The sequence below is a fragment of the Streptomyces glaucus genome, assembly GCF_039533365.1.
GTDB classification, from domain to species: domain Bacteria; phylum Actinomycetota; class Actinomycetes; order Streptomycetales; family Streptomycetaceae; genus Streptomyces; species Streptomyces glaucus.
The window spans coordinates 1-55,341 of the sequence record NZ_BAAATK010000023.1 but is presented as its reverse complement, the minus strand read 5'-3'; the positions used below and the strand labels follow the sequence as shown (position 1 = coordinate 55,341).

The 55,341-nt window shown below is 74.3% G+C and carries 53 protein-coding genes and 5 pseudogenes (1 of these 58 only partly in view); 32 read left to right on the top strand and 26 right to left on the bottom strand.

What is annotated here, in order from left to right; genetic code table 11:
• A protein-coding gene (locus tag ABD363_RS18520) for a LysR family transcriptional regulator (RefSeq protein WP_344604874.1) crosses the window boundary here: on the bottom strand, positions 1–14 show its 5' end (the start). 877 nt of this gene lie to the left of the window's left edge; 14 of the gene's 891 nt are visible here — the first part of the coding sequence; its start codon is at positions 12–14; its stop codon lies beyond the left edge, outside the window.
• A gap of 148 nt (positions 15–162) precedes the next feature.
• On the bottom strand, positions 163–1,677 hold the full coding sequence (locus ABD363_RS18515) for an IucA/IucC family protein (RefSeq protein ID WP_344604872.1): 1,515 nt from the start codon (positions 1,675–1,677) through the stop codon (positions 163–165).
• A gap of 92 nt (positions 1,678–1,769) precedes the next feature.
• Here ABD363_RS18515 and ABD363_RS18510 point away from each other — a divergent pair, with 92 nt between their 5' ends.
• From ABD363_RS18510 to ABD363_RS18500, 3 genes are all read left to right on the top strand, one after another.
• The gene (locus ABD363_RS18510; RefSeq protein ID WP_344604870.1) at positions 1,770–3,278 is read left to right on the top strand and encodes an IucA/IucC family protein; all 1,509 of its coding nucleotides are present in this window, start codon (positions 1,770–1,772) and stop codon (positions 3,276–3,278) included.
• Positions 3,279–3,349: 71 nt separating this feature from the next.
• A complete protein-coding gene (locus ABD363_RS18505; protein ID WP_344604868.1) occupies positions 3,350–4,615 on the top strand; it encodes a VWA domain-containing protein in 1,266 nt (421 codons plus the stop codon).
• Positions 4,615–5,436, top strand: coding sequence for a hypothetical protein (locus ABD363_RS18500; protein ID WP_344604866.1), 822 nt, complete (start codon positions 4,615–4,617; stop codon positions 5,434–5,436). Before ABD363_RS18505 ends, ABD363_RS18500 begins: the two co-directional genes overlap by 1 nt.
• 50 nt (positions 5,437–5,486) lie before the next feature.
• Here the strand turns inward: ABD363_RS18500 and ABD363_RS18495 are convergent, their stop codons facing one another.
• Positions 5,487–6,131 carry a winged helix-turn-helix transcriptional regulator gene (locus ABD363_RS18495; RefSeq protein WP_344604864.1) on the bottom strand — a complete coding sequence of 215 codons (645 nt, stop codon included), beginning with the start codon at positions 6,129–6,131 and terminating at the stop codon, positions 5,487–5,489.
• 87 nt (positions 6,132–6,218) lie between these two features.
• On the opposite strand from ABD363_RS18495, the gene ABD363_RS18490 reads away from it, so the two are divergent.
• The 6 genes from ABD363_RS18490 (at position 6,219) to ABD363_RS18465 (ending at position 10,837) form a co-directional block, all read left to right on the top strand.
• A complete protein-coding gene (locus ABD363_RS18490) occupies positions 6,219–7,427 on the top strand; it encodes a pyridoxal phosphate-dependent aminotransferase (RefSeq protein WP_344604862.1) in 1,209 nt (402 codons plus the stop codon).
• A 141-nt stretch (positions 7,428–7,568) separates the two neighbouring features.
• On the top strand, positions 7,569–8,432 hold the full coding sequence (locus ABD363_RS18485; RefSeq protein ID WP_344604860.1) for a helix-turn-helix domain-containing protein: 864 nt from the start codon (positions 7,569–7,571) through the stop codon (positions 8,430–8,432).
• The gene (locus ABD363_RS18480) at positions 8,429–8,635 is read left to right on the top strand and encodes a DUF397 domain-containing protein (protein WP_344604858.1); all 207 of its coding nucleotides are present in this window, start codon (positions 8,429–8,431) and stop codon (positions 8,633–8,635) included. The genes ABD363_RS18485 and ABD363_RS18480 overlap by 4 nt, the downstream gene beginning before the upstream one ends.
• A 231-nt stretch (positions 8,636–8,866) precedes the next feature.
• Positions 8,867–9,508, top strand: coding sequence for a hypothetical protein (locus tag ABD363_RS18475; protein ID WP_344604856.1), 642 nt, complete (start codon positions 8,867–8,869; stop codon positions 9,506–9,508).
• A 77-nt stretch (positions 9,509–9,585) separates the two neighbouring features.
• Positions 9,586–10,008, top strand: a complete 423-nt coding sequence (locus ABD363_RS18470) for an acyl-CoA thioesterase (RefSeq protein ID WP_344604854.1) — start codon at positions 9,586–9,588, stop codon at positions 10,006–10,008.
• Positions 10,009–10,144: 136 nt separating this feature from the next.
• Positions 10,145–10,837, top strand: a complete 693-nt coding sequence (locus tag ABD363_RS18465) for a maleylpyruvate isomerase family mycothiol-dependent enzyme (protein WP_344604852.1) — start codon at positions 10,145–10,147, stop codon at positions 10,835–10,837.
• 184 nt (positions 10,838–11,021) lie between these two features.
• On the opposite strand, the gene ABD363_RS18460 is transcribed toward ABD363_RS18465, so the two are convergent.
• The 6 genes from ABD363_RS18460 to ABD363_RS18435 form a co-directional block, all read right to left on the bottom strand.
• Positions 11,022–12,401, bottom strand: a complete 1,380-nt coding sequence (locus ABD363_RS18460) for an 8-oxoguanine deaminase (protein WP_344604850.1) — start codon at positions 12,399–12,401, stop codon at positions 11,022–11,024.
• Positions 12,402–12,503: 102 nt separating this feature from the next.
• Positions 12,504–13,460, bottom strand: coding sequence for a factor-independent urate hydroxylase (gene pucL / locus ABD363_RS18455; RefSeq protein ID WP_344604848.1), 957 nt, complete (start codon positions 13,458–13,460; stop codon positions 12,504–12,506).
• 5 nt (positions 13,461–13,465) lie between these two features.
• On the bottom strand, positions 13,466–13,855 hold the full coding sequence (gene uraH, locus ABD363_RS18450; RefSeq protein WP_344604846.1) for a hydroxyisourate hydrolase: 390 nt from the start codon (positions 13,853–13,855) through the stop codon (positions 13,466–13,468).
• 7 nt (positions 13,856–13,862) lie between these two features.
• Positions 13,863–14,372, bottom strand: a complete 510-nt coding sequence (gene uraD, locus ABD363_RS18445) for a 2-oxo-4-hydroxy-4-carboxy-5-ureidoimidazoline decarboxylase (protein WP_344604844.1) — start codon at positions 14,370–14,372, stop codon at positions 13,863–13,865.
• Positions 14,373–14,532: 160 nt separating this feature from the next.
• On the bottom strand, positions 14,533–14,901 hold the full coding sequence (locus tag ABD363_RS18440; protein WP_344604842.1) for a helix-turn-helix domain-containing protein: 369 nt from the start codon (positions 14,899–14,901) through the stop codon (positions 14,533–14,535).
• Positions 14,898–15,149, bottom strand: coding sequence for a YkoF family thiamine-binding protein (locus tag ABD363_RS18435; protein WP_344604840.1), 252 nt, complete (start codon positions 15,147–15,149; stop codon positions 14,898–14,900). Before ABD363_RS18435 ends, ABD363_RS18440 begins: the two co-directional genes overlap by 4 nt.
• Positions 15,150–15,363: 214 nt before the next feature.
• On the opposite strand from ABD363_RS18435, the gene ABD363_RS18430 reads away from it, so the two are divergent.
• Both ABD363_RS18430 and ABD363_RS18425 read left to right on the top strand, forming a co-directional pair.
• Positions 15,364–15,603: a hypothetical protein gene (locus tag ABD363_RS18430; protein ID WP_344604838.1), complete on the top strand. Its 240-nt coding sequence runs from the start codon at positions 15,364–15,366 to the stop codon at positions 15,601–15,603.
• 158 nt (positions 15,604–15,761) lie between these two features.
• The gene (locus ABD363_RS18425) at positions 15,762–16,373 is read left to right on the top strand and encodes a TIGR04222 domain-containing membrane protein (protein WP_344604836.1); all 612 of its coding nucleotides are present in this window, start codon (positions 15,762–15,764) and stop codon (positions 16,371–16,373) included.
• A 359-nt stretch (positions 16,374–16,732) separates the two neighbouring features.
• Here the strand turns inward: ABD363_RS18425 and ABD363_RS18420 are convergent, their stop codons facing one another.
• Positions 16,733–18,403, bottom strand: a complete 1,671-nt coding sequence (locus ABD363_RS18420; protein WP_344604834.1) for an AMP-binding protein — start codon at positions 18,401–18,403, stop codon at positions 16,733–16,735.
• Positions 18,404–19,026: 623 nt separating this feature from the next.
• On the opposite strand from ABD363_RS18420, the gene ABD363_RS18415 reads away from it, so the two are divergent.
• From ABD363_RS18415 to ABD363_RS18375, 9 genes are all read left to right on the top strand, one after another.
• Positions 19,027–21,876 (top strand): helix-turn-helix transcriptional regulator, encoded by a 2,850-nt coding sequence (locus ABD363_RS18415; protein WP_344604832.1) that lies wholly within the window; start codon positions 19,027–19,029, stop codon positions 21,874–21,876.
• Between the two features lie 379 nt (positions 21,877–22,255).
• Positions 22,256–23,047, top strand: coding sequence for a S1 family peptidase (locus ABD363_RS18410; RefSeq protein WP_344604830.1), 792 nt, complete (start codon positions 22,256–22,258; stop codon positions 23,045–23,047).
• Between the two features lie 930 nt (positions 23,048–23,977).
• Complete coding sequence (locus ABD363_RS18405) at positions 23,978–25,147, top strand: SchA/CurD-like domain-containing protein (protein ID WP_344604828.1); 1,170 nt, start codon at positions 23,978–23,980, stop codon at positions 25,145–25,147.
• A gap of 119 nt (positions 25,148–25,266) precedes the next feature.
• Positions 25,267–25,731, top strand: a complete 465-nt coding sequence (locus ABD363_RS18400; protein WP_344604826.1) for a cupin domain-containing protein — start codon at positions 25,267–25,269, stop codon at positions 25,729–25,731.
• Positions 25,728–26,996 carry a beta-ketoacyl-[acyl-carrier-protein] synthase family protein gene (locus ABD363_RS18395; protein ID WP_344604822.1) on the top strand — a complete coding sequence of 423 codons (1,269 nt, stop codon included), beginning with the start codon at positions 25,728–25,730 and terminating at the stop codon, positions 26,994–26,996. The genes ABD363_RS18400 and ABD363_RS18395 overlap by 4 nt, the downstream gene beginning before the upstream one ends.
• The gene (locus ABD363_RS18390; RefSeq protein ID WP_344604820.1) at positions 26,993–28,240 is read left to right on the top strand and encodes a ketosynthase chain-length factor; all 1,248 of its coding nucleotides are present in this window, start codon (positions 26,993–26,995) and stop codon (positions 28,238–28,240) included. The genes ABD363_RS18395 and ABD363_RS18390 overlap by 4 nt, the downstream gene beginning before the upstream one ends.
• A gap of 70 nt (positions 28,241–28,310) precedes the next feature.
• On the top strand, positions 28,311–28,577 hold the full coding sequence (locus tag ABD363_RS18385; RefSeq protein ID WP_344604818.1) for an acyl carrier protein: 267 nt from the start codon (positions 28,311–28,313) through the stop codon (positions 28,575–28,577).
• A 1-nt stretch (position 28,578) separates the two neighbouring features.
• A complete protein-coding gene (locus tag ABD363_RS18380) occupies positions 28,579–29,058 on the top strand; it encodes an SRPBCC family protein (protein ID WP_344604816.1) in 480 nt (159 codons plus the stop codon).
• Positions 29,059–29,086: 28 nt separating this feature from the next.
• Complete coding sequence (locus ABD363_RS18375) at positions 29,087–29,422, top strand: TcmI family type II polyketide cyclase (protein ID WP_344604814.1); 336 nt, start codon at positions 29,087–29,089, stop codon at positions 29,420–29,422.
• Positions 29,423–29,479: 57 nt separating this feature from the next.
• Here ABD363_RS18375 and ABD363_RS18370 read toward each other — a convergent pair whose 3' ends face one another.
• The gene (locus ABD363_RS18370) at positions 29,480–30,466 is read right to left on the bottom strand and encodes an amidohydrolase family protein (RefSeq protein WP_344604812.1); all 987 of its coding nucleotides are present in this window, start codon (positions 30,464–30,466) and stop codon (positions 29,480–29,482) included.
• Positions 30,467–30,482: 16 nt separating this feature from the next.
• On the bottom strand, positions 30,483–32,111 hold the full coding sequence (locus tag ABD363_RS18365; protein WP_344604810.1) for an FAD-dependent oxidoreductase: 1,629 nt from the start codon (positions 32,109–32,111) through the stop codon (positions 30,483–30,485).
• Positions 32,112–32,326: 215 nt separating this feature from the next.
• On the opposite strand from ABD363_RS18365, the gene ABD363_RS18360 reads away from it, so the two are divergent.
• Positions 32,327–33,589, top strand: coding sequence for a cytochrome P450 family protein (locus ABD363_RS18360; RefSeq protein ID WP_344604808.1), 1,263 nt, complete (start codon positions 32,327–32,329; stop codon positions 33,587–33,589).
• Positions 33,586–33,933, top strand: a complete 348-nt coding sequence (locus ABD363_RS18355; protein ID WP_344604806.1) for an antibiotic biosynthesis monooxygenase family protein — start codon at positions 33,586–33,588, stop codon at positions 33,931–33,933. Before ABD363_RS18360 ends, ABD363_RS18355 begins: the two co-directional genes overlap by 4 nt.
• Before the next feature lie 176 nt (positions 33,934–34,109).
• Here ABD363_RS18355 and ABD363_RS18350 read toward each other — a convergent pair whose 3' ends face one another.
• A complete protein-coding gene (locus tag ABD363_RS18350) occupies positions 34,110–34,913 on the bottom strand; it encodes a nuclear transport factor 2 family protein (protein WP_344604804.1) in 804 nt (267 codons plus the stop codon).
• 130 nt (positions 34,914–35,043) lie between these two features.
• Between ABD363_RS18350 and ABD363_RS18345 the strand changes: the two genes are divergently transcribed.
• Positions 35,044–37,239 carry an ATP-binding protein gene (locus ABD363_RS18345; RefSeq protein ID WP_344604802.1) on the top strand — a complete coding sequence of 732 codons (2,196 nt, stop codon included), beginning with the start codon at positions 35,044–35,046 and terminating at the stop codon, positions 37,237–37,239.
• Between the two features lie 133 nt (positions 37,240–37,372).
• Positions 37,373–38,653 (top strand): nucleotide disphospho-sugar-binding domain-containing protein, encoded by a 1,281-nt coding sequence (locus ABD363_RS18340; protein ID WP_344604800.1) that lies wholly within the window; start codon positions 37,373–37,375, stop codon positions 38,651–38,653.
• Positions 38,654–38,937: 284 nt separating this feature from the next.
• Here ABD363_RS18340 and ABD363_RS18335 read toward each other — a convergent pair whose 3' ends face one another.
• A complete protein-coding gene (locus ABD363_RS18335; protein ID WP_344604798.1) occupies positions 38,938–40,152 on the bottom strand; it encodes a recombinase family protein in 1,215 nt (404 codons plus the stop codon).
• Positions 40,153–40,355: 203 nt separating this feature from the next.
• Between ABD363_RS18335 and ABD363_RS18330 the strand changes: the two genes are divergently transcribed.
• Positions 40,356–40,898 carry a SigE family RNA polymerase sigma factor gene (locus tag ABD363_RS18330; RefSeq protein ID WP_344604797.1) on the top strand — a complete coding sequence of 181 codons (543 nt, stop codon included), beginning with the start codon at positions 40,356–40,358 and terminating at the stop codon, positions 40,896–40,898.
• The gene (locus ABD363_RS18325) at positions 40,895–41,716 is read left to right on the top strand and encodes a hypothetical protein (protein ID WP_344604796.1); all 822 of its coding nucleotides are present in this window, start codon (positions 40,895–40,897) and stop codon (positions 41,714–41,716) included. The genes ABD363_RS18330 and ABD363_RS18325 overlap by 4 nt, the downstream gene beginning before the upstream one ends.
• A 307-nt stretch (positions 41,717–42,023) precedes the next feature.
• Here the strand turns inward: ABD363_RS18325 and ABD363_RS18320 are convergent.
• Positions 42,024–43,478, bottom strand: a pseudogene (locus tag ABD363_RS18320) (DUF4158 domain-containing protein); the annotation flags it as partial.
• A 351-nt stretch (positions 43,479–43,829) separates the two neighbouring features.
• Between ABD363_RS18320 and ABD363_RS32665 the strand changes: the two are divergent.
• The 4 genes and pseudogenes from ABD363_RS32665 to ABD363_RS18300 form a co-directional block, all read left to right on the top strand.
• Positions 43,830–44,159: pseudogene (locus ABD363_RS32665) on the top strand (IS701 family transposase); the annotation flags it as partial.
• 76 nt (positions 44,160–44,235) lie between these two features.
• Positions 44,236–44,427 (top strand): annotated as a pseudogene (locus ABD363_RS18310) (transposase); the annotation flags it as partial.
• Positions 44,428–44,430: 3 nt separating this feature from the next.
• Positions 44,431–44,682: pseudogene (locus ABD363_RS18305) on the top strand (integrase core domain-containing protein); the annotation flags it as partial.
• A gap of 100 nt (positions 44,683–44,782) precedes the next feature.
• Positions 44,783–45,157 (top strand): peptidase inhibitor family I36 protein, encoded by a 375-nt coding sequence (locus ABD363_RS18300; protein WP_344604794.1) that lies wholly within the window; start codon positions 44,783–44,785, stop codon positions 45,155–45,157.
• 415 nt (positions 45,158–45,572) lie between these two features.
• Here ABD363_RS18300 and ABD363_RS18295 read toward each other — a convergent pair whose 3' ends face one another.
• The 3 genes and pseudogenes from ABD363_RS18295 to ABD363_RS18285 form a co-directional block, all read right to left on the bottom strand.
• Entirely contained in the window at positions 45,573–45,920 is a 348-nt protein-coding gene (locus tag ABD363_RS18295; protein WP_344604792.1) for a hypothetical protein, read from the bottom strand.
• Positions 45,917–46,060 (bottom strand): annotated as a pseudogene (locus ABD363_RS18290) (IS5/IS1182 family transposase); the annotation flags it as partial. The pseudogene ABD363_RS18290 and the gene ABD363_RS18295, both read right to left, overlap by 4 nt.
• 226 nt (positions 46,061–46,286) lie before the next feature.
• A complete protein-coding gene (locus ABD363_RS18285) occupies positions 46,287–46,886 on the bottom strand; it encodes a hemerythrin domain-containing protein (protein ID WP_344604790.1) in 600 nt (199 codons plus the stop codon).
• A gap of 238 nt (positions 46,887–47,124) precedes the next feature.
• Here ABD363_RS18285 and ABD363_RS18280 point away from each other — a divergent pair, with 238 nt between their 5' ends.
• Both ABD363_RS18280 and ABD363_RS18275 read left to right on the top strand, forming a co-directional pair.
• Complete coding sequence (locus tag ABD363_RS18280) at positions 47,125–48,228, top strand: carboxylate-amine ligase (RefSeq protein WP_344604788.1); 1,104 nt, start codon at positions 47,125–47,127, stop codon at positions 48,226–48,228.
• 165 nt (positions 48,229–48,393) lie between these two features.
• The gene (locus tag ABD363_RS18275) at positions 48,394–49,224 is read left to right on the top strand and encodes a phosphodiesterase (protein WP_344604786.1); all 831 of its coding nucleotides are present in this window, start codon (positions 48,394–48,396) and stop codon (positions 49,222–49,224) included.
• Positions 49,225–49,332: 108 nt separating this feature from the next.
• Here the strand turns inward: ABD363_RS18275 and ABD363_RS18270 are convergent, their stop codons facing one another.
• The 8 genes from ABD363_RS18270 to ABD363_RS18235 all read right to left on the bottom strand — a co-directional run.
• Positions 49,333–49,866: a hypothetical protein gene (locus tag ABD363_RS18270; protein WP_344604784.1), complete on the bottom strand. Its 534-nt coding sequence runs from the start codon at positions 49,864–49,866 to the stop codon at positions 49,333–49,335.
• Complete coding sequence (locus ABD363_RS18265) at positions 49,863–50,792, bottom strand: Rieske (2Fe-2S) protein (RefSeq protein ID WP_344604782.1); 930 nt, start codon at positions 50,790–50,792, stop codon at positions 49,863–49,865. Before ABD363_RS18265 ends, ABD363_RS18270 begins: the two co-directional genes overlap by 4 nt.
• Before the next feature lie 64 nt (positions 50,793–50,856).
• Positions 50,857–52,032 (bottom strand): zinc-dependent alcohol dehydrogenase, encoded by a 1,176-nt coding sequence (locus ABD363_RS18260; RefSeq protein ID WP_344604780.1) that lies wholly within the window; start codon positions 52,030–52,032, stop codon positions 50,857–50,859.
• Complete coding sequence (locus ABD363_RS18255) at positions 52,029–52,499, bottom strand: hypothetical protein (RefSeq protein ID WP_344604778.1); 471 nt, start codon at positions 52,497–52,499, stop codon at positions 52,029–52,031. The genes ABD363_RS18260 and ABD363_RS18255 overlap by 4 nt, the downstream gene beginning before the upstream one ends.
• Positions 52,500–52,505: 6 nt before the next feature.
• Positions 52,506–52,958 (bottom strand): DUF4383 domain-containing protein, encoded by a 453-nt coding sequence (locus ABD363_RS18250; RefSeq protein ID WP_344604776.1) that lies wholly within the window; start codon positions 52,956–52,958, stop codon positions 52,506–52,508.
• 115 nt (positions 52,959–53,073) lie between these two features.
• A complete protein-coding gene (locus ABD363_RS18245; protein ID WP_344604774.1) occupies positions 53,074–53,916 on the bottom strand; it encodes an MBL fold metallo-hydrolase in 843 nt (280 codons plus the stop codon).
• A gap of 103 nt (positions 53,917–54,019) precedes the next feature.
• Positions 54,020–54,490, bottom strand: coding sequence for an SPW repeat protein (locus ABD363_RS18240; RefSeq protein ID WP_344604772.1), 471 nt, complete (start codon positions 54,488–54,490; stop codon positions 54,020–54,022).
• A 22-nt stretch (positions 54,491–54,512) separates the two neighbouring features.
• The coding region (locus tag ABD363_RS18235) for a cytochrome c oxidase assembly protein (RefSeq protein ID WP_344604770.1) at positions 54,513–55,341 on the bottom strand (829 nt) is incomplete at its 5' end.

Below are 55,341 nucleotides of genomic sequence, written 5' to 3'. Positions count from 1 at the left end.
TGACGCAGCTCCATAACCGACGATGCTAGCAACGCCTGTTCCCATAAGCGTGTGATCGGTCGCGGTGACGGGCCGGGCGAGGGCCGAGAGGCGTGACGCCCGGCCGGGCGCCGTGGGGCGGCCGGCGGCCGCGTGGCGCCGCACCGGCCGGCGCGGTCCGGGTCAGGGGCGGGCCAGCGGGTTGGGCAGGGGCAGGTAGCGGGCGTCGGCGCCGTCGGCGCCGGTCCAGCGCAGCAGCAGGTTGGTCTTGCCGGGCAGGGTGGGCGAGGTGAGCAGCGCGGCGGCCTCCGGGAGGTCGTGGCGGGCCAGTTCGCGGCGGACGGCGGGCCAGGGGTCGAGGCCGGGCCGGTGTTCGGCGAGGGCGCCGGCGATCTCCGACAGGTGGTTGACGACCAGGCAGTACACCAGCCGTTCCCAGCCGGCCGCGCGGGAGGTGTCCGGCAGCAGCTTGACGCCCTCGGCGTCCCGGAACAGCGCCTGCACGGGGGTGCCGGCGGCGTCCACGGCGACCAGGGTGTTCTGCAGGTGGGCCTCCAGGACGACGCCGTGCTCGGCGAAGGCGGCCAGCGCGGGCGGCACGACCTGCCGCAGGTACGCCTCCCACCACCGCTCGGGGTCGGCCGCGCCCGCCAGCGGGCTGCCGTCGAAGCCCTCCACGAGTCCCGCGGCGAGCAGCGGGGTCGCGCCGGGCAGGAGGTGGCCGCGCAGGCCCTCGCGGACGACGACGGCCAGGGCCTCGAAGGCGAAGGCGGCGGTGCGGTAGCCGCGGTCGCTCAGCCAGACCGCCGGGCCGTCCAGCGCCGCGAGGGCGCCCGCCGCGGCCGCGTCGGTGCGGCGCAGCCCGAGCAGGTCGTGCCGCCACAGCCGCCGGACGTCGTTGGTGATGCGCACGTCGAGGCTGAACTTCAGGAACAGGTCGCGCCCCGGGGCGTACACCGTGCGGACGGCGGCCGTCGGCCAGACGTCGAAGGCGGTGGTGCCCAGCCGCAGCAGCCGGCCGTCCGCGAAGGCGCTCGCCAGCTCCGGGGCGGCGAGGTCGAGCTGCCAGGGGTGGGCGGGCAGCAGCCGGTAGCCGGGCGGGGCCTCGCCGAGGGCGTCGAGGGCCGAGGTGTCGCCCTCCTCGGTCACCGCGTCCTCGCGCACGCCGAGCAGTGCCAGCGGGAAGCGGGCGTGCGCCTCGGGCGCGTACGGCAGCCAGCCCGCGGCCGGGCCGCCGCCGCGCGCCTTGGGCGCGGGGTGGTGGGGGTGTCCGGTGAGCAGGGACTGCTCGGAGAGCAGGTACGGGTCGTCGGGCGGGGCGGCCCGCGCGCGTGCGGTCAGCAGCGCGGCCACCGCGTCCCGGCTGTCGAGCATCTCGGCGGGCAGCTCGTGGTTGGGCAGGCCGGTGTGCCGGCGCAGCTCCTCGGCGACGAGTTTCACCAGTTCGGTGTGGCCGACGCGGTGCCAGCGGCCCGCCGCGTAGACCTCGGGCTCGGCGGGCCGCCGCGTGCCCCGCACCCGCAGCAGCCGGTCCCCGCCGGGCAGCCGGTACACCCGCCGTTCGCCGGGGCCCGGCACGGGCTCGGCCACCTCGCGCAGCAGGCAGTTCAGCAGCGGCGCGGCCGCGTACGCGTCGGCGCGGTCCGCGACGTCGCCTCGGGCCGTGCCGCCGTCGGCGGGCGGGGGCAGGGGGTTCACGGATCCACTCGTTCCTTACGGTCCGTCCGGGCGGGGACGATCATCAGTATGTCGCCCGTCCGACGCCGTGTCCGTACCCGAGGAGTCCGCCCGTGCACCGTCCCCCCACCGCCGAGGCCGAGGTCGCCGAGGAGCTGGCCGCCGTACGGCCCGGCCTCGTGTCGCGGTACGCGGCCGAGCTGCCCGGCGCCCGCGCGGCCGTGCTGTCCCGTCTGTGGCGTGCGCTGGCCCATGAGCCGCTGCCCTGGGTCGCGGGCCGGGAGCGGGGCCGGGAGGAGCTGGTGCTGCGCCTGCGCGACGGCCGCCTGCTGCGCGGCCCGCGCCCCGACCCGTACTCCACCGCCGCGTACGTCACGGTCGTACGGCTCGGCGAGTCGCCGTACGACGACCCGGCGCGGCTGATGACGGATCTCGCCGTGCCCCGCTCGGCGGGCTTCGCCGCCGAGCTCGGGCACAGTGTCGCGTCGCTGGCGCTGTCCCGGGCGGGGCAGGGGGAGCACCCGGACGAGTGGCCCGCGCACGACTGGGAGTGGGAGCAGCGCGTGGTCGACGGGCATCCGTTCCACCCCAGCTGCCGGTCCCGGCCCGGCTTCTCGGTGGCCGAGCAGCTCGCCTGCGCGCCCGAGCACCGGCCGGTCGTGCAGCTGGGGCTGGTGCCCGTCCCGGAGGCGGAGTGCCTGGTGACGGGGGTGTGGCCCGAGGAGCTGCGGGACGGGCGGCGGGTGCTGGTCCCGGTGCACCCGTGGCAGGCGGCGCATGTGCTCGGGCGGCCGTGCGAGGCGTGGCTCGGCGCGCACCCGCTGATGTCCCTGCGGACCCTCGCCGTGCCCGGCGGGCCGCACGTCAAGACGGCGCTGAGCGCCCGGCTGACCTCCTCGGTGCGGGACATCTCGGTCGCCTCCGTCGCCGCGTCGGCGACGCTCTCGGCGTTCGGGGAGGCCCTGGCCGCGCGCACGGACGGGCTGCTGCACCTCACCCGCACCCTGGGCGCGGCCGCCCGCTCCCCCGAGCTGGCGGCCGTGCTGCGGGAGCCGCCGCAGGCGTACGCGGCGGCCGGGCGCGGCGAGCGGGTGGTGCCGGTGGCCGCGCTGGCCCCGACGGGGCTGGTCCGGGACCCCGCCCGGCTGGCCGGTCTGGCGCGGCTGGCGCTCACCGTGGGCCTGCGGCTGCTGGAGCTGGGCGCGGCCCTGGAGGCGCACGGGCAGAACCTGCTGGTGGTGCTGTCGGCGACGGGCGTCCCGCTGCGGCTGGTCTACCGCGACCTGGCCGACCTGCGCATCAGCCCGGCCCGTCTGGCCCGGCACGGCGTCCCGGTCCCCGAGCTGCCCGCCCGCATGGTCACGGACGACCCGGTGGCGCTGCGCCGCAAGCTGTTCGGCTCGCTGGTGGCGGGGGCGCTGGCGGGCGCGGCGGGCTCCGGGCCGGCGCTGCGGGCCGCGCTGGAGACGGCCGTACGGGACCTGCCGCGCACCCCGGACCTCGCCGCGCTGCTGGACGGGCCGCTGCCCGTCAAGGCGCTGACGCTGATGCGGCTGTCGCCGGGCGGGACCGGCGACCTGTGGGGCGAACTGCCCAATCCGCTGCGCCGGCCGCCGTGTTGACGGTCCGTGCCGGCGCCGGCCGCCGCGGTCGCGTTTTGGAGCACGGAACCGCCGGTCAATAAGATCCGCCGATGATCACAAGAAAACGGCTGGCGGCGGGCGTGGGCGCCCTGCTCGCCGCGCTGGCGGCCGGGATCGCCGTCCCGGCCGGGGCGGCCGCCGGTGAGCCCACGGGCGAGGACGCGCCGAAGGTCGACCTCGTGCTGGACGTGAGCGGCTCGATGCGGGCCCGGGACATCGACGGGCAGTCGCGGATGGCCGCGGCCAAGCAGGCGTTCAACGAGGTGCTCGACGCGACGCCCGAGGGGGTCCGGCTCGGCATCCGCACCCTGGGCGCGAACTACCCCGGCGACGACCGCAGGACCGGCTGCGAGGACACCGCGCAGCTCTACCCGGTCGGCCCGCTGGACCGCACCGAGGCCAAGACGGCGGTCGCGACGCTGGTGCCCACCGGCTGGACGCCGATCGGCCCGGCCCTGCTCGCGGCGGCCGACGACCTCGACGGCGGCACCGGCTCCAAGCGCATCGTGCTGATCAGCGACGGCGAGGACACCTGCGCCCCGCTCGACCCGTGCGAGGTGGCCCGCGAGATCGCCGCCAAGGGCATCGGCCTGACCATCGACACCCTCGGCCTGGTCCCCAACACCAGGATGCGCCGGCAGCTCAGCTGCATCGCCGAGGCGACCGGCGGGACGTACACCTCGGTCGAGCACGCCGACGAACTCACCGACCGGGTGAACCAGTTGGTGGACCGCGCGGCCGATCCGGTGGTGACGCCGGTGGCCGCCGAGGGCGCGGGCACGTGCGCGAAGGCGCCGGTGCTGAAGTCGGGTCTGTACACCGACCGCGAGGAGTTCGGGCAGCAGCGCTGGTACCGCGTGGACGTGCTGCCCGGCCAGGAGCTGCGGGCCTCGGTGAGCGTGGCCGCCGACCGGGACGTGGCCCCCTCCTACGGGGTGCTGCTGCGGGCGGTGACGGCGCACGGCCGGGAGATCGTGCGCGGGGAGGCGGCGGGCAACGGCCGCACCGACGTGATCGCCACGGGCCTGCGCTACCCGAAGGCGGAGAGCGACGAGGAGGACGCCGCCGCCGAGACCGTGTGCCTCCAGGTGACCCACTCCTTCTCGGCGGCCGCCGGGGTGAAGACCACGCCCGGCCTGCCGCTGGAGCTGACCGTGGACGTGGTCGACGGCCCCGACGAGGCGGGCGACGTGGCCTCCTTCGGCCTCGGCCGCGGCTGGTGGCTGCTGGGCGTGCTGGTCCTGGCCGGCTTCCTGGCGGGCCTGGTGTGGGGCTGGCTGTCGCGCTGGCGGATCGCGGTCTGGAGGACCAACTGATGCGTTCTGTACGTCTTCTCGGTTCCGTGCTCGGTTCCGCGCTGCTGCTGCTCGGACTCGCCGCGGCCCCCGCCGCGGCCGGCTCCACGCCGTCCGCGGACCCCTCGGGCGACCCGGACGCGCCGACCGAGGCCGGCACCTCGTTCCGCACCGCGACCGAGATCGGGCAGGGGCAGCGGGCCACGGCGAGCGGTTCCGCGGGCGACTACCTGTACTGGTCGTTCCCGGCGGACACCGGGCAGCGCCCCACCGTGCGGGCGACGGTGCAGCTGCCGGAGGCGCACGCCGCCGAGACCTGGCAGCTCGACGTGTACGACGGGCTGCGCCGCCGCCAGGCCTGCCAGTACGGGGCGCAGACCCGCACCGCCCCGCGGGACGCCTCCTCCGTGGAGCTGGCCTGCGTGCTGCGCACGGTCCGCGCCTGGTCGGAGCCGTGGGCGAACGACCCGCTGCCGGGCACGTACTACATCCGGCTGACGGCCACCGGTCTCGCCACCTCCGACCTGGGCCTGCCGGTGGACGCGGAGGTCCGGGTCGGGTCCGAGGACGTCGGCGGGTCGGCGGCGGTGGACGGCTCGCTGGCCGAGCCGCTGGTGCCGGGGATCGCGTCGAGGCCCGAGCGGGACACCGGGCACGCCGAGGACGGGGATTCGGCGGTGCTGTCCGACCTCGAACCCGAGGACGGCTGGGCGTCGGGCCGGTGGTCCGACCGCTGGGTGTGGACCGCGGCCGGCGGCGCGCTGGCCGCGCTGGCGGGGGTCGGCGGGTACGCGCTGACCCGGGGCGGGGGGCGTCCTTCCCGGGTGCCGCCCGGGGTCTGACCCGCCGTCGGTGACCGTCGGGGGCCCGCCCGGTGCGGGCCCCCGCCGTCTCAGCCCTCCCTGAGCTCCTTGGCCAGGGCGCCGTCCCCGCTCACCTCGATACGGCCGTCGCGCACCGCCTGGGCCACGCTCACCTCGCCGCGGCCGATCGCCGTGCACGTCGCCGCGTCCAGCGCCAGCCGGGCGTCGGGCTCCCCGGGAGCGGGCCCGTCGCCGTACACCGGCCCCTCCCCGGCGCCGGTGTACAGGTGGAAGCGGCCTTCCGCCAGCCGCACCTCGACCAGTCCCGGTCCCGTCCCCGCCTCCCTCAGGGCGCGCAGCAGCGGCAGCGCGAACCAGTGGGCCCGGACCGCGTCCGTCGGCCGCCGCTCCCCCAGCTCGGCCGCGCCCCACGCGCCGAGCGCCTCCAGCACCGGCAGCAACTCCCGTCCGCGCGCCGTGAGTTCGTACACGTAGGCCGCGCCGGGCGGCGGCAGCCGGCGGCGGGTCGCCAGGCCGTCCCGCTCCATGTCCCTCAGCCGCGAGGCGAGCACGTCGGTGCTGACGCCGGGCAGGTCCGCGTGCAGGTCCGTGTAGCGGCGCGGGCCGGCCAGGAGTTCACGGACGATCAGCAGGGTCCAGCGGTCGCCCACGACGTCGAGCGCCCGTGCGGCGGAACAGAACTGGTCGTAGCTACGGCGAGTGCGGGGTGACATGCGACGCAGTGTAGACGTGTTGTTGGACTTTCCAAGCTCGTACTTGGTAAAACCAAGTAACACCACGTACCGGAGGGGCGAGAGCGCATGGAGTTCCGGCAGTCCAACAAGCTCAGCGAGGTCTGTTACGAGATCCGCGGCCCGGTGATAGAGCACGCCAACGCACTGGAGGAGGCGGGCCACAGCGTGCTGCGGCTGAACACCGGCAACCCCGCGCTGTTCGGCTTCGAGGCGCCGGAGGAGATCCTCCAGGACATGATCCGGATGCTGCCGCGGGCGCACGGCTACACGGACTCCCGCGGCATCCTCTCCGCCCGCCGGGCCGTCGCCCAGCGCTACCAGACCCTCGGCCTGGAGGTGGACGTCGACGACGTCTACCTCGGCAACGGCGTCTCGGAGCTGGTGTCGATGGCCGTCCAGGCGCTGGTGGAGGACGGCGACGAGATCCTGATCCCCGCCCCGGACTTCCCGCTGTGGACGGCGGTGACGACGCTGGCGGGCGGCAAGGCGGTGCACTACCTGTGCGACGAGCAGGCCGAGTGGTACCCGGACCTGGACGACATGGCGGCGAAGATCACCGACCGCACCAAGGCGGTCGTGATCATCAACCCGAACAACCCCACCGGCGCCGTCTACCCGAAGGAGATCGTCGAGGGCATCCTCGACCTCGCCCGCCGCCACGGCCTGATGGTGTTCGCCGACGAGATCTACGACCAGATCCTCTACGACGACGCCGTGCACCACTCGGCCGCCGCGCTCGCCCCCGATCTGGTGGTCCTCACCTTCTGCGGCCTGTCGAAGACGTACCGGGTGGCCGGCTTCCGCTCCGGCTGGCTGGTGGTCACCGGCCCCCGGCAGCACGCGAAGGACTACCTGGAGGGCCTGACCATGCTGGCCTCCATGCGGCTGTGCGCCAACGCGCCCGCGCAGTACGCCATCCAGGCCGCCCTCGGGGGCCGCCAGTCCATCCGCGAGCTGACCGCGCCCGGCGGGCGGCTGCGCGAACAGCGCGACGTGGCGTGGGAGAAGCTCAACGAGATCCCCGGCGTGACGTGCGTGAAGCCCAAGGGCGCGCTGTACGCGTTCCCACGCCTGGACCCCAAGGTGCACCCCGTCCACGACGACGAGCGGTTCGTCCTGGACCTGCTGCTGCGCGAGAAGATCCAGGTGGTCCAGGGCACCGGGTTCAACTGGCCCTCCCCCGACCACTTCCGCATCCTGACCCTGCCGCACGCGGACGTCCTGGAGACGGCGATCGGGCGGATCGGGCGGTTCCTCAGCGGATACCGGCAGTAGCGGCCGGCCGGGCCCCGCGCCCACCGCCGTCACCGGTACACGGTGCGACTGACCGGCCGCCGCCCGGGTTCGTCCGGGCGGCGCGCGTGACGCCGTGCGCCGGTGCGGAGTTGACCCGGGTGCGAAGGGAGGTGCCGGGACATGGACGTGCCGGGGCAGGGGCAGCGGATCGTGGACGGGCCGGAGCCGTACGGCTGGGACGGGGACTCGGCGGCGGTCCTGCGGACGGTCGGCAAGGTCGTCAAGATGTGGCGCGAGCGGGCCGGGATGACCCAGGCCGAGCTGGGCGCGGCGATCGGTTACAGCGAGGATCAGGTGTCCTCCGTGGAACGGGGGCGGCGGGCGCCGAAGGCGCCCCTCCTCGACGCGGCGGACCGGGTGCTCGGGGCGGGCGGGATGCTCGCCGGGCTGAGCAAGGACGTGGCGGAGGCGCGGTACCCGAAGAAGGTCCGGGACCTGGCGAAGCTGGAGGCGGAGGCCGTCGAGATCTGCGCGTACGACAACTCCGTGGTCAACGGGCTGTTGCAGACCGAGGAATATCTGCGGGCGGTGTTCGGCTCACGGCGCCCCGCGTTCCCCGAGGAAGAGCTGGAGCAACGCGTCGCCGCCCGGCTGGCCAGGCAGGAGATCATCGACGGTACTCGGACGGTCCCGGCTTTCAGCTTCGTCCACGACGAGGCGGTCCTGCGTCGGCGGGTGGGGGGCAAAATGATGCTGCGCCGACAGCTCGAACGGCTGTTGGAGATCGGGCACATGCGGAACGTGGAGATCCAGGTGCTTCCCCTGGACCGTGAGGACAATGCCGGTCTCGGCGGCCCCTTCCACCTGCTGCGGCTCAAGGAGGGAGACACGTTGGGCTACAACGAGGTCCAGTTCACCAGCCGACTGATCTCGAGCCCCAAGGAGGTCCAGATCCTCGAACTGCGCTATGGGATCATCCGGGCTCAGGCCCTCCCCCCGCGAGAGTCGCTGGCCTTCATCGAGAAACTCCTTGGAGAGACATGACGACAAAGCCCCCGGCCGGTCACGGCTCCGAGCTGAAGTGGTTCAAGAGCAGTCACAGCACCGATGACGGTCCTGCCTGCGTCGAGGTCGCCACCGCCCCCGGCACCGTCCACGTACGGGACTCGAAGAACCGGCTGGGCCCCCGGCTCGCCTTCCGGCCGCGGGAGTGGGCCGCTTTCGTCTCCTACGCCGCCGGTCGCTGACGTACGTCCCGCCGCGCCCCGGGTCCGGTTCCGCGCCGGGGCCGGGGCGCCGGCGTGCGGGGGCGCGGGTGGGCGGCGGGGCCCGTACGCCGTGACCGCGCCGGGGCCGGGGCGCCCGGCGGCGCCGGTGGGTCGTCGGACCCTCGGCGTAGCCTTTGAAGCGCCGGCCGCAGCCCCGTGAGGGTCTCGCGGGCAGCCGGCCGACAGGGCTTCCCCGGAAAGGAGCACGCCGTGGCACGACCGCCGACCGCCGCGCAGCGGCGTGTCATCGAGGCCGCCGACCCCGTCACCGGGCGCTTGAAGGGCACCCCGGCGCAGCTCGCGGCGCTGGTGGAGCGGGGGCTCGCCTTCCGGCATCCGCGGCCGCCGCACGACTGCTTCCTGACGCCGGCCGGACGCCGCCTGCGCGAGGCCGAGCCCGCCCCGAAGGCTCCTCCCGAGCCGGCCCCGGAGGCTTCCGCGTCCGGCGGCGGTGTGTTCGCCGCGTACGCCGGTGCCGAGGACGAGGTGCCGGACACCGGCCCGGCCCGGGCCCGTGAGGTGCGCAGCGCCTGGCAGGGCCTGCTGGAGCTGCGCCGGATGACCCACGCGGACGGCGCCACCGACCGGCCGTGCGCCTGGGAGCGCGGACACCTGGTGCAGGCCGCCGCGCTCGCCCTGGAGGCGGACGGCCACCGGCCGGCCGGGCGGGACGCCGACGGCTACCGGGTGCGCGCCACGCCGCAGCCCGAGGCCGTCGCCGTGCACGCGCCGGACGGTGCCGCGCTGCGGGCCTGCGCGGCGACGCTGGAGCGGGCCGGATGGCAGGTCGGCGAGCACACGGAGCCGCGGACGCGGAAACGGTATCTGCTGGCGTCTCCGCGACGGTCGTAGGAGCCGCGTGCCAGGATCGGTCCGACTCGCCGGCCGGACCGGCCGGCCCGGCAGCCGTGGCGCGAGAAGGGGAGTCCGTGAGCGAGCCGTTTTCCGTCGGTGTGACCGTCCGCGGGTACGAGACCGACGTCCAGGGGCACCTGAACCAGGCCGTGTACCTCAACTACGCCGAGCACGCCCGCTGGTCGCTGCTTCAGGCCGCGGGGATCCGGCAGGCCGACCTCGTCGGCAGGGGCGTCGGGCCGGTGGCCCTGGAGACGACCATCCGCTACCTGCGGGAGCTGCTGGCGGGCGACGAGGTCGAGGTGACGTGCGGCTTCGAGTGGGGCGAGGGCAAGACGTTCCGGATCCACCAGACCGTGCGCAAGACGGACGGCACGGTCGCCGCCGAGATCACGGCGGTCGGCGGGCTGATGGACCTCAAGGCCCGCAAGCTGGTCGCGGACCCGCGGCGGTATTTCGAGGACCTGGCCGCGGACCCGGGTCTGTTCGGACTCTGAGCGGCCGGGCCTTCCGGTTCGGGCCGCGTGTCGGCCGGCGCCGGGCACCTCGGCGGAACGGCGCGGGAGCGCAGGAAGCCGAGGGCGGCTCCAGTGGGACAACTCCCGCGGATCGGGGGCGAGTAGGGTCCGTGCCATGGTTCCGCTTCCCTACCTCCAGATGCTGCGCCAGGAGTCCGCCGCGTTCAGCGCCTGCCTCCGGCACGACCTGAGCACGCCGGTCCCCCACTGCGGGGACTGGACGCTGCGCGACCTCGCCGAGCACATGGGCCGGGGCAACCGGTGGGTCGTCGCGGCGGTCACCGACAAGCGCGGCGACCACGAGCCGCCGCCCGCACCGCGCGAGGACGCCGAGGTGCGGGACTGGTTCGACGCTTCGGTGGACGAGTTGCTGGCCGTGCTGGACACTGATCCGGCCGACGAGGCGTGGACCTTCCACCCCCCGCACACCGTGGGCTTCTGGCAGCGGCGGCGCGCCCAGGAGACGCTGATCCATCGCTGGGACGCGCAGAGCGCCCTGGGAGACGCCCTCCCCTTCGGCCCGGAGTTCGCGGCGGACGGAGTGGCGGAGGTCTTCGACACCATGGCACCGCGTCAGATCGCGCGCGGACGGGCCGAACCGCCGCGCCGTGCGCTCCGGCTGCGGGCCACGGACACCGGCCGGTCCTGGACCTACGGTCCGGGCGAGCCCGTGGCCGAGATCTCCGGAACGGCGGAGCGGCTGCTGCTCATGCTCTGGGGCCGGCTGCCCGCCGACGCCGCGTCGTTCTCGTGGTCCGGGGACCGCGCGGCGGGAGCGGCGGTTCTCGCCGGCCCGCTGACGCCCTGACCGCCACCGGCCCCGCCGGACGCGCGGCCCCGGAACTCGGACCCGGTTCGGGCCGCCGCCGGCGTACGGGCCCGGACCGGTGAGGAGGCTGCTCCGCCCGGAGGCGAGGCGGGCCACGGCGGCGGCGACCCCCGCGGCCGCCCGGGGAGGCGGCCGCCGTTCCGCGGCAAAGGCCGCCCGGGCGTCAGCACCGCGTCGCGAGCCGCGCCAGCCGCCGGGCCTCGGCGCGCGTCGCGCGGGCGACGGCGTCCTCGTCGACGGTCAGCAGCCGTCCGTCCTCGACGATCTGGCGGCCGCCGACGAAGGAGGCGGTGACCGGGGCCGCCGCGCCGAGGACCAGCGCGGCCACCGGGTCGGCGATCGAGGAGTGGGCCAGCGTGTCCAGCCGCCACAGCACCAGGTCGGCCAGCTTGCCCGGCTCCAGGGAGCCGGTCTCGGCGGCGCGGCCGAGGACCCGGGCGCCGCCGTAGGTGCCCAGGCGCAGCGCCTGGCGGGTGGTCAGCGCGGCCTCGCGGTGGGCGCCGAGGCGGTTGACGAGCAGGGCGTTGCGCAGTTCGGTGTGCAGTTCGCCGGACTCGTTGGAGGCGGTGCCGTCGACGCCGAGGCCGACCGGGACGCCGGCCGCCAGCAGGTCGGGGACCCGGGCGATGCCCGCGGCCAGGCGGGCGTTGGAGGAGGGGCAGTGGGCCACGCCCGTCCCGGTGCGGGCGAAGGCGGCGATGTCGGAGTCGTTCATGTGGACGCAGTGCGCCATCCACACGTCCGCGCCGAGCCAGCCGGTGGACTCGAAGTAGTCGGTCGGGCCCATGCCGAACCGCTCGTGGCAGAACTTCTCCTCCTCCACGGTCTCCGAGCCGTGGGTGTGCAGCCGTACGCCGAGGCGGCGCGCCAGCTCGGCGCCCTGGCGCAGGAGTTCGGTGGAGACGGAGAAGGGGGAGCAGGGCGCGACGGCGACCTGGGTCATCGCGCCGAAGGAGGCGTCGTGGTGCTGCCGGACGGTCTCCTCGGTGGCGGCGAGCGCGCCGTCCAGCGTCTCGACGGCGAAGTCCGGCGGCAGTCCGCCGTCCGACTCGCCCAGGTCCATGGAGCCGCGGGCGAGGGTGAAGCGCACCCCCGTCTCGCGGGCGGCGCGGACGACGGCGCCGGACAGGTCGCCGCAGCCGCGCGGGAAGACGTAGTGGTGGTCCATGGCGGTGGTGACGCCGCCGCGGGCCATCATCGCCAGCGACCCCCGGGCCGCCGCGTACACCATCGGCTCGTCGATGCGCGCCCAGACCGGGTAGAGCGCGGCGAGCCAGTCGAACAGGTTGTGGTCGGTGGCCAGGCCCCGGGTGAGCCACTGGTAGAAGTGGTGGTGGGTGTTGACCAGGCCGGGGGTCGCCAGGTGCCCGGTGGCGTCGATCCGGCGGACGACGTCCCGCAGGCCCTCGGGGGCCTCGCCGGCGCCGAGCGACTCGATGCGGTCGCCGGCCAGGACGACGTGTCCGCGGGCGTACTCGGTGTCGTGCGCGTCGACCGTCGCGATCGCGCAGTTCTCGATGACGATGCGCTGGGCTGCCGCCATGGTCGGTCCTTTTCGCTCATGGGGAGGGGGCACGGCGGGGTGCCGGGTGCCGCGGCCGGGAGAACGAGCCGGCCGGGTCCCGGCCGCGGGTGCCGGGGCAGGTCACGGGTCGGTGAGGTCCACCGGGATGCGCGGCTCGCAGCCGTCCCGCAGGACGGTCGCCTCGATCAGGCCGTAGGGGCGGTCGGCGGCGACGTACACGGCCGCGTCGGCGGTGTCGTTGCTCAGCCCGAACGGCTCCAGGTCCACCAGGAAGTGGTGCTTGTTGGGGAGGGAGAAGCGGACCTCGTCTATCTCGCCGCGGTGGCCGATGATGCGCGCGCCCATCTGGTACAGCGTCTGCTGGAGCGAGAGCGAGTACGTCTCGGCGAAGGCCTGGAGCAGGTGCTTCCTGGTCTGCTCGTAGGACTCGTCCCAGTCGGGCATCTCCTGCGCGTCGTCGGTCCAGTTGAACCGCCAGCGGCCGGAGACGGAGGTGGCCAGGACGCGGTCGCGGGTCTCCTCCAGGGTCGTGTAGCGGTCCCGGGCGTAGCCCCGGAACTCGGAGCCGGTCGAGTTCAGCACGGTCAGGCCGGTCAGGCCGGAGACGACCTCCCACGACGCGCCGTCGTAGGTGACCTGGGCGAGCCGCGTCTCCTGGCCCTTGCGGACGAAGGAGTGCCCGGTTCCGGCGGCGCCGGCGGCCTGCGGGCCGGTCCCGGAGGTCCCGATCCGTTCCCAGGCGTACTCCTCGACGCGGACGCGGGCCCGGTGGATGGGCTCCTGGCTGGTGACGAAGTGGCGGGCGAGGTGGACGGCGAACTGCTCGGCGGACTCGACGCCGTACTCCTTGGCGAACGCGTACACCGTGTTCTTGGCGGTGTCGGTCGGCAGGACGTGGGCGTTGGAGCCGGAGCGGTGGACCTCGTCCATGTCGCCGGAGAGCGCGACGGAGACGTTCAGGTCCTTGATGTGGTGGGTGGCGCCGTCCCGCGTGATCCTGACGACCCGGGTCTCGGCCTTGCCGTACTGGTTCTGCCCCAGGAGGACGGGGCGGGCCGGGCGGGGAAGGTCTGTCATCTCAGCTAGCTCCCTCGGTATACGGAGTAGCCGAACGGGCTGAGCAGCAGCGGTACGTGGTGGTGCTCGCCAGGCGTCACGGCGAAGGCGACGGTGACTTCCGGGAAGAACGCGCCGCCGTCCCGGTTCGCGGGGGCGTCCCGCTGCGCGTCGGCTTGCCTCTTCTCGAAGTACGGCTCGACGGCGAAGTCCAGCCGTACGTGGGTGGTCCCCTCCGGCGGCGCCGGGAGGTCCGCGCACCGCCCGTCCGCGTCGGTCGCGGAGCCGCCGAGCGCCCGCCAGGCCGCCTCCCGTCCCGAGCGGGCGAGGAGGCGGACGGCGACGCCCCCGGCGGGGCGGCCGAGGCTGGTGTCCAGGACGTGGGTGGACACCGAGGCGGTGGTGCGGGTGCTCATGGCGCGGTCAGTCCTCCTCGACGAGTCGGGCCAGGCGGATACGGTTGATCCTGCCCAGCTCGGTGCGGGCGATCTCGCGCTCCCGCTCCGGCGGGTTCCCGATCCGCTCCTCGAGCGCGTCGCGCATCTGCTCGCCGGTCCGGCCGGTGGCGCAGATCAGGAACACATGGCCGAACTTCTCCTGGTAGGCCAGGTTCAGTTCCAGCATCTCCGCCCGGAGCGCGGCGGAGGCTCCGGCCATGCCGCGCTGTTCCCGGGCCGAGGCGGGGTCGCCGGGCGCGGGGCGGCCGATCGGCGGGTGCCCGGCCATCGCCTCCGCGAGGTCCCCGGCCGACAGCCCGGCCGTGGCGGCGTCGCCGGCGGCGTAGAGGTCCTCGGGGGTGGCGTAGGGACGGGCGGCGAGCAGGCGCCGGGCCCACGCCGTGGAGGCGCACACCGCGCGGAGCGCGGCGAGGGCCGCGGTCTCCTCCAGGGCGTTGAGACGGGCCAGGCCCGGCGGCGTGGGAGTGGGCGTCACGGGAGCCTCCGTGGCCGCGAACGGCCTTCGTGCTGGACAGGCGTGCCGCCAGCTAACGCCCCCCGAAAACACCGCGTCAACACTTTGTTGAAAATTCGGGGTTACAGATCCCGGGAGGCCCCGTCGGCCCGGACCGCCCGGCCGGCCCCGGAGGGCCCGCTCAGGCGCCCTTCTCCCGGTTGAGGTAGTTGTAGACGGTGAAGCGGCTCACCCCGAGCGCGCTCGCCACGGTCTCCACGCCGTGCCGCACGGAGAAGGCGCCGCGCGCCTCCAGGTTCCGCACGATCTCCTGCTTGGCCCTGCGGTCCAGCTCGGCGAGCGGCTTGCCCTGCTTGCGCTCCAGGGCGGCCAGGATGTGGTCGAGGGAGTCCGCGAGCTGCGGCAGGCGCACGGCGACGACGTCCGCGCCCTCCCAGGAGAGCACGACGTCGTCGGGGCCGGCCTCGTCCGGCGGGAGCAGCTCGCCGCCGATCGCGTCGACCAGCGGTTTCACGGCCGCGATGAACGGCTTGTCGCCGGTGCCGGTCACCGGTCGCCCTCCCCGACCACGTTGACCTGGAACGAGATCCGGGTGGCGCCGGCCGCCAGGGTCTCGCGCAGCAGGGCGCCGACGGCGGTGAGGACCGCGTCGGCGGAGCCCTCGGCGGTGTTGCCGAACGGGCCGACGTCCACCGCGTCCAGTTCGGCCGCCTCGACGACCTCGCGGGCCACCAGCGCGTGCGCGGGCGTCTCGTCGAGGTCGAAGGGCTCGGTCGTGAACTCCACTCTCAGTCGCACTGTGTCCCCATGGCTCTGCTCCGGCCCGCGCGGGCCGCCCGGTCCGCGACCGGGACCGGCGCCCGGCCGCCTGGGGAGACCCTAACGGACCCCGTCCCGCGGGCGGGGCGGCCACCGGGCAGGGGCGCTCCGCGCCCGTCGCGGCCCCGGCGGCGACGGGCGGGAGGACCCCGCCCGGGGTGCGGATCCGCCCCGCCCGCAGGAGCCTGAAGGCATGGCAGCGCATCCCGCGGACCATCCGCACATCGTGGTGCACGCCCCGGGTCTGGACGGATCCCGGCGGGTCACCTCGGGCGACGAGACCCTCGGCGTCGCCTCGCACGCCGACGACGTGGGCGAGATCCTGCGGCTGGCCGACCTGTACGTCACCGACGTCGCGGCGAGCGACCTCGTCGAGTGGCAGGGCGGCGGCCCCGACGACTGGCCGGGACTGTCGGAGCACCACGAGCCCTGAGCCCGGCTACGCCACCGGTCGTACTCCGGCTACGGCACCCTCAAATCAACCTCTGAACCGGCTTCCGGAGGCTTCGGCCGCCCCCGTCCGCGGGCACATTCCCGGCACACGGGACCCGCCGGCACGGGGGCGGCGGGCCCCGGCACGGGGGAGGTGCCATGAACAGGGGTACGACAGCCGGATTCGGTCCGTACGAGATCGCGCTGGTGCGGGGCGGCCCCGACGCCGCCGTCACGGTCGCCGTCCTCGCCCTGCACCTGCGGGGCGCGGCCGACGCGGGCCGGCCGGGCACGATCCGGGCGACGGAGCCGGACACCGCGGCGGGGCAGTCCCCGCCGCTCCCGCCGCTGGCGGAAGCGGTGCTCGCCTCCCTCGCCGAACCCGCCGCGCTGCGCGAGCTGGCGAAGCGGCCAAAGGTGCGCGCGGCGGTCGCCGCACTGCGCGCCGGCCTCGCGGAGGCCGGGCTGCTGAGGCGTCGGCTGCCCGGCCCGACGCGCGCCGCCCGCCGCCGGGTGCGGGAGCTGGGCGAGCGGCATCCGCTGCCCGCGAGCCGGCTCGGCCTGACGGAGGACGACAAGCTGCTCGCCGCCGCGCTGCACGGCGAGGCGGCCCTGCGGGTGCTCGCGCCGCGCTTCGCCCTGCGGGCGGGGCTGACCGAGCGGGTCGACCTGGCCGACAAGGGGCTGCCGAAGCACTCCCGTTCCGCGGGTTCGGGCATCGGGGGCTACTCCTGCAACGGCGGGTACTCCTGCGGCGGCGGCGTGGGCTGAGCACTCCACGGGACGGCACGGGCCGAGCGCTCCGGGTGCGGCCCCGGCCATGGCGGGGCCGCACCGGTCCGCCGGGCGAGGGCGCGGGTGACGCCGCCCGAAGGCCTTCAACGCCCGGCGGAGGGGCGGACCGCCGGGCCCGGCGTCCCGAACCCGAACGCGTCCGTGACGCCCTCGCCGCGAGACTCGCCGCGCCGGGCCCGGGACGCCCCCGAGCCGGCCCCGCCCTGCCCGCGCCGGCCCTGCCCCGCGTCAGCCCTCCCGGACGGCCGTCTGCCGGGGCTCCGCCCCGCGCGCCGTCCCCGGCGCGGCCGCCGGGAGCGCGTCAGCGGGGTCCGGCCGCCCCCGCGTGTGCGGAGTCACCGGAAGTCCTCCTCCCGGTACTCGGCGGCCGAGCCCGCGGCCGTGGCCTCGCGCAGCTCGACGCGGCGGATCTTCCCGGAGACCGTCTTGGGCAGGGCGCCGAACTCCAGGCGGCGGATCCGCTTGTAGGGGGCGAGCACCTCACGGGAGTGCTCGAACAGCACCTTCGCGGTGTCGGGGCCCGGCTCCCAGCCCTCCGCCAGCACGACGTACGCCTTGGGCACGGCCAGGCGCAGCTCGTCCGGGGCGGGCACGACGGCGGCCTCGGCGACCGCCTCGTGCTCCAGCAGCGCGCTCTCCAGCTCGAAGGGGCTGATCTTGTAGTCGCTGGCCTTGAAGACGTCGTCGGCGCGCCCGACGTAGGTCAGGTATCCGTCCTCGTCCCGTGCGGCGATGTCGCCGGTGCGGTAGTAGCCGCCCGCCATCGCCTGAGCCGTGCGGTCCGCGTCGCCGTGGTAGCCGGCCATCAGGCCGACGGGCCGGGCCGACAGGTCCAGGGCGATCTCGCCCTCGGCGGCGCCGGGCGCGCCGCTGACCGGGTCGAGCAGTTCGACGCGGTAGCCGGGGCTGGGGCGGCCCATGGATCCGGTCCTGAGGGGCTGGCCGGGGGTGTTGGCGACCTGTACGGCGGTCTCGGTCTGGCCGAAGCCGTCCCGGACGGTCACCCCCCAGGCGCGGCGGACCTGCTCGACGACCTCGGGGTTGAGCGGTTCGCCTGCGGCGACCGCCTCCCGCGGCGGGGTGCGCAGCCGGGTCAGGTCGGCCTGGATGAGCATGCGCCACACCGTGGGCGGGGCGCAGAAGGTGGTGACGCCCGCACGGTCCATCTCCGCCATCAGCCGGGCGGCGTCGAAGCGGGTGTAGTTGTACAGGAAGACGGTCGCCTCGGCGTTCCACGGCGCGAACAGGTTCGACCAGGCGTGCTTGGCCCAGCCCGGCGAGGAGATGTTCAGGTGCACGTCGCCGGGGGTCAGGCCGATCCAGTACATGGTCGCCAGGTGCCCGATCGGGTACGAGGTGTGGGTGTGCTCGACCAGCTTGGGGCGGGCGGTCGTCCCCGAGGTGAAGTACAGCATCAGCGGGTCGTCGGCCCGGGTGGGGCCGTCGGGGGTGAAGCCGTCGGGGGCGGTGTGGGCGTCCTCGTACGGCTGCCAGCCCGCGCCCGCGCCGCCGACCGCGACGCGGGTGTAGCCGCCGGGCACGCCGTCGAACTTGCCGGTGTCCTCGGCGCGCGCGATCACGTGCCGCACCCGGCCGCGGTCGACGCGGTCGCGCAGGTCGGCGGGGCCGAGCAGCGGGGTGGCCGGGATGACGACGGCGCGCAGCTTCATCGCCGCGAGGGCCGTCTCCCACAGCTCCGCCTGGTTGCCGAGCATGACCAGGACGCGGTCCCCGGCGCCGACGCCCCGCGCGCGCAGCCAGTTCGCGACCCGGTCCGAGCGGGCGGACAGCTCGGCGAAGGTGAGGCGGGTCTCGGAGCCGTCCTCCTCCACGATGTGCAGCGCGGTGCGGTCGTTGCCGTCCGCGATGACGTCGAACCAGTCCAGCGCCCAGTTGAAGTGTTCGGGGCGGGGCCAGTCGAAGCCCTCGTAGGCGGTGGTGTAGTCCTCGCGGTGCCGCAGCAGGAAGTCCCGCGCCCTGCGGAAGCTGTCCGTCGCCGTCGTCATCCGTCCTCCTCGTTCGTACCGGGCCGTTGTCGGGCGGCTCCCGCCATCGTCCGATCCCCGACGTGGATTCCACCACCCCGGAACGGGAGGGGCGCCCCGGCGCCCGGCCGGGCGCCCGGGTGTCTCCGGACGCGGACTCGAACGGCTCGGGCGGGCACGGAACGGTTTGGGCGGACTCGGGCGGATTCAGGCGGTTCGGGCAGGTTCGGGTGGTGCGGGCAGGCGCAGAAGGGAGCGGAGCCGGCGAGCCCGGCGGTGCCGTGCCGCCCGCGCTCCGCGTGCCCGCCGCGGCCTTCGGCGACGGCCCGGGCGGCGAGGCGGCGCCCGCGCGGCCGGATGCCGGTGCCGGGCCGCTCCGCCTCCCCGCGGACCGGCCGCGGACACGGACCCGCCCGGAGGGCCGGCCGAACGCGGCCGCCGCCCGCCGGACGGGACGGTTGCCGCGGGGCCGCGGGGTTTTCGCCCGTGCTCGTCACGGTTTCCGGGCCGGGACGCCGCCCATTCGGGCGCGCTTTGTATTTCTCCAGGCCCCTCCTCTGTTATTTCCCTCACCACTCCATCCGTCCGAAATTCAATGGGCCGTTGCCTAATATTGGCCAGGACACGACACACGGAGGGGAGCGGTGACCGTGCGACGGGACTTCAAGGAGCCTGCCAGATGCCGCCCCGACCTGGTCATCGGCCGGGAGGAGCTGTTCACGACGGCGCGTGAGCGGCTCGCCTCGGGCGGCAGTGTGCTGCTCCACGGCCCCGCCGGAATAGGAAAGTCGACCGTCCTGCGCGCGCTGGCGGCGGAATACGCCGGCGAGGCCCGGACCGTGTTGCGCTGCTCGGCCACCGAGTCCGAATCCCATCTCCCCTTCCTCGCCCTGGCCGACCTCCTCGGCCCGGTCCTGGACCAGGTGTCCGACCTGCTGCCCGCCGCCCAGCGCACCGCCCTGGAATCGGCGCTCACCGGCCGCGGCGAGTCCACCCTCCAGCGCGACGGGCTGGCGCTGCGCCTGGCGGTGCTGTCCACGCTGCGCGCGCTCGCCGCCGAGGGCCCCGTCCTCGTCGTCGCCGACGACCTGCAGTGGCTGGATCCGGCCAGCGCCGAACTCCTCGGCTTCGCCGCCCGCCGCCTGGGCGGCACCCCGGTGCGGCTGTTGTGCGCGGTCCGCACCGAGGGCCAGGAGTACGACCGTCATCTACGCGCGTTGCCGCCGGACACCCTCGCCGTGCGGCTCGGCCCGCTCTCCCGCGCCCAGGTCTCCGCGCTCCTCGACCACCGCGGCTACACCGGCCTGTCCCGCTCCACGGTCCGCGACATCCACCGCACCAGCGGCGGCAACCCGCTGTTCGCCCTGGAGCTCGGCCGCGCGCTCGCCGAGAACCCCGCCCCGCCCCGGCCGGGCGAGCCGCTGCCGGTGCCGACCTCGCTGAGGGCCCTGGTGCTCAGCCGGCTGGAGATGCTCCCGGACGAGGCCCGCCGCACCCTCTTGGTGGCCAGCGCCGGCGCCCGCCCCACCCTGGCGCTGCTGCACGCGGCCGGCCGGCAGAACGCCGAGGCCGAGACCGCCCGGGCGGCCGAGCTGGGACTGCTGGCGACGGAGCCGGAGGGGCCGGCCGTACGGTTCGCGCACCCGCTGATCTCGGCCGCGCTGTACGCGGAGGCCCCGGCGCACGAGCGGCGGGCCGCGCACGCCGCGCTGTCCACGGCCGCGTCCGACCCGATCGAACGCGCCCGGCACCTGGCGCTGGCGACCAGCGGCGCCGACCCGGAGGTCGCGGCCCGCCTGGCGGAGGCCGCCGCGCTGGCCCGGGACCGCGGAGCGCCGTCGGTCGCCGCGTCGCTGGGGCTGCTCGCGGCCCGGCACACCCCGCCCGGCAGCGATCCCGGCCCGGACGAGCGCAGGCTGCAGGCCGCCGAGGACGCGCTGACCGCCGGGGAGGTGGACCTCGCCCGGGACATCGCCCGCGAGGTGCTGGCCCGGGCGAGCGCGCCGGCGGAGCGGGTGCGGGCCTGGATGGTGGTGATCGAGTCGGCCGGGCAGGCGCTCGGGGAGGTCGACGCCGCCTTCCCGCAGGCGCTGGCCGACGCGGGCGACGACCCGCGGCTGCTGGCCCTGGTCCACTACCAGCTGGCCTGGCGCGGCCTGGTCGTCCAGGGCGACTTCGCGCAGGGCCGCGAGGAGGCCGCGCACGCCGCGGAGCTGGCCGCCCGCGCCGGCGACCGGCGCACCGAACTCCTCGCCCTCGCCTTCCAGGCGCAGGCCGAGACCCTGATGGGCCACCCGGACGCCCCCGCCACCATCAAGCGGGCGCTGGAGGAGCCGCAGGACCCGCGGGTCGCCTGCCACCACAACGGCGCGGGCTCGGCCCGGTTCCGCTGGCTGATCATGAGCGACCGGCTGCCCGAGGCCCGGACCACCCTGACCGCGCTGCTGCGCGAGGTGCGCCGGCGCGGCATGGCCGAGAGCGAGGTGCACTACCTGCGCTTCCTCGCCGAGACCGAACTGCGCTCCGGGCACTGCGGCCGGGCCCTCGACCTCGCCCGGGAGAGCCTGCGGCTGGCGCGGGACGCCGGGATCGGGGAGGCGGCGAGCGCGATGCTCACCTCGCTGGCCGAGGCCGCGGGCGGCGACGTCGGCCGGGCGCTGTCCCTCGCGCGGGAGGCGGTGGACCGGGCGGAGGAGGACGGGGACGTGGTCTACCTCTCGCGCGCCCTGGCCGCCCTCGGCCACGCCTGTCTGGTCGCGGGCGACGCCCGGGCCGCCGTCCACGCCCTGCGCCGGGTGCGCGAGCTGGAACAGGGCATCGGCATCACCGACCCGGCGCGCGGGCGCTGGCACGGCGACCTCGCCGAGGCCCTGGTGAGGACCGGCGAGATGGCCGAGGCGCAGGACCTCATCGACGTCACGCGGGTGCAGGCGCTGCGGCTGGGCCGGGAGAGCGTGCTCGCCGTCCTGGACCGGGCCGAGGCGCTGGTGCGGGCGGCGCGCGGCGAACACGAGGCCGCCGTCGCCCAGTTGACCTCGGTGCAGGAACGGCTCGCCAAGCTGGGCCACGGCCTGGAGGAGGCGCGGGCCGCCTTCGAACTGGCCCGGCTGCGCACCCTGCCCCGCTCCCCCGGCCTCGCCCGGGCGGGCGACGCCTCCGGGCCCGGACCGACGTCGTACGACGAGGCGGCGCGGCTGTTCCGGCGCTGCCGGGCGCTGCCGTGGCTGCGGCAGGTGGACGCGGCGGCCGCGACGCGCCCGCCGGAGCCGGCGCCCGCGCCCGCCGCCGTCCCCGCCGGTCTCGACGGGCTGGCCTCGATGGAGCGTCAGGTCGCCTCGCTGGTGATGGAGGGCGCGACCAACCGGGAGATCGCCGCACGGCTGTTCATCAGCGTCAAGACCGTCGAGGCGACCCTGACCCGGGTCTACCGCAAGCTGGGGATCCGTTCGCGGGTGGACATCGTCCGGCTGGCCGCGGAACGGCGGACGGACTGAGCCGCGCGGGGGCGCGGCGGTCGTCCGGGGGCCGCCGGGGGTGGTCCGCGGACCGCTGAGGACCGTCCGCCGGGGGCCGCCGGGGAGGCCCGGAGGGGAGGCGGAAAGAATCCGCCGGGGAAGCCCGGAGGGAGCGCGGGAGGGATCCGCCGAAAAGGTCCGAAGGGCCGCGGAAGGGATCCGCCGGGGAGGGCCGCGGCCGGGCGACCGAGGGTTTTCCCTGCCCAACTCCCCTAGGGCGTTCCCTCATTGGGCCGTCACGGCCCGGCTCCTAGCGTAAGGGCGTGCCGCTCGCCGGACACACGGGGGTCGGTCCCGAGACCCCTGGTGCACCACCCCCACCCGCGCGACCCCCACCGGCAATCCGACGAGGAGACTCATGTTCGGGCTCACCCGTGTCAAGAAGGCCGCCGCTCTCGCCGCCGCGGCCGCTGCCGCCGCCGCGACCGCCCTGCTCAGCGCCCCGAGCGCGGCCGCCGCCCCCCAGCCCATCGTCGGCGGCACGACGACCACGACGACCGCGTACCCGTTCGTCATGCAGATCACGGACGCCTCGCAGAACCAGTTCTGCGGCGGCACCCTGGTGTCCCCGACCAAGGTGGTCACCGCGGCCCACTGCATGGTCGGCGAGACCACGAGCAGCGTCCGGGTGGTCGGCGGCCGCACCTACCTCAACGGCACGAACGGCACGGTGAGCCGGGTCAGCAGGATCTGGATACACCCGAGTTACACCACCGCCACCAGAGGCGAGGACGTGGCCGTGCTGACGCTGTCGACGGCGATGCCGTACGCGACGGCCAAGTACGTCTCGTCCACCGACACCTCCGTGTACGCGGCCGGCACCACCGCCCGCATCCTCGGCTGGGGCACCACCTCCTCGAACGGCAGCTCCTCCAACCAGCTGCGGACCGCGACCGTGCCGATCGTCTCCGACTCCAGCTGCCGCACCTCCTACGGCTCCGACTTCGTCGCGAACGAGATGGTGTGCGCCGGTTACAGCTCCGGCGGCGTGGACACCTGCCAGGGCGACAGCGGCGGTCCCCTGCTCGTCGGGGGCGTCCTGGCAGGGATCACCTCCTGGGGCGAGGGCTGCGCCCAGGCCGGTTACCCGGGTGTGTACACCCGGCTGACCACCTTCTCCAGCCTGGTGACCGCCCAGGTCAACTCGTAACCTCCAGAAGTTTCCTGAGCACCCCTCAGGTGAAGAACCAGGGGGCGTTGCGGGCCACCACGAGCGGCCCGCAACGCCCCCTTTCCATGCGTTCCCCGCGGTCCGCGGGCCCTCCCGGCGCCGTCGTGCGCCCCCGGAGCGGACGGCGTCACGACGGCTCCCCGTGCGGCGCGCCCGGCCTCCGCTCCTCCCCGGCCACGGCCCCGCCCCGCCGATCCGGCGAGCCGGTCACGGCCCCGTTCCGCCGATCCCGGTGAGCCGGCCGGGGAGAAGGACGCCGGTTTCGGACGTGCCGCCGCCCGCCCTGGGAGCACGGGCGGGCGGCGGGGCGTCCGGGCTCCGGTCCGCGCTCCCCGCGGGCGGGCGGCGTGTCCGGCGCGCTCGGAAGCGCCCGGCGGCCGAGCCGCTCCTCCCCCGGTCCCTGCCCGTCCGGCCGTACGCGGGCCGGGACGTCCTCGCCCGGCTTACGGAACCGCTCCCCCGGGTCCTGCGAGGACCCGCCGGGGGCCGCCCGCGGCGGTTCCGGCAGGGGCGGTCCGAGCCTGTCCGTGAGCGGCCGCCTCCGTGCCGTTCCGGAGGCCGGCGGGCGACCGGCTCGGCGCCGTTGCGAGCGTGTCCGCGAACGACCGCCTCCGTGCCGTTCCGCAGGCGGGCGTTCCCGGCGCGGCCCGGTCCCGCCGCCGCACCGCGACCGCACCGCCGCCGCACCGCGACCGCACCGCCGCCGCGCCGCGCGTCCCCGCGCTCCGCAGGCCTCCCCTCCGGCCGCCGGGAGGATCCGCCGGCCCTTCCCCGCCCGGTTCCCCCCATTGGCCCGCAGCGCTCGCAAAGTCCGTCGTACCGACTCACGCTGAAGGCTCAGGGCCGAGCGTCGTTCGCACGTCGGACGCGGCGACCGCCACTTGCTCCCGCGAAGGAAGGGCCTGTCTGATGACCAGTGCCAAGTCGATAACCCAGTCCGCGTTCGACGGCTCCAGGCTGCGCGTCCTCCTGCTCGTCGACCTCAACGAGGGCGCCCAGCAGGAGTTCCTCGACGCGTACGAGCACATGCGCCATCACGTCGCTTCGGTGCCCGGCCACCTCGGCGACCAGCTGTGCCAGTCCGCGGAGAACCCGTCCCAATGGCTCATCACAAGCGAGTGGGAGAGCGCCCCACCATATCTGGCATGGGTGAACAGTGAAGCGCACATCGAGACAGTCAGACCCATGCAGAGCTGCGTCCGCGACCTGCGGTCGATGCGGTACCACATCGTCCGCGAGACCGGCGGCGCCGCTCCGCCCCCCGCCCCGACCGCCCGCGGAGTCCACCAGGCCGCCGCGGCGGCGAAGACCGCCGGCGCAGCCGGTGGCGTCCACGCACCCCCGCGCGTGGGCGACGGCCTGATCCGGCACGCGCTGACCTTCACCGTCAAGCCCGGTTCCGAGTCGAAGGTCGCCGAGATCCTCGCCGACTACGCCCCGCCGAAGTCCCGCGTCGACGACACCACGCGCCTGTGCCGCACCACCCTGTTCATGCACGGCAACCGGGTCGTACGCACCGTCGAGGTCCAGGGCGACCTGGTCGCCGCGCTGCGCCACGTCTCCCGCCAGCCGGAGGTGCGGGCCGTCGAGGAAGCCCTCAACCCGCACCTGGAGCAGAGCAGGGACCTGAACGACCCCGAGTCCGCCCGGGCCTTCTTCACCCGCGCGGCCATGCCGGCCGTGCACCACGTGACACGGGGCGGCCCGGAACCGGCCGGTCTGCGGCGCCACGCGCTGTACTACCCGGCCCGCGAGGGCTGCGGGCTGATGCTGGCCCGGCTGCTGGCCCAGCAGGACGAGACGGCCGCGGACGATCCCGCCGGCCCGGTGTACCGCAGCACCGTCTTCCACCGGGAGGACCTCGTCGTCCGGCTCGTCGACGTGTCGGGCGATCCCGAGGCCGACCCGGTCCGGGTCCTGGGCGTCCACGGCGAGAAGAAGGCCGCCGTGCTGGCCCGTCTGCTCGACGGCGCCGCGCTCGGCATCCGGGGTCCCCTCGCGGGGGAACGGGACGCGACCCGTCTCCTGGCACACGCCGGCATGACGCTGATCACCGACCGCACGGCTCCCCGGCCCTGACGGCGCGCCGCCGACCGGCGCGCACCACCGCAAGTCATCACCGGCCGTTCCGGCCGTCACCGCACCGACCGGCACGGGCGAGCCCGGGCCATCCTCACCGCCCCACCTGGAGACGGACCATGCACAAGACAAGCCCGCGCATCGTGGACCTCGACGAGATCGAGCCCAACCGCAAGCGCGGCGGCGATCTGCGCACCTTGCTCACCCCCCTCACCGTCGGCTCCACCAGCGGCTTCATGGGCCTGGCGATCATGCAGCCCGGCGAACGCATCAGCGAGCACTACCACCCGTACTCCGAGGAGTTCGTGTACCTCGTCCAGGGCCGGCTGGAGGTCGACCTGGACGGCGAAACGTTTCCTCTCCGCTCCGACCAGGGCCTCATGATCCCCATCGACATGCGGCACCGCTTCCGCAACGTCGGCGACGAGGAGGCCCGGATGGTCTTCCACCTCGGTCCGCTGGCGCCGGAGCCGCGCCTCGGCCACGTCGACACGGAGGCCACGGCCGAGGGCGAGAGCCTCAAGCCGTACCCGCTCGTCCACGGGGAGGGCACCCGGCCCGAACGCCCCGGGGTGCCCTCGTGACCCGGCGGGTGGCGGTCACCGGCATCGGCGTCGTCGCACCCGGCGGGATCGGGACGCCGGCGTTCTGGGACCTGCTGTCCAACGGCCGTACGGCGACCCGCGGCATCACCCTGTTCGACCCCGAGGGGCTGCGGTCCCGTATCGCGGCCGAGTGCGACTTCGACCCGCTCGCGCAGGGAATCGACCCCGAGCTGGTGCGCAGCACCGACCGCTACATCCAGTTCGCCCTGGCCGCCGCGGCGGAGGCGGTGACCGACTGCGGCATCGACTTCGGCAGGGAGGACCCGTGGCGCGTGGCCGTCTCCCTCGGCAGCGCGGTGGGCGGCACGACCCGCCTGGAGCACGACTACGTCCTGGTCAGCGAGCGGGGACGGCGCTGGGACGTCGACCACCGCGCCGCCGAGCCGCAACTGCACCTGGCGTTCTCGCCCAGCACGCTGGCCTCGGTCGTCGCGGAGCGATTCGGCGTCCTCGGCCCGGTGCAGACCGTCTCGACCGGCTGCACCTCCGGACTCGACGCGGTGGGCTACGCCTTCCACACCATCGAGGAGGGCCGCGCGGACGTCTGCATCACCGGGGCGTCGGACTCCCCCATCTCCCCGATCACCATGGCCTGTTTCGACGCCATCAAGGCGACGTCGCCGAACAACGACGACCCGGCGCACGCCTCGCGGCCCTTCGACGCCCACCGCGACGGATTCGTCATGGGCGAGGGCGCCGCGGCGCTCGTCCTGGAGGAACTCGAACACGCCCGGGCCCGCGGCGCGCCCGTGTACTGCGAGATCGGCGGCTACGCCACGTTCGGCAACGCGTACCATATGACCGGGCTGACCAGTGAGGGCCTGGAGATGGCCCGGGCCATCGACGCCGCGCTCGACCACGCGCGGGTGGACCCCTCGGAGATCGACTACGTCAACGCGCACGGCTCGGGCACCCGCCAGAACGACCGCCACGAGACCGCCGCGGTCAAGCGGTCCCTGGGCGCCCACGCCTACGACACGCCCATGAGCTCGATCAAGTCCATGGTGGGCCACTCGCTGGGCGCGATCGGCGCGATCGAGCTCGTCGCCTGCGTCCTGGCCATCGCCCACCAGGTGGTGCCGCCGACGGCGAACTACGAGACCCCGGACCCCGAGTGCGATCTGGACTACGTGCCCCGCACCGCACGCCCCCGCAGGCTCGGCAACGTGCTCTCGGTGGGCAGCGGCTTCGGCGGGTTCCAGTCCGCGGTGCTCCTGACGGGGCCGGGCGGGAGGAAAGCATGAGCGGGCAGCGGACCCGGCGCACCGCGATCACCGGGATCGGGGTGATCGCGCCCAACGGACTGAGCACGGACGTGTACTGGAAGTCCGTCAAGGAGGGCGTGAGCGTACTGGACCGGGTCACCCGGGAGGGATGCGGGCACCTGCCGCTCCGCGTCGCCGGCGAGGTGCGGGGCTTCGATCCCGCGACGCTCGTCGAGGAGACGTTCCTCGTCCAGACCGACCGGTTCACCCACTTCGCGATGGCCGCCGCGGGCGCCGCCCTGGGAGACGCGGGGCTGGACGAGGCCGCCACCGACTCGCCGTACTCCATCGGGGTGGTCACCGCCGCCGGGTCCGGCGGCGGCGAGTTCGGCCAGCGGGAACTGCAGAAGCTGTGGGGGCAGGGGTCCCGGTTCGTCGGCCCCTACCAGTCCATCGCCTGGTTCTACGCGGCCAGCACCGGGCAGATCTCCATCCGCGGCGGCTTCAAGGGCCCCTGCGGGGTGGTGGCCAGCGACGAGGCGGGCGGCCTGGACGCCGTCGCGCACGCCGCCCGGACCGTGCGGCGGGGCACCGACGTGGTCGTGGTCGGGGCGGCCGAGGCGCCGCTCGCCCCGTACTCGGTGGTCTGCCAGCTCGCCTACCCCGAGCTCAGCACCGTCGAGGACCCGGCGGCCGCCTACCGCCCCTTCACCCCGCAGGCCTGCGGCTTCGTGCCCGCCGAGGGCGGGGCCGTGCTGGTCGTCGAGGACGCGGACCGGGCACGCCGCCGCGGCGCGGCCGTCCGCGCCACCGTGGCGGGGCACGCCGCCACGTTCACCGGCGCCTCGCGCTGGGACCGCTCCCGGGAGGGGCTCGCCCGCGCCATACGCGGCGCCCTCGACGAGGCCGGCTGCGCACCGGAGGAGATCGACGTGGTCTTCGCCGACGCGATGGGCACCCCGGAGGCGGACCGCGCCGAGGCCCTCGCCCTGGCCGACGCCCTCGGCCCGCACGGCACCCGCGTGCCCGTCACGGCCCCCAAGGCCGGCATCGGACGGTCGTACTGCGGAGCACCCCTGCTGGACGTCGCGGCCGCGGTGCTCGCCATGGAGCACGGCCAGATACCGCCGACGCCGGGCGTCCGCGACGTCTGCCACGAGATCGACCTGGTGACCGCCTCGGCGCGCCCGGCCGAGCTCCGCACGGCCCTGGTCCTCAGCCGGGGGCTCATGGGCTCCAACGCGGCACTGGTCCTGCGCCGCGGACCGGAGACCGCCGCGTAGCCCTCTGCGGCAGCACCGCCCCGCCCCCTGCGGCCCCCCCTCAGCACCCGGTACGACAAGGAGAACACGCATGACCGCCGAAGCGACCCCGCTCACCGTGGAGGAACTGGCCGCCTTGATGAAGAAGGCCGCCGGCGTCACCGTCGACCCGCAGGACCTCCAGAGCCGGCTGGACAGCCCGTTCGCCGAGTTCGGGCTGGACTCCCTCGGCCTTCTCGGCATCGTGGGCGAGCTGGAGAACCGGCACGGCTGGTCGCTGCCCACCGACGCGGAGCGGTGCAGGAGCCCCCGCGCCTTCCTCGACCTCGTCAACGGCACCCTCACGACTGGAGCCTGAAGTGGCAGGACACACGGAGAACGAGATCACCATCGCCGCGCCCGTCGACCTGGTCTGGGACATGACCAACGACCTGGAGAAGTGGCCGCAGTTGTTCAGCGAGTACGCGTCCGTCGAGATCCTCTCCCGCGAGGGCGACACGGTGACCTTCCGCCTGACGATGCACCCCGACGAGAACGGCAAGGTGTGGAGCTGGGTGTCGGAGCGGACCACCGACCGCGACAAGCTCACCGTCCGCGCGCGCCGCGTGGAGCCCGGGCCGTTCGCGTACATGGACATCCGGTGGGAGTACGAGGAGACCGCCGACGGCACGCGGATGCGCTGGACGCAGGACTTCGCCATGCGGCCCGACGCCCCCGTGGACGACGCCGGGATGACGGACATCATCAACCGCAACTCGGCCGTGCAGCTGGCCCTCATCCGCGACCGCGTCGAGCAGGCGGCCGCCGAGCGGCGGACCGCACCCGGCACCCCCGCCTGAGCGCGACACGGTCGCGGAAGGAGATCCCATGCACCACGCCCTGATCGTCGCCCGGATGGACCCGCGGTCGGCCCCGCGCATCGCCGAGGTCTTCGCGGCCTCCGACCGAGGCGAACTCCCCCGCCTCGTGGGGGTGACCCAGCGCTCCCTCTTCCAGTTCGGCGACGTGTACATGCACTTCATCGAAGCCGACCAGGACCCGGGGCCCGCCGTCGCCCGGGTGGCCGAGCACCCGGAGTTCCGGGACATCAGCAGGAAGCTCGAAGCGTACGTCAGCCCGTACGACCCGCAGACCTGGCGCGGTCCGAAGGACGCGATGGCGCAGTGCTTCTACCACTGGGAGCGGGACCGGGTCGCCCGCTGAACGACGGAAGGCCGCTGCCCGTGCGGGCAGCGGCCTTCCGTCGTTCCGGGCGCCGTCTCAGCGGGCGAGCGCGGGCATCAGGCGCAGGGCGTTGTCCCGGTTGATCCCGCGCAGGTGCCGCTCCGAGAGCGCCGGGTCGCCGTCCAGCGCCGGCGTCGTGACGTCGGCGACGACGTGCGCCGGCGTGGGCGGCCAGTCCGTGCCGAAGAGGATGCGGCCGGGGTCGACGGTGGCCAGCAGGGTGGGCGTGGCCGAGGGGGACATGGGGCCCGCGGTGTCGTAGTAGAAGCGGTGCAGGTAGTCGCGGACGCGGCCCGGCTCGATCCCGGGGGTGAGGCGGTCGCCGAAGAGTTCGAGCCGGCCGGCCATGTAGGGCAGGAACCCTCCCCCGTGCGGGAGGACGAAGGTGAGGTTCGGGTAGCGGTCCAGGACGCCGCCCTTGATGAGGTTGACGGCGGCGCGCGTGGTGTCGACGAGGAAGTCGCACACGAAGGGCGGCACTCCCGGCAGCGCCGCCCCGGCGCCGCCCGCTCCGGCCGGCACGTCCATGGGGTGCGTGCTGACGACCGCGGACCGTTCGTTCAGTTCGGCCAGCAGGCGGTCGTGCGAGTCGTCGCCGAGGTAGACGCCGTCCATGCTGGTCCGCGTGCTCACCCCGACGGCGCCGAGCTCGTCGAGGCCGTACTCCAGGCTCCACCGGGAGAGTTCCAGGTCGTCGAGGAAGACCGGCGTGAAGAACGCGAAGCGTGCGGGGTGGCTCTCGACGACCTCGGCCGCGGCCTGCAGGGCGACCCGCGCGCTCTCCCGGCGCTCGGCGTGCCCGCGGAGCCGGCCGAGCATCGCCACGGTCATCACGGACGTGCCGATGCCCGTCTTGTCCATGAGCTCCAGGGCCGCGTCCAGGTCCCAGCGCGTCCACCAGGGCAGCCTCTCGCGGCTGACGACGCCCCGCTCCTCCGCCCAGTCCAGCCAGGCCGGCGCGGTGAAATGGTGGTGGACGTCCACCCGGCCCGCGGCGGGGCCGTCGTGCTCTGCTGATGTCATCGCCCTGTCCTCTTTCTCAGTCGCGGCAGAGAATCGTCTGCAGCACGTTCGTCAGTACGCGGTCCGGGTACGGCATGTCGGCGTGCGCCCGCCACGCGACGAACCCGTCCGGGCGCACCAGGACGGCGCCCTCCTCGGCCGCGCCGTGCAGCTTCGCCCAGTCGGCGTCCGGCTCGGGGACCAGGTCGCCGTCCCGGCCGCCGCCCACCAGGTAGGCCTGGACGGGAACGCCCGTCCGCTGCGCGGCCCGCACCGCCGCGGCCCGCCACGCCTGGCCCTCGGGCCCGCACAGGAGCACGAAGGAGCGCTCGTACAGGTCCAGCGTGGAGATCCTGACGCCCCGTCGGGTGACCCACATGTGGGGTGCGCGGCTGCCCGGGTCGCCGCCGAGCTGGAAGGTGTCCGGGACGACGGGCTGCTCCGGGAGGGCGCCCATGACGGCGGGCGACGCGTAGCGGTAGCAGAGCGCGACGGTCATGAGGTCGGCCGGGTCGTCGTTGCGGCCCAGGGCGGGGGTGAACCCCGGGTGCTGCTCCTCGACGGCCTGCTGGGACGCCCGGGCGCCGGTGGCGACGGCGACGGGCCGGCGTTCCCGCTCGTAGGTGTCCAGCAGGGGCGGGCCCGCCCACCCGCGGAGCACCGCGGCCAGTTTCCAGGCGAGGTTGTGGGCGTCCTGGATCCCGGTGTTGGAACCGAACGCGCCGGTGGGCGGCATCTCGTGCGCCGAGTCGCCGACCAGGAAGACCCGGCCCTGCCCGTAGTGGTCCGCGACCCGCTTCGAGGCGTGCCAGGGCGCCTTCCCCGTGATCTCCACGTCGAGGTCGGGAACGCCGGCGGCCGCCCGGATGTGCGCCGCGCAGCGGTCGTCGCCGAAGTCCTCCAGGGTCTCCCCGCGGTCCGGGAACCACGGGAGGTGGAACACCCACCGCTCCTCGTTGTCCACCGGCAGCAGCGCCCCCTCGCCCCGCGGGTCGGTGACGTAGCAGACGACGAACCGCTTCGGCCCGACGCAGTCCTTCAGCCGCTTGCTGCGGAAGGTGACGCTGACGTTGTGGAAGAGGTCGCCGGGTCCCGACACGCCGATGCCCAGGCTCTTGCGCACCGGGCTCCTGGGCCCGTCGGCCGCCACCAGGAAGTCGGCGTTCACGGTGTAGGTCTCACCGGTGTCCCGGTGCACGAGCCGGGCCCGGACCCCCGTCCGGTCCTGCGTGAAGGACAGCATCTCGGTGCCGAAGCGGATGTCCCCGCCCCGGCGGGCCTGGCTCAGCAGCACCGGTTCGAGATCGTTCTGGCTGCACAGGCACCAGTCGGAGGAGCTGACCTCGGCCATGTCGACGCCCCCGGAGATGTCCCGGATGATCCAGCGGCGCTCACCGCCGGTGAGGGTGTCCACCTGGAGCACGCCGTCGTTGCCGGCGAGGGTGCGGGCGGCCGTCCGGATCCGCGCCTCCAGTCCGGCGGTCCGGAAGATCTCCATGGTGCGCACGTTGTTCCCGCGGCCGCGCGGGTGCGTCGACGTCCCGGCGTGCCGCTCCACGAGCAGGTGCTCGATCCCGAGGCGCCCCAGGAAGACGGAGGTGGACAGACCCACCAGGGATCCGCCTACGACGAGAACTGGTACGGATTCCGCTGCGCGTCCGCTCACTGGTTTCCTACCCCCATCCGGCGGTGCCCGCTCCGGGGCGTCGTGGACCGGCCTGACAGTCAGTCTTTACCAAGCGGAAGTCGCCGGTCCGCGCTCCCGGAGGGGATCCGACCCGTATGGCCCAGCACCGTTTGCCGCGCGGTACCGCCCGGGGAACCGTGGCCACTGACCACACCGCACCGCTGCCACCGGCAGCTCGCCCCCCGGGACCAGTCATGTCGCAAGCGTTCGCATCCGAGGAACTGTCGTCCGACGAGGCCGCGGCCGCGGCCTCGTCCTGCAGCCGGGAGTTCCGCGCCGATCCGCACCCCGTGTACGCCACGCTCCGGAAGACGGCACCCGTGTGCCCGCTGTCCCCTCCCCACGGTGTGGACACGTACCTCATCACCCGGTACGACGACGCCCGTGCCGCCCTGGCCGATCCCCGGCTGAGCAAGGACATGTACGGCGCCCTCGACGCCTACCACCGCATCTTCGGCGACTCGTCGATCGCCCTGGACGACAACATGCTGTTCTCGGACCCGCCGAAGCACACCAGGCTCAGGAGGATCGTCGGCAACACGTTCACCCCGAAGCGGGTGGAGTCGCTGCGCCCGCGCGTCCAGAAGATCGTCGACGACCTGCTGGAGCGCTGCCCGGCCGCCGAACCCTTCGACCTGCTCCCGGAGTTCTGCTTCCCGCTGCCGCTCCAGGTGATCTGCGAGCTGCTGGGCGTCCCGGAGAACGAGCGCAGGCAGGCCCAGGAGTGGTCCAGCACCGTCGCGCAGACCGGGTTCGGGCCCGAGGCGAGGAAGGCGCTGGAGGTGGCCGAGGGCAACCTGCGCGACTACCTGGTCGACCTGATCGCGCGCAAGCGGCGGGAGCCGGACGAGGGCCTGCTCAGCGCGCTCGTCACCGCCCAGGACCAGGAGGGCGCGCTCACCGACCACGAACTGGTCTCGACGGCGTGGGTGCTGCTGTTCGCGGGCCACAAGACGACCGCGTACCAGACCGGCAACGCCGTCTACCACCTGCTCAGCCGGCCGGAGCAGCGGCGGCTGGCGTTCCGGGACGCGGGCGCGACGGCCGCGGCCGTGGAGGAGATCTTCCGGTTCGAGCCGTCCGTGGAGAACTCGACGTTCCGCTACGCCAAGGAGGACATCGTCGTCCGGGACACGCTCATCCCCAAGGGGGCGCTCGTCCAGATCTCGATCGCCGGGGCCAACCGCGACCCGGAGGCCTTCGCCGACCCCGACCGCCTGGACGTCACGCGCCCCAACGTCCAGGCGGCGCACCTCACCTTCGGCTTCGGCCCGCACTACTGCATCGGCGCCCCGCTGGCCCGCCTGGAGATGCAGACCGCCCTCACCACGCTCTTCGGGCGCTACCCGCGCCTGGCCCTGGGCATGGCGCCGGAGGACGCGCGCTGGCTGACCGTGCCGTTCCCCGCCTTCCGCGGGCTGGCGGAACTTCCCGTCGTCCTCGACCCGTCGTCGTGACCGGCCCTGCGGGGGGCGGGACCGCGGCTCCGGCGCGGGTGCGCGTCCTGCGGCTGCTGCGGGTGCGGGAGGGCAGGGAGGAGGACTTCGTACGGTCCTACCGCGGTGTGCTCGAACGCGCCGTGCGCTTCCCGGGCCACCTCGGCGAACAGCTGTGCCGCTCGGTCGACGAGCCCGGCCGCTGGCTGCTCACCAGCGAGTGGCAGAACCTCGAATCCCTCAAGCGGTGGCGCGCCGACCCCGGTCACACCGCGCTGGTCGAGCCGATGAACGCCTGTCTGCACGACGACCGCTGGACGGCGGTCTTCCACGTCGTGGACGGTCCGGACGCCACGGCCGGCTGACCGCGGCCGGGGCCCGGCCCGGGCCGGCCGCGGGCGGCGGCCCCGCCGGGGTCCGGCCGGCGGCCTCCGCCCGGGCCGGGCACCGGCCGCAGCGCATGTACTCGCGTGCAGTTCCGGCTGTCGAACCTGCCCCCGGGCATGCCCCTGGCCACACTGGTGCGGCCGGCCAAGCCCTCCTAGGCCAGCGCCGCGGCCAGGCGGGTCAGCGATGCGTCGAGTTCGTCGGCGGCGACGACCGGCAGTCGCACCAGGTGTGCCGGGTGGGTGACCGCCGCCCAGTCGTAGGTCTGGGTCACCTCGGTGCGGCCGTCGTCGGTCGGGGTGAGCTTCCAGGTGAAGCGGTGCCCGGGCGGGCGCTGTCCGGGCTGTCCGGGGGCCCAGCCGATGAGCTGGTTCTCGGTGAAGGCGACGACGCGGTTCTCGATCCGGTAGTCGCCGTCCTCCTCGCTGTGCATGGCCATGATGAAGGTGTCGCCGACGGCGGCGAGCGGCTGGGAGGTCTCGGCGTGCCGCAGTCGGCCGGTGGCGTCGAGTTCGGGGTGGCGGCGGGGGTCGCGGAGAACGGCGAAGATCCGTTCGGCCGGTGCGTCCAGTACCTGGGAGACGGTGGTGCGGGTCGGGCCCTCCATGGTGACCGGGTCGGGGTAGAACCGGGCCCAGGCGATCCGTCCGTCGCGGGTGGTGAGGATGACCGGGCCGCGCAGCAGGACCGTCGCCCCGGTCGGGGCGGTGCCCCGATACTCCCACTCCGACCATAATTCGTCGCCGTTCCGGGCGTGGCGCAGGATCTCGACGTGGAGGTCGGGCAGCCCGGCCAGGATCTTCGTCCAGTTCGCGGCGACCTTGCCGGAACCGATGAACCCCTCGGCCGGTCGCAGCGGCCGTTCGGCGACGTAGTCCTCGGTGAAACAGCCGGCGATCCGTTCCGGGACATGGGAGTTGATCGCGTCGCGCAGTGATCGAAGGGCCTCGGGGAGCATGGCGTGGATCTCCTAACGGTGGTCCGTCCTGTCATGCCGATCATGAACATCGGAGGTGCTGCCCGACAACCGGACACTGCCGGGACACCGCCCGGACAGCCGTCCGGACCCGGCGGGCATAATCGGCATCGTGAACGATTCCGCGGAACCGGCACGAAAGACGATCAGCTTCGCGGCGCTCTTACGGGACTTACGGGAGGCCAGGTCGCTGACCCAGCAGGAGCTGGCCGCCGCCGCCGGGGTGTCCGTCGACGCGGTCAGCGCGCTGGAACGCGGGCGACGGACCCAGCCCCAGCCGCACACCGTGCGGGCACTGGCCACGGCGCTGCAGCTCCGCGACGCCGACCGCATGGCGCTGCTGTCCACCCTGGGCCGGGCCGGGGACGCGGCGCTCGAGATGCCGTCCCGCAAGCTGACGCCCCGCACGCCGTCGCCGCCGAGCGTCGAGGTGGTCGGGCGTGACGACGAGGTCGCGGAGATCGTCGCCGCCCTGGGCACCACGCCGGGCCGGCTGGTGACGCTCACCGGTCCGGGCGGGGTGGGCAAGACCACCGTCGCCCTCGCAGCCGCTGCTGTGATGGCCGCCGAGCGCCCGGGCGCCGTGTACTTCGCCGACCTCACCGACGTCACCGAACCCGACGACGCCCTCGCGGCCGTGGCCCACGCGGCGGCCTGCGCCGCCGGCACCGTGACCGGACTCGCGGAGCATCTCGCCGGGACGTCGGCCCTGCTCGTACTCGACAACCTGGAGCGCGTCACGGCCTGCGGCCCCCACCTGGCCGAGCTGCTCACGGCCTCCCCCGACACGGTGATCCTGGCCACCAGCCGCGTCCCGCTGCGCGTACGCCGGGAACGTGAGGTGCGTATCGCCCCGCTCGGTCCGGGCGCGGCGGAGCGGCTCTTCGGCGAGCGGCTGGCCGCCGCCGGGGCACCGCCCAGGGGGAGGGCGGACGACAGGGCCGTCGCGCAGCTGTGCCGGCAGGCCGACGGGCTGCCCCTGGCCATCGAACTTCTGGCCGCCGCAGCGGCCCGGCTGGGGCCGCGGGCACTGCTCGAACGAATCGACGCACTCAGGGAACTGCCCGTGGCCGGCCCACAGGACCTGCCGGCGCGGCAACGCACCATGGCGGCCACCATCGAGTGGAGCCGCCGGATGCTCGGCCCCGCGGCCCGGCGCCTGCTCCCCCGGCTCTCCATGGTGCCGGGCAGCTTCTCCCTCGACACCGTCGACGCGATCGCCGCGCCGGACACGGCGGATGCGGTGGGGGCACTCGCCGAGCTGATCGAACACTCCCTGGTGGCTCGCGCCGACGACACGGGGCCGGTCACGCGGTACCGGCTGCTGGAACCGGTCCGCCGGCACGCCGTCGAGACCCTCGAACCGGCCGACCGGGAACACGTCCGTCGGGGCGTGGCCCGATGGGCCCTGCGGGCGGGACGCGAACACGGTGCGCGGATCCGGGGCCGCGGCGACATGACGGCGGTCGAGCAGGTCGAGACCGACCGCCATGTGCTGCGGCTCGGCTTCGACCACCTCGTCGACACCGGCCGGTACGACGACGCCGCCGAGCTGCTGTGGTCGGTGTGGCTGCCGCTGTGGATGACCGGGCACACCCACGAAGCCCTCGCCTGGACCGACCGCCTGCACGAGAACGACCTGAGCGAACACGGGCGGGCCCGCTGGCTGGTGGCGCGCGCCGGGTCCAATCGCGTCGCCGCGGATCTGTTCACCACCGCGGAGCGGGCGATGCGCCTTGCCGAGCGGGTCGACGACGCCTCGCTGGCCGCGGAAGCAGCGATCTTCGCGTCGGCGGCGGCGCTGCGCCTGGAGGACTTCGACGGTTCACAGACTCTGCTGGCCAGGGCAGAGGTCCTGATGAAGAAGCGCCTCGATGTGGAGCGCGACGTGTGGGCGGCCGTGCACGTGCCGATCGGCTACGGCGACGGTGCGCTGTTGCGCGGCGACCGGGCCGCGGCGGTGCGGCACTGGCGGGCCGCCGCGGACACGGCGCAGAAGCTGGGCAGCGAGTTCTCGGTCCCAGCGGTCCTCGCGGAGTGCGCGCAGGCCGCCCGCGGTGAAGGACGCCTGGACGACGCCGCCGTGATGCTCGCCGCCGCCGCCGAACTCTCCCCCCGGCAGGACGAGCGGCTGCGGACACACTTGGCGGGCGTGGCCGCCGCCGTGGCCGCCGACCTCGGTGACGTGGCATCAGCGCAGTGGTGGGAGGGAGTGGCAGGCTCGGAACCAGCGCCGGACTCCGCCCGGCTCGACGAACGGTTCCGGGAACTTGTCCGGCGTGCCGGGACCGTTTCCGGGCGGGACTGAGCCCGGCCGTCCGCCCGTACCGGCGCTGTCCGGTCGATGTCCGGTGGTCTCCCCCGGGCGAGGGGGCCAGGATCGGGTTCATCGGGTCGGCCGCCCCTGCGGCCGACCTGCGTCGACCCCGAGGAAGCCCCCCATGACAGCCACCCCCGTCGTGCTCGCCGCGACCCCGCTCACCGGTCACGTCCGGCCGGTCCTGAACCTCGCCCGCCACCTCGTCGCGGCCGGACGACAGGTCACGGTCGTCAGCGGCAGCCGGTTCGCGCGGCAGGCCGACGCAGCGGGGGCGGCGTTCGTCCCGCTGGCCGGACCGGCCGACTTCGACGACCGCCGCCTCGGTGAGCTGCAGCCGTGGCTGCACGAGCTGCCGCCGGGCCCGGCCTTCTTGGAGGCCATGTTCGGCTGGTTCACCGACATGGCACCGACGCAGAACGCCGTGCTGCAGGAGGTGCTGGCACAGCAGCCGGACGCCGCCGTCATCCACGAGGCCGCCTTCTACGGAACGTGGCCGCAGCTGCTGGGCGCACCCGGGATCCGGCCACGGCGCACCGTCGGCCTCGGGATCTTCCCTTTGACCCTCAGCGGGGCCGAGCTGACCATGATGGGGCCTCCTCCCCCGCGCGCCGGGCTCGACGTGCGGGAAGCGGCTGCGGCGTTCAACGCCGAACTCGCCGCCCAGCTCGCCGGCGCCACCGCGCACGCCCAGCAAGTCATGGCGGGGCTGGGCGCGACGGCCACCCTGCCCGTGATCAGCGACGCACAGATCCTGCTGCCCGACGTGTTCGCTCAGCTCACCGTCCCGTCCTTCGAGTACCCCCGGATCGATGCGCCGCCGACGCTGCGGCTCATCGGGGCCCTGCCGCCCGAACCGCCCACCGCATGGCAACCACCCTCCTGGTGGCCCGAGCTGTCGCAGCGCCGAGTCGTCGCGCTCACCCAGGGCACGGTGGCCAACCACGACCTGACCGATCTCGTCCAACCGACACTCGACGCGCTCGCCGACGAGGACGCGCTCGTCGTAGCCGGGCTCGGCGGCCGCGGGATCGCCCCCGGTGACCTGCGCGTGCCGTCGAACGCGCGCGTCGAGTCGTTCATCCCGTTCGACGCGCTGTTCCCCCTGGCCGACATCGTGGTCACCAACGGCGGATACGGCGGCGTGCAGCTCGCCCTGCACCACGGCGTGCCGCTCGTCGTGGCAGGCGGCAGCGAGGACAAGCCCGCCGTGGCCGCCCGGGTCGCGGACTTCGGAGTCGGTGTCGACCTGCGCACCGGACGACCGGAAGCCGCCACGGTCGGCCAGGCCGTCCGGCGGGTGCTCGACGAGCCGGCGTTCCGACGCCGGGCGCAAGACCTGAGCGCGGAGTACCGGTCCGCGGACCCGGTGCACGCCGTTCTCGACATCATCGACGGCGCGTGACCTCTCCGTTCAGGACCGTCCGTCGGGGCTCGACCGGCCTCGTCGACGGTGACCGGCATCCCCGTTCGTCACGGCCCCGGCGGTGTGGGCGCGGCCGAGCACTGCGTACCCGGGCTCTGTCTTCGGAGCGGCCCCGAGGTCCACTGGCGCCGGACAGCGCCCCGGTTCCGACCGTTCGTTCGACGGCCTCAAGGTGCCGGCTCGACCATGCCAGGACCGACGGCGGACAGTCGCCGCCTCATCGTGGTTGGTCACCGTGCCTGCCCCATCATCCGGCCAGCCACTCACGCGGACTCCACAGGGGATCCCCGCCCGTCACCAGCGAGACGGAACAGCCCAGTGGTGATGGCTTTTCCACGCTTGCGAGGTCGGATCCTTCGACATCGGGAGCAGGTCGGCGGCAAGCCCTGCACGTGTACCGCGGCTCCGGGGCGCTGGCAGTCGCAGTGTTCGCCCGCCCGGTGTTTCCCTTCTCCCCCGGCTCCGGGATCGGGTGTCTCACCCGGCGTCTTCGCGTAGCCAGCGCCCGCTGCGGCGAGAGCTGTACGCCTTGTCGCCGTCGACGTGACCCGGGTCCGAGTAGTTGCGGTACAGGATGTAGCGCTGAGATTGATCATGGCCCTGGGCTGGGGTTCTCGGTCCTGTCCTCCCGAAGCTGCCGCGAAGTGACAAGTAGCTCTCTGTGATCGGAGTGACGCTCGGTCAGGGGTGTCGGGGCGGGGCTCGGGGACCGTCGCGGTCCGGCTGGCGGCGAAGTCGGCGTGGGCCTGTTCGGCGGCTTCGGGGTATGCCTCGCGCTTGGCGTGCTCGGCGAGCGCCCGGTAGATGCTGGCCGCCGAGGGGTTGTGTCCCTTGCGCTTGCCGGTGGGGATGATCAGGTCGGGCTGGATCTGCTCGACGGACTCGCCGCCCGCGCGGCGGCGGAGCACGGTGTGGAGCATGTCGGCGGTGATGACCGGGGGCCGGCCGCCGTGCTTGCCCTTGCGGGCCGCGGTGTCGAGCCCCTCCAGCGTCGACTCCCGGATGTTCTCCCGTTCGGTCTCCGCCATCGCCGCGAAGAACGCGAACAGCAGCTTGCCGGGGCCGGTGGGGCCGTAGGCGCCGGGCAGGGGCCCGGCGAGCATCTCCAGGACCAGGCCGTGGGCGGTGAGGTGGTCGGCGAGCGCGGTGAGTTCGGCGGCGTCGCGGCCGAGCCGCTTCATCTCGTACGCGGTGAAGATGACCCGGCAGTGCGGGGCGTGGGCCTTGACCTCCCGCGCCGTACGGAGGACCTCCTCGAACTTCGGGCGTACGCGGATGCGGGTGCTGATCTTCTCGGCGAAGATCTTGTCCCGGGGGATGCCGTGCCCGGCGAGGGCGTCGAGCTGGGAGTCGAGTTCCTGGCCGAGGGGGGAGCAGCGGGCGTAGCCGATGCGGATGTCCGCGCTCGGCAGGGCCGGATCGACCGGTGCGGGGGGAGGGGTGCTGAGGGCTCGTGATGGCCCCGAATCTTCGCACAATGCAAGTCTCAGAACGGGATCCGTGCCGCTTTTGAGTGAGAACGGGTTGCGAGAGCGAATCCGGGTCCGGCGGCGATCCGGCGGCCCATCATTGATCTTGCTTTCGGAAAGGGTCGTTTGTGCGAAGCGGAAGAAGATTCCGTGGTGAGGCAACGGTCTCGGCTTCGTATGGACTCTTTTGAACATCTAGGAGGGAGGTGCTCATGGTGGTTCGAAAGCAGGTCGGGGACCGAGAGTTCCACGATTTCGTCGTCGGTTGCTGGCCGCGCCTGATGCGCACGGCATTTCTGCTCACGGGTGAGCAGCACGCTGCGGAGGATCTGGTCCAGTCGACGCTGGAGCAGGTCTATGTGGCCTGGCACAGGGTCGCCTTGGCCGACGCCCCTGAGGCGTATGTGCGACGAGTGATGATCAACGCGCATGCCCGCAGATATCGAAGGAAGCTGCGGGAGTTCCTGTTGCCCAGGAGCGGAGACGCGGGCCTGACACACGAGGTGGCCGACACCGGTGACCGGATCGCCCAGGCCGACGACCGTCACACGCTGCTGAAGGCGCTGGCCCAATTGCCGGCACGGCAGCGGGAAGCAGTGGTCCTACGTTACTGGGAGGACCTCACTGAGACACAGACGGCCGAGGCGATGGGCTGTTCGGTCGGCACGGTGAAGAGCAACGCAGCCAAGGGGATCGCGAAGCTGCGCGCCGTTTCGGGACTGGCGGAGAAAGTGACGCAGGGAGGACGGACGTGAAGAGCGCGGACCGGGAGACGAGCCACAACATGACACAGCACGACATCGCCTTCCTGCTGGCCGAAGCCGCCGACGAGGTGAGGATCGGCACAGCCCCCGCCCAGGCGCTGATTCGCGGCGGCCGCCGCCGCAGGGCCCGTCGCTGGGCGGTCGTGGCGACCACCACCCTGGTCGTGGCCGGCTCCACGGGGGCTCTGGCACTGAACGGGCTGTCCGGTGACGGGGAACGGGGGGTGTCGTCGGCGAGCCAGCCGGTCGCCAGCGCGGAGGCATCCGAGCCGCACATGCGGACGACCCTGGCGAGCGGCACCGACGCGGGAGTGCCGTGGAGGGTGTACATCGACGTGTGGAAAGCTCCGGCGGACACGGCGGAGGCCCAGGCCACCCTGGCGGCCATGGCGAAGTTCGGCGAGCACCCGCAGGACGTCTCCACAGCCTCCGAACTGGTGGGCAAGGTCGCGCACTTCGTGCACCGGGTCACCGGTGAAGAGGCGAAGACCACTCAGATCGGGGACTTGGTGCTACCCGAGGACGACGTCCTGACCGGCGGCGAGCACGGGACCGTCTCGCTCCCGCTGCTCCCAGGGAACGGCACGGCCACCCCGCGCCTGGTGTTTGGCCAGGTCGCCAAGACCGCCCGGGAGGTCACCTGCACCTGGAAGGACGGCACGTCTACCAAGGTCGGCCGTACGTCCGCGGACACCGAGGCGAACGCCGGCGTTCCGGTCATCCACAGCCTCAAGCACTCCCCCTACGACTGGTTCGCCATCCTGGCGCCGAAGTCCACCGAGTTGGAGGGGATCAAGGTCACGAAGTAGATCAAGCGGGAGACCAACGCTCCGAGGGGCAGGAAAACCACGGCAACAACCCCGACCGGCACCACGTTACGAAGTGCATCGTTCATATGCACCAGGACATCGAGAAGGGCACGCGAGGTTCCAGCCGGCACCGGCACCTGCGGGTACGCCTGTCCACGAACTCGATGCTGAGGAACGGCAGCTGTTCGCCGCTCAGGAGAACTCACGGGATGTCGCACAGTACGACAAGCCGTGGCGCCGCTGCACGGCCTGACCCGGCCCTCGGGCGCAGCGCGGCCGGTACGCGCGGATCAGTCCTCGTCCCCGTCGCGTCCCGGTCGACCGCGCCCTGCGGCAGCTTGGCGTTGGAGAACACCGCCCGCCGCCACATCGCGGGCACCAGCTCGGCGTCGACCTCGCGGGGCAGCGGCGGCCGCTCCTTGACCCGCCGCCGCGACAGCGCCGGCAGCCGCCGCACCGCCTTCAAGATGCGCTTGCCGCCCTGGGCCGCGCTCAGCGCGTCCGACTCGCCCAGCAGCGCCAGGAACGGGCGCACGGTGTTGTAGCGCAGGGCCAGCTTCTCGCGCATCGCTGCCTCGGCCGCGCCGTCGTCCTCGGGCACCAGGGCCTCGACGGTCGCGACCGCGACGGCCACGGCCGTACGCGGCACCGCCTCCTCGACCGCCGCCCACAGCGCGGCCACGTCCAGGTCCGCGTCGTGCTCGGCGACCAGGTCCAGCTCCTGAGTGAGGATCTTCGACGCCTTCGCCAGGATGCGGGCCGCCTTCTCCAGTTGCGGCAGCATCGCCAGGCGCTCCCTCTCCGACGCCTTGCGCGCCGGGCTGATCAGCCGGTTCGCCATCAGCACCGCGAACAGGTCCAGCGCGTCGTCGACCGCCTGCGCCTCCAGCTGACGCACCACCGCCGTCAGCAGGGCCGTCCGGCGCGGCTCCGGCGCCCGCTCAATCGTCTGCGCCTTGCTCAGCTGCCCGTACCTGGCCAGCGTGTTCAGCCGCTTCACCGGCACCCTGGACAGGTTCACCCGGCCCAGCGCGAACGCCGAGATCTCCTCCACCCGCTCCATCGCGCGGACCATCGCCGTCCCCGTCGACTTCGTCGGCGGGGTACGCAGCCGCTCCAGCTCCGAGACCCGCTTGCCCTCCGGACGCTCCAGCAGCCCCACCAGCGCCGGCGCCAGCGTCCGGTCCGCCTTGTGCGTGGCCCTGGCCACCGACTCGTACAGCCGCCGCTCCGCCACCGTGCGGGCCTCCGACACCTGCCGGGCCAGCACCGACACACCCGGCAGCAGCACCCGGTGCCGGCGCAGCCACGTCACCGCGTGGTTGAACAGCGCCACCGGCCCCTCGGCGTGCGTCCACGCCCGCCCATACAGGAACGTCCGGAACTCCCGCAACCACTTCCGATCGCCGTAGTCGTGGTACCCGAACCGCTCCCGGATCTCCTGCGCGTGGTTGTACGGCGTCATCCGCCGCTCCGCGTACGACTTCACACACGACGCGTCCTTGATGCCGAGCTGCCCGGCCAGGTAGTCCACGACCTCCCACGGCACCGCGAGGGGATCGTCGCCCAGGAACGTGCCGATGTAGCGGACGGTGCAGATCTGCAACGCCATCCCCAGACGATGCCCGTCCGACCGCCGCAGCGCGATCAGGTCGCGGTCGTCGTCCAGGAAGAAGAACCGCTCCAGCTCCGGGCGCGTGGGCATCTCACCGAACGTCCCGTAGGTAGCGGCTTGCTCATCAGTCAGAAATTCCACCGGCACAGCCGGACCGTATGCAGCCCCCGCACCCGCTCAACGATCTTTCCCGGAAGCCCCCCACCCGGGCTGGCCACTGTGGTAGCGACCATGATCAATCTCAGCGCTGCATCCTGTACCGCGACTATTCGGACCCGTGACCGGGACGGGTGCGGGGCCGCTCGCCATAAGGGCTGACACTCCAGTCCGGTTTCGCGATCCTGTCGCGGACCCGGCTGGGAACGAGTACGGCCACCGCGTGATCACCGGTTGGTGCGTGGACGAACGAAGACCGTGCGGTGGCCGCGGGCCATGGCGTGGACCCTGCCCGCCGGCGGGTGATGGCCGACCAGGTCATGGCCCGGATCGCGGGCCGGTGAGGAGTGCTTCCAGGTCGCCGAGGGCCAGGCCGGACTCGATCACTACCAGGTCGGACACCGGACCTCATGGCACCGGCACATCACGCTCGCCATGCTCGCCCTGGCCTTCCCGACCGCCGTCGCCGCCGGCACGGCATCGGACCGGCGGGCCGGACCACACCCTCCCGCCCGCAGCCTCGCTCCGATCCCGTTGACCGTCCCGGAGACACGGCACCTGTTCGCCGCCTCCTTCAGCCCTCCGGCTCAGTCAGCGGCCAGGCGTCTGCACCGGTCCACCCGGCGCAGACGCCACCGGGCAACAGCCCGGCACAGCCACTACCGGCGACGAGCCGCCGACGAGCCCGCTGAACAGATCGCGAAACCGGACTGGAGTACTGGGATCCGTCTTCAAGGATCACCCGGTCGTGGATCACGGCGGGGTGGTACGCCGTCATGAACTCACCGACCAGGAGTGGGAGTTGCTCGCTCCGCTGATACCGCGGGCCGCGACGGGCCGGCCGCGGGTGTCGGACCGGCAGGTCATCGACGGGATGGTCCACAAGACCCGCACCGGGATCTCCTGGCGTGACCTGCCCGAACGCTACGGACCGTGGCAGACGGTCTGCACCGACCTCGGCCTGGTCAGATTCGCGCGGCGCGGTGGACACGAGGGCGGACAACGCCGCCGCCGAGTCGTTCAACGCAACCATGAAACGCGAAACGCTTCAGGGAAGGAAGCGCCGGCCCGACGCCCGAGCGGCCCCTTCCGATGGGCCACCCGCCACAACACCGGGAGGAGGCACTCCAGCATCGGCCGGATCAGCCCAAATTCCCTCGAACAACGATCAGTTACGCTGACTGCCGCCGCATGAACCGGTGTTCACGATTTCGGGTCAAGCCCCGGGCAGCAGGAGGCGGGACCATGGCCGCGCTTCCACAGATACCAACGCGCAGCAATGGGAAAGGGCAGTCATGAAGCTGACATTCAAGACCTCGGCAGTAGGAGCAGTCCTCGCCTCCACCGCCGTACTGGCGGCTCCGGGAACCGCATCGGCTGATGAACCCGTGACCCGCTGCGAAGAAGGCCAGATCTGCCTCTATGACGGCCACAACCTCACCGGGAGCAACCTGCAGCTCCAGTATCGGGTGGACATCCCCAACCTCGGCTGGGCGTGGAACGACCGAGCCGGCTCGGTGTGGAACCGTGCCGTGGGGCCTGTCTGCATCTACACCGATGCCGACTACCGCGGCTACCACTACACCATCATGCCGGGTGAGAAGCAGGAACTTCTGTTCCTCTTCGACAACGCAGTGAGCTCCCTCGAGTACGGTGGCTGCGGGGGCTGAGCCGATTGGCTGACCGGACCCCTCAACCGCCCGCCCCGCCCGCCCCGCCAGGACCGCCGGGAGGCGAGGCTTGCCTGCCTCGCATGCGAGTTCACGCGTGCACCTTGGGCCGGACCGGACCGAGGACCGCCCGGCCGGGGTAGAGGACCGACCGCCGGCCGCTAGGCACCGGACCCACTCCCGTCGACGACCCCGGCGAACCGGATACGTGACGCTCGGGCCGTCGGAAGTGGGGGATCACGTGAGCGTCGACAGACATCGCACGGTGAGGGCAGTGGAGCACAGCCTGATCGACTTCCCGAGGCGGTCAGGATCTCGATCCCGAAAAGCCCCACCTTGGACGGCGTGGGCACGGGCGGATGCCAAAGGACCGTATGCCCGTCGTTTGACCCGGGGCGAGGTCGTGGACGAGCCATTACTCCTCGGGGAGGAGGCTGATCCCTCGGCGGGCGGCGTCTTCCACCATGGCGGAGCAGGCGAGTGCCGCGGGGGTCATGTCCCACTCGGCCAGGGCGAGGAGCAGCACCATCCCCTCATGGTCCCGTGTGGCGTCGTAGGGGACTTCGGCTGCATCGGCTGCGGCCGCGAGGTCGGTGGTGGACAGTTCCTGCAGGCGGGCCGCAGTGGCCTGGTGCGTCTCCCGCAGGCCCTGGTGGTGGAGGACGTCGCCTTCGCGCAGCAGGTCCAGGAGGTCCTCGCCGTCGGCGGCTGGTGCGGCCGCGGACAGTTCCAGAAGGCGCTGGGTGCCAGGGTCCGTCTTCAAACGGATCTTGCCCGGAGCAGGAGCGACGCGGGACCGACCGCTGCCTCGTATGAGGTGGCGGTCTTTTCGTATCCGGTCGCAATGGCGCGGAAGCCCTTGAGCCGGTTGAAGCAGCGCTCGACGAGGTGGCGTCGGCGGTGGGTCTCCCGGCCGAACCCCGGCGGTCGACCGCCGCGGCTTCCGCGCCGCAGACGGTGCCGCCGCTGGTCGGCCTTCTCGGGACGACCCGGTCGGGTCGGCGGCGTGGCCGGCCCGTCGCGGCCCGCGGTATCGACGGAGCGAGCAACTCCCACTCCTCGCCGGTGAGTTCATGACGGCGTACCACCCCGCCACGATCCACGACCGGGTGATCCTTGAAGACGGACCCTAGGCCGCTTTGGAGCCCCTGCGTCCGAGGGCGTCGCGTATCCGGTCGTACAGGCTCAGCGGCACGCCCAGGAGGGCGTTGCCGGGCGGGCGGCGGGGCACGACGGGGTGGGGGTGGGTGGGGGCGGTGCGGCGCACCGTCTCCCAGGCCGCGCCGAGGCGGCGCAGCTGCGCGGTGTCCACGGCCTCCTGCAGCCGGGGCAGGAGCAGGTCCTCCTCGTCCCTGATGTCCTCCTGGACGAGGGCGAAGGCGCGCCGCACCTTCTCCTCGCGCTCCGGTTCGCCGGGAGCGAGGCGTTCGATGCCGGCGACGAGGTCGTTGATCTGCTGGTGCTCCTCCTCCACCCGGGAGGTCAGCTCCTCCCCGTCCGGGACGGAGCGCCGCACGGCCGGCCACAGCACGGTCTCCTCCGCGAAGGCGTGGCTGAAGACCAGCTGCACGGTCTCCTTCAGCACCCGCTCCCGCTCCTCGCCGTCCTCCAGGGCCCGGTAGCGGTCCATCAGCCGGTCCATCTCGACGTGGTCGCGGCGTTGCCGCGCCAGGACGCTGTCCGGGCCGCCGAGCTCCTCGACGGTCTGTTCGGCGATGCTCCTGGTCATGACTGGCTCCTCTCGCACACCGGCGACGAGACCGGCCCCGGGCGCCGGCGGCCGCCGGAACGCGGGGTGGGTACCCCGGCGCGGTGCGGCGTACCGTACGAATAGCGCGTCCGGCGTTCCGCGGGCGCGCACCATGTGCCGGTTTGCCGTGCAAGGACCGAGACGCTCGGGTCACTGCGCGTACGGGCACCCTTCCGGGGCCGTCGCCGTGTGACGCGTGCCGGACAGAGGGCGATCGATGACGACGATCGGCGTGGAAGAGGAGTACCTGCTGGTCGACCCGGTCACGGGCCTGCCGGTGCCCCAGGCGGACAAGGTGCGTGCCGCGGCGGGCCTGGGGCGTCTGGTGGCCGACCAGGAGGTGCAGCCCGAGCTGCTGCAGGCACAGGTGGAGGTGGCCACCCAGGTGTGCGGCACGCTGGAGGAGGTCGGGGGGCATCTGCTGCGGCTGCGGCACGCCGTCGGGGCGGCCGCCGAGGCGTACGGCTGCCGGATATCCGCCTGCGGCACGCCGCCGCTGCGCCACGGCCGTCCCGTGGCCGTCACCGACCAGGCCCGGTACCGGGCCATGGTCGTGCAGGCGCCCCAGCTGGTGGCGGAGCAGCTGGTCAACGGCATGCACGTGCACGTGGCCGTGCCCGGCCGGGAGGCGGGCGTGCGGGTGCTGAACCGGATCCGGGCCTGGCTGCCGACGCTGACGGCCATGTCGGCGAACTCCCCGCTGTGGGACGGCCACGACACCGGCTTCGCCAGCTGGCGCACCATGATCTTCGGCCGCTGGCCGGTCAGCGGGCTGCCCCCGCACTTCGCGGACGCGGCCGACTACGACCGGCGCGTGCAGCACCTGCTGGAGTGCGGCCTGATCTCGGACACCGGCCAGCTGTACTGGCAGGCCCGCCTCTCGGCCCGCTACCCCACCATCGAGGTGCGCTGCTTCGACGTCCAGCTGCGCGCGGACGACGCGGTCATGCTCGCGGGGATCGTCCGGGCCCTGGTGGAGACCCTCCTCGCGGAGGCGGCCGCGGACGCGCCCGAGCCCCGCCCCGCCCCGGAGCTGCTGCAGGCCGCCATGTGGCACGCCGCCCGCCACGGGCTGAGCGACACCCTGATCGATCCGGACGGCCGGGTCCGCCGGGCCGGCGACGTGCTGTACGAGCTCCTGCGGTACGTCGCTCCCGCGTTGGAGGCGTCCGGCGACACCCGGCAGGTGACGGCCCTGGTCCACCGGCTGCTGCAGCACGGGACCGGCGCGGACCGGCAGCGCGCCGCCCTGGCCCGCGGCGGTCTGCGGGCGGTCACCGGCCTGATCGGCGCCGAGAGCACCAGCGACCTCGCCGTCTAGCACGCCCCCGCGCGCGGGCCGGCGGCGCTCGCCGGATAGGCGCACCCGGCCCGGGGTACCCGGCCGACCCTACGGAGGGAAGCCCTGTGAGCAGCACCGGAGTCCGGGAGCCCGCGAACACGGTCGCGCGCGGCGCCCGGCACGACACCCGCCTGGAGGCCGCCGATGAGTGACAGGAGCCGCACCGCGCCGTCCGGCAGCGGGGTGACGCCGCAGCCGGCGCGCGCCTGGCCGGCCGGCGCCGTCGAAGCGGCCTTCCGGCTGCTGGCCCGGCTGCGCCGGGCCCCGGCGCTGCATCCCGTAGGACTGACGTGCTCGGCCGAGCTGGAGGTCGTCGCCGACGGGCGCGGATCCTGGGGGGTGCCCTGGCTGGACGCTCCCGGGCGGTACGCCGCCACGGTCCGCCTCTCCCGGGCGGCCGGCCTGCCCCGGCGCTGGCCCGACGGGCTGGGGCTGGCCGTGCGCGTGGCACAGGCCGACGGACCGGACCGCGCCCTCGACCTGCTCCTCACCAGCAGCGGCCAGGGCCGGATCACCCGGCACCTGCCGCTGCCGCGCGCCGACGCGCTGGCCGGCCCGTACTCCAGCATGCTCTCCTACCGGATCGGCGGACGGCGCGGCCTGCTGGCCGCCTTCCCCCGCCGCACCCGGCCGGGCCCGGTGCACGGCGACCCGGCGGACCTGGCCGACGCCCTGGCGGCCGGGCCGCTCGTCCTCGACCTGTGCGCCGAGACCGCGGAGGCCGCCGGCACCGCGGAGGCCGCCGGCACCGCGGGCCGGCCCCGGCGCACGGCCGACGGCCGGACCTGGCGGGTGTTCGCCGTGCTCACGGTGGGCGCTCCCCTGCCGGTGCCGCAGCGGGAGAGCCTGGACTTCGACATCTACGAGCACAGCGTCCCCGGCTTCGCCCCGGGCCGCGCCCTGGCCGCGACCCGCCGCGCCGCCTACCGGGGCTCGCGGGCGGGCCGCAAGGGCGGCCGGGCCCGCCGGCCGTAGGCGTCCCCGGCCGCCTGCGGCCGGGGTCTCCGAGCGCCTGCGCCAGGTGTCCCCGAGCGCCACCACCGGGCGTCTCCGGGCGCCTTCACCAGGCGCCTTCAGCCGTCCTCACCGGCCGTGGGCGTCCTCGCGGGGCAGCGGTCCGACTCCGGCGCGGCGGCCGGGACGCAGCGCCGCGTGCCGCTCGCCGGGGCCGGGGCCGCCGCGGGCGGCGAGGGCGTCGGCGACCAGGCCGGTGACGAAGGCGTAGACGGTCTTGTGCAGGACGTCCACGACGAGTTCCCGGCGCGGCCAGGTGGGAGGCGGGGCGCCGACGCCGGTGGCGTTCTCGAGGATCTGGTCGTTGGTGAGGCGGACGACGGCGAACTTGGCGGAGGCGAACGGTCCGCGCAGCCCGGCCTGGGCCATGACCGAGCGCACCACGCCGAGGAGGGCGGCCTGGCCGTAGTGCATGGCCCAGTTGACCGGCAGCGGCTGCTTGCCGGGGTGTTCGGGCAGGCCGGTCAGGCGCTGGAGGACCCGCGCGGGCACATGGGAGTCGGGCCGGCCCGTGAGGGCCTGCTCGACCTTCTCGCCGAGGGTCATCACGACGCCTCCGGCGGCGCCGGCGAGCAGGCCCTGCCACAGCGCACGCTTGATCATTGCTCCGCTCCCGTCCCGGCCGGCTGCCGGTCCGCCTCCCGGTCCGGCCCGCGCAGGCGCACCTCGACGTGGCCGTCGACGACGCGGGTGTCGAAGGCGGGCTGGGGGGCGATGGCGGGGCCGCGCACGTTCCAGCCGTCCGAGAGGCGGAAGACGCTGCCGTGCCAGGGGCAGGTGACGCATCCGTCGGCGACCGTGCCCTCCGACAGCGGGCCCGCGAGGTGGCTGCACCGCTCGGCCAGCGCGTGGATCTGCCCGCCGGTCTCGCGCACCACGAGCACCGGCACGTCGTCCACGCTGCGCCGCACGGGCTGCCCGGCCGGGAACTCGTCCACGCCGCCGACGCGGTGCCAGCCCTCGGTGACGACGTGCGGGACCTCCTCGGCGTGGTTGGCGCCGGACGCCTGCCGGTAGGCCAGGTGGCCGCCCAGCATGCCGCCGATGCCGACCGCCGTCAGGCCCAGGAAGCCGAACGCGCGGCCCGGCCCGGTGCGGCCCTTGACGCGGCAGACGAGCGAGGCCCCGTACAGGCCGACGGCGACCGTGTTGGCGAGGGCGTGCACGAATCCGACGCGCTGCTGCTCCTGGTGCAGTTCCGCCCAGTCGGCGGCGCCCGCGAGCGCCGCGGGGGCCGCGGCGGCGAGGCCGAGGCCGATCAGCAGGTCGGCCTCGCGGGAGCGGCCCGGACGCAGGTCCAGGACGGCCGCGGACATCCAGCTGCCGATGGGCACCTGCACCATCAGCGGATGGACCGGGTGTCCCAGCCATCGGCCGTGCAGCAGGTCCCGGCCGCGTCCCAGCGGCAGGGCCCACACGCCCTTGCGCAGCACGTCGATCACCGCGTCGGCCCGGGTGTCGCGTTCCAGGCGGTCCAGCAGCCACAGAGTCCGGTTCTGCCGCGTTCGGCGGCGGGGCTTCGCGCTCATGCGCGCCGGGTTTCCACCGGCGCGCACGGCAAACGGCCCGCCGGGGGCGGCGGGCCGCGCCGGCTCAGCCGCCCGGCCGGATGACCGCGCGGACGCAGCCGTCCGTCTTGTCCTTGAACATCTCGTACGCCCGCGGCGCCTCGTCCAGGGACACGGTGTGGGTCGCCAGGTGGGACGTGCTGATCTCCCCGGCCGCCAGCCGGTCCAGCAGCATCGGGATGTAGCGCTGGCCGTGCTGCTGGGCGCCCCGGACTGTGAGGCCCTTGTTGACCACCGCGCCCAGGGGGAACTTGTCGACGAAGCCGCCGAAGACGCCCAGGACGAAGACCGTGCCGCCCTTGCGGCAGGCGTGGATGGCCTGCCGGACGGCGGTGGGGCGGTCGCTCTGCAGCCGCAGCTGCTGCTTGACCTGGTCGTAGAGGTGGACGGGGCTGTCGCTGTGCGCCTCCATGCCGACCGCCTCGATGCACACGTCCGGCCCCCGGCCGCCGGTGCGTTCGCGCAGTTCGGCGCCGACGTCGGTGGCCGTGTAGTCGATGACCTCGCTGCCGATGTGCCGCTCGGTCATCTCCAGCCGTTCGGGGAGCCGGTCGATGGAGATGACGCGTTCCGCGCCGAGCAGGATCGCGGCGCGCGCCGCCATCTGGCCGACGGCCCCGCAGCCCCACACGGCGACCACGTCGCCGGGCTTGACGCCTCCCAGGTCGGCGCCCATCCAGCCGGTCGGCACCGAGTCGGACACGAACAGGGCGCTGGTGTCGTCGACGCCCTCCGGGACGGGGAAGGCGCCGTAGTCGGCGAACGGCACGCGCACGTACTCGGCGTGACTGCCGCGCAGGCCGCCCATGGCGTGCGAGTAGCCGAAGATGCCGCCGGTGTCGGCGCCGAACAGGGCCTGCCCGACACCGGGGTTGGTGTTGGTGTTGTCGCACAGGGACCACAGGTCGTGGGTGCAGTACCAGCAGCGCCCGCACCCGACGAACGAGGACACCACCACCCGGTCGCCCACCTTGTGCCGGCGCACCCCGGCGCCGACCTCGACGACCTCGCCGAGGAACTCGTGGCCGATGACGTCCCCGGACCGCATGAACGGGATGTAGCCGCCGATGAGATGGAGGTCGGAGCCGCAGGTGGTGCCCGCGATCAGCCGGACGATCATGTCCTGGTCGTTGCGCAGGACGGGATCGGGCACGTCCTCCACGGCGAGCTTGTTGACGCCTTCCCAGCACAGGGCCTTCACAGCACTCCCTCCCCGCTCGCGCGGCGGCTCAGCAGGCCGACGAGCCTCCCGCCGGGGGTGTCGTGCGTCGTCGGCGGCGTGTCGGGCAGCATGACCTCGCCCGTCTCCAGCAGCGCCTTGGCCTCGCGCAGGGCGCGGCGCAGGTCCTGGCGCGGGTCCGCGCCGGCGAGCCGTGCGGGCAGGGAGGACGCGGCCTCGGGCGGGTTCTCCTTCAGCCGCACCGCCAGTTCCGTCCCGCGGTCCCCGGGCGCCGGGCGGATCCGGGTCTCGATCCGGTCGCCGTACTCCTGGAGCGGCGCCGGCAGTTTCCCGGGCTGGAGGTCGGCCGGTGCGCAGTTGACGGTCACCGTCAGCCACCGGTCGAAGGCGGACGGGGCCGTCGGGGCCGCCTGCCGGCGGCGCGTGACGACGACGGCCCCGGCGGCGAGCCCGGCGGCCGCGGCCAGCAGCGTTTTCCCTGAAGTCATCGGCGGTCAGACCCTCGGGTAGCCAGGAGCGGACCGGCGGCCCAGCAGCGCGCCCAGGGCGATCATGCCGATGCCGAGGACGAAGTGCAGCCAGTCGTCGGCCGTGTTCAGCGGTACGAAGTTGGCGGCGCTGTCGTGGCCGACGATCAGGCCGTACAGCCACAGCACCAGGTAGACGGCGCCTCCCGCCAGCAGGTACGTACGGGCGGTGGCGGCGGCCCGGGCCATCGCGAGACCGGCGACGCCGAACGCCAGGTGGACCAGGTTGTGCAGGATGGACACCTGGAAGACGCCCAGCAGCTTGGCGTCGGAGTCGTGCGAGGCGAACTTCATCGTGTCGTAGTCGGTGGTGATCCCCGGGATGAAGCCGAGGATTCCCACCAGCAGGAAGACTGCTCCGACCAGCAGTGCCGCCTGCTGGACCGGACTGCGGGCACTTCTCGTCGCGTGCGTGGTCATGGCGATCGGCCTTGTCGTTCGGGGCGCTTCCGCGTGAGCGCCGGTGCGCGGCGAGTACCCGGAACGCCGCCGCGCTACCTCCCCGCCCGGCCGCCCCCGTCCCGCCGGGCGGGGCTCACCCGACGTGGACCTCGGCTCCGGCGGTCACCCGGGCCCGCCGGCCGCGCTCGCAGCGCACGACCGTGCGGGCCCAGCCGCGCCGCTGCGCCTCGGTCAGGAACGCGGACAGGGGCGAGCGGAACACCGAGTAGTCGTCGTAGTGGACCGGGAGCGTCAGGCGCGGGCGCAGACGGTCCACCAGTTCGGCGCCCTGCGCGCCGTCCATGGTCACCATCCAGCCGCCGGGCAGCGTGGTGCCGCCGAGGTGCAGCACCGCCAGGGTGATGTCCGGGTACCGGCGGGCGATCTCGTCGAGCCCGTCGAACAGCAGGGTGTCGCCGGAGACGTACAGCCGCAGCCGGACGGGGCCGCGGACCGGACCGAACTCCAGGAGGCTGCCCATGACGGGCGGCAGCAGCCGGCGCAGCGGGCCGAGCGCGTGCCGTCCCGGCAGGGCGGTCACCCTGACCTGGCCGGCGCCCCGGACGAGGGTGTGGCTGTGCCAGGTCGGCAGGCCGCCCGCCCGGCGGAAACCGTCGCGCACCCGCAGCCGGCGCGCGGCGTGCGGGGTGGTCAGGACGGGCAGGGACCGGTCCAGGTGCCGCCGGGCGACCCGGTCCCAGTGGTCGCCGTGCAGATGGGACAGGACGACCGCGTCCAGGTCGCCGGGCAAGTCGCGGACGTCGAGGGCCGGTTCGGTCAGGCGGCGGGCGAACAGGCCGTGGCCGAGGTACGCGTGGTCGCCGCGGTGCAGGAAGTTCGGGTCCGTCAGCAGCGTCAGCTCGCCGTAGCGGATGAGCGTCGTCGCGTTGCCGATGAAAGAGATCTCCACGGCGTCGTCCGGGAGAACAGCGGCCATGGGCCGGCACCTCCGCTGTCGGTGGGTCGTCGGGCGGTGGCGGCGGCCGCGGGGGGCGCGGCCGCCGTCACCGCCGGGGCGTGGACCGCCCGCGGGCGCCGGGTCAGCGGACCGCCGGGCCGGAGTGGCCGCGGCCGCTCCGGTGGGCGGCGCGGACCGCCGCGGCGGCTGCGAGCGCGAGCAGCAGGGCGACGGCGCCGACGATGATGTTGTTGATCTCCGTGCGGGCTGTGTCCACGTTTCCCGCCACCACCCAGGGCGAGATGATGGTCCACAGGCCCAGCAGAGCGGCCGCCCACGCCCGGGAGTGGGTGCGCTCGTAGGCGTGGCCGAAGCCGCTCAGCAGCAGCGTGTAGGCGATGCCGGTGATCAGGTTGTTCACGGCCAGGGTGGTGAAGCCGTTGAAGCCGGCGATCCAGGGCGACGCGGCCAGGTAGAGGCCGGTGAGCAGGGCCAGCGTCTCGACGGCCTGCCCCCGCTGGCTCGACACCGCCCGCTCGGCCCGGGCGTGGCGCTCCCGCATCTCCACGATGTCCGGATGCGACTCCATGGTGGTGTGTGTGCGTTCGGTCATGATCGCCTCCTGCGTCCGGGAGTCATGGTCCGGCTTCCCGGTGGGGGCCGGGTACCCACCGGACGGCCGCAATCCCAGCCTGCCGCTGTCGGGGCCCGCGGGCGACCGGAGCGGCCGCCCGGCGCCGACGGCGGGCGTGGGCGCGGCCGGTGGCGGCGTACCACTGGACGGCCAGCGTGACGGCGAGGGCGGTCTCGGCCAGGTCGCCGCCGTAGTACATCAGCCGGGCGCCGGTGTGCAGGTCGGTCGCGGTGAAGGCGGTGCCGGGCGGGGGCGCCGCGTACAGGCTCTTGGCGAGCACGGCGTGCGCGGCGCCGGCGGCCAGCAGGGCGGCGCCGCGCACGGCGGTGCCGCTGCGGCGGCGCACCGGGTCGAGCCGGCAGACGGCGAAGGCGAACAGCAGGCCGGCCGCGAACACGTGCAGGTGCACGGCCGCGTGCAGCAGGGGCCGGTGGTGGGTGGCGGCGAGGAGTCCGGTGCGGTACAGCAGCCACAGGCCGCCGGCGTCCACCAGCGCCGCCACCGGCGGGAACAGCAGGACGGCGGCGTACCGGGTGTGCGCCGCCGCGAGCAGGGCGCGGCGCGGCCGGCCGGGCGGCAGGCTCCGCAGGGCCAGGGTGAGGGGGCGGGCGAGCACGAGGAGCAGCGGGGCCGCCATGCCGGCGGCCAGGTGCCGGGCCGTGTGCGCGGTGAACGGCCCGCCCGGCGGTTCGCCCAGCACCGCCCAGGCCACCGCGAGGCCGCCGGCGGCGAAGGACGCGTCGCGCGCGCGGGGCCAGGCGTCCCCGCGGCGGCGCAGGCGGCGGGCGGCCACCAGGTCGGCGGCGACCGCGGCGGGCGGCCCCCCGGCC

What these genes read in the sequence shown, in the direction of transcription:
- ABD363_RS18505 (WP_344604868.1), top strand. Translation starts at nt 3,350, where the DNA reads ATGATCACAAGAAAACGGCTGGCGGCGGGCGTGGGCGCCCTGCTCGCC.
- ABD363_RS18500 (WP_344604866.1), top strand. Translation starts at nt 4,615, where the DNA reads ATGCGTTCTGTACGTCTTCTCGGTTCCGTGCTCGGTTCCGCGCTGCTG.
- ABD363_RS18495 (WP_344604864.1), bottom strand. Translation starts at nt 6,131, where the DNA reads ATGTCACCCCGCACTCGCCGTAGCTACGACCAGTTCTGTTCCGCCGCA.
- ABD363_RS18490 (WP_344604862.1), top strand. Translation starts at nt 6,219, where the DNA reads ATGGAGTTCCGGCAGTCCAACAAGCTCAGCGAGGTCTGTTACGAGATC.
- ABD363_RS18485 (WP_344604860.1), top strand. Translation starts at nt 7,569, where the DNA reads ATGGACGTGCCGGGGCAGGGGCAGCGGATCGTGGACGGGCCGGAGCCG.
- ABD363_RS18480 (WP_344604858.1), top strand. Translation starts at nt 8,429, where the DNA reads ATGACGACAAAGCCCCCGGCCGGTCACGGCTCCGAGCTGAAGTGGTTC.
- ABD363_RS18465 (WP_344604852.1), top strand. Translation starts at nt 10,145, where the DNA reads ATGGTTCCGCTTCCCTACCTCCAGATGCTGCGCCAGGAGTCCGCCGCG.
- ABD363_RS18460 (WP_344604850.1), bottom strand. Translation starts at nt 12,401, where the DNA reads ATGGCGGCAGCCCAGCGCATCGTCATCGAGAACTGCGCGATCGCGACG.
- pucL (WP_344604848.1), bottom strand. Translation starts at nt 13,460, where the DNA reads ATGACAGACCTTCCCCGCCCGGCCCGCCCCGTCCTCCTGGGGCAGAAC.
- uraH (WP_344604846.1), bottom strand. Translation starts at nt 13,855, where the DNA reads ATGAGCACCCGCACCACCGCCTCGGTGTCCACCCACGTCCTGGACACC.
- ABD363_RS18430 (WP_344604838.1), top strand. Translation starts at nt 15,364, where the DNA reads ATGGCAGCGCATCCCGCGGACCATCCGCACATCGTGGTGCACGCCCCG.
- ABD363_RS18425 (WP_344604836.1), top strand. Translation starts at nt 15,762, where the DNA reads ATGAACAGGGGTACGACAGCCGGATTCGGTCCGTACGAGATCGCGCTG.
- ABD363_RS18420 (WP_344604834.1), bottom strand. Translation starts at nt 18,403, where the DNA reads ATGACGACGGCGACGGACAGCTTCCGCAGGGCGCGGGACTTCCTGCTG.
- ABD363_RS18410 (WP_344604830.1), top strand. Translation starts at nt 22,256, where the DNA reads ATGTTCGGGCTCACCCGTGTCAAGAAGGCCGCCGCTCTCGCCGCCGCG.
- ABD363_RS18405 (WP_344604828.1), top strand. Translation starts at nt 23,978, where the DNA reads ATGACCAGTGCCAAGTCGATAACCCAGTCCGCGTTCGACGGCTCCAGG.
- ABD363_RS18400 (WP_344604826.1), top strand. Translation starts at nt 25,267, where the DNA reads ATGCACAAGACAAGCCCGCGCATCGTGGACCTCGACGAGATCGAGCCC.
- ABD363_RS18390 (WP_344604820.1), top strand. Translation starts at nt 26,993, where the DNA reads ATGAGCGGGCAGCGGACCCGGCGCACCGCGATCACCGGGATCGGGGTG.
- ABD363_RS18385 (WP_344604818.1), top strand. Translation starts at nt 28,311, where the DNA reads ATGACCGCCGAAGCGACCCCGCTCACCGTGGAGGAACTGGCCGCCTTG.
- ABD363_RS18375 (WP_344604814.1), top strand. Translation starts at nt 29,087, where the DNA reads ATGCACCACGCCCTGATCGTCGCCCGGATGGACCCGCGGTCGGCCCCG.
- ABD363_RS18370 (WP_344604812.1), bottom strand. Translation starts at nt 30,466, where the DNA reads ATGACATCAGCAGAGCACGACGGCCCCGCCGCGGGCCGGGTGGACGTC.
- ABD363_RS18360 (WP_344604808.1), top strand. Translation starts at nt 32,327, where the DNA reads ATGTCGCAAGCGTTCGCATCCGAGGAACTGTCGTCCGACGAGGCCGCG.
- ABD363_RS18350 (WP_344604804.1), bottom strand. Translation starts at nt 34,913, where the DNA reads ATGCTCCCCGAGGCCCTTCGATCACTGCGCGACGCGATCAACTCCCAT.
- ABD363_RS18340 (WP_344604800.1), top strand. Translation starts at nt 37,373, where the DNA reads ATGACAGCCACCCCCGTCGTGCTCGCCGCGACCCCGCTCACCGGTCAC.
- ABD363_RS18330 (WP_344604797.1), top strand. Translation starts at nt 40,356, where the DNA reads ATGGTGGTTCGAAAGCAGGTCGGGGACCGAGAGTTCCACGATTTCGTC.
- ABD363_RS18300 (WP_344604794.1), top strand. Translation starts at nt 44,783, where the DNA reads ATGAAGCTGACATTCAAGACCTCGGCAGTAGGAGCAGTCCTCGCCTCC.
- ABD363_RS18285 (WP_344604790.1), bottom strand. Translation starts at nt 46,886, where the DNA reads ATGACCAGGAGCATCGCCGAACAGACCGTCGAGGAGCTCGGCGGCCCG.
- ABD363_RS18280 (WP_344604788.1), top strand. Translation starts at nt 47,125, where the DNA reads ATGACGACGATCGGCGTGGAAGAGGAGTACCTGCTGGTCGACCCGGTC.
- ABD363_RS18275 (WP_344604786.1), top strand. Translation starts at nt 48,394, where the DNA reads ATGAGTGACAGGAGCCGCACCGCGCCGTCCGGCAGCGGGGTGACGCCG.
- ABD363_RS18270 (WP_344604784.1), bottom strand. Translation starts at nt 49,866, where the DNA reads ATGATCAAGCGTGCGCTGTGGCAGGGCCTGCTCGCCGGCGCCGCCGGA.
- ABD363_RS18265 (WP_344604782.1), bottom strand. Translation starts at nt 50,792, where the DNA reads ATGAGCGCGAAGCCCCGCCGCCGAACGCGGCAGAACCGGACTCTGTGG.
- ABD363_RS18255 (WP_344604778.1), bottom strand. Translation starts at nt 52,499, where the DNA reads ATGACTTCAGGGAAAACGCTGCTGGCCGCGGCCGCCGGGCTCGCCGCC.
- ABD363_RS18250 (WP_344604776.1), bottom strand. Translation starts at nt 52,958, where the DNA reads ATGACCACGCACGCGACGAGAAGTGCCCGCAGTCCGGTCCAGCAGGCG.
- ABD363_RS18245 (WP_344604774.1), bottom strand. Translation starts at nt 53,916, where the DNA reads ATGGCCGCTGTTCTCCCGGACGACGCCGTGGAGATCTCTTTCATCGGC.
- ABD363_RS18240 (WP_344604772.1), bottom strand. Translation starts at nt 54,490, where the DNA reads ATGACCGAACGCACACACACCACCATGGAGTCGCATCCGGACATCGTG.